This is a genomic window from Azospirillum sp. RU38E (genome assembly GCF_900188385.1).
Lineage (GTDB): Bacteria > Pseudomonadota > Alphaproteobacteria > Azospirillales > Azospirillaceae > Niveispirillum.
This window is the reverse complement of record NZ_FZOI01000010.1, coordinates 115343-173013: the sequence shown is the minus strand read 5'-3', so window position 1 is coordinate 173013 and position 57671 is coordinate 115343. Positions and strand designations below refer to the sequence as shown.

46 protein-coding genes (2 of these 46 running past the window's edge) are annotated in these 57671 nt (G+C 64.3%); 19 read left to right on the top strand and 27 right to left on the bottom strand.

Annotation, left to right across the window (positions count from 1 at the left end; genetic code table 11):
• The 7 genes from CHB97_RS16890 to CHB97_RS16860 all read left to right on the top strand — a co-directional run.
• A protein-coding gene (locus tag CHB97_RS16890; RefSeq protein ID WP_160105951.1) for a TonB-dependent receptor domain-containing protein crosses the window boundary here: on the top strand, window positions 1–440 show its end. It extends 2437 nt beyond the left edge of the window; 440 of the gene's 2877 nt are visible here — the last part of the coding sequence; its start codon lies off the left edge, out of view; it ends in the stop codon at window positions 438–440.
• Window positions 441–498: 58 nt separating this feature from the next.
• The gene (locus CHB97_RS16885; RefSeq protein ID WP_160105949.1) at window positions 499–1827 is read left to right on the top strand and encodes an MFS transporter; all 1329 of its coding nucleotides are present in this window, start codon (window positions 499–501) and stop codon (window positions 1825–1827) included.
• 37 nt (window positions 1828–1864) lie between these two features.
• Window positions 1865–3328 (top strand): carotenoid oxygenase family protein, encoded by a 1464-nt coding sequence (locus CHB97_RS16880; RefSeq protein ID WP_200819992.1) that lies wholly within the window; start codon window positions 1865–1867, stop codon window positions 3326–3328.
• Between the two features lie 33 nt (window positions 3329–3361).
• A complete protein-coding gene (locus tag CHB97_RS16875; RefSeq protein WP_244559576.1) occupies window positions 3362–4804 on the top strand; it encodes an NAD-dependent succinate-semialdehyde dehydrogenase in 1443 nt (480 codons plus the stop codon).
• A 17-nt stretch (window positions 4805–4821) separates the two neighbouring features.
• The gene (locus CHB97_RS16870) at window positions 4822–5880 is read left to right on the top strand and encodes an amidohydrolase family protein (protein ID WP_089289157.1); all 1059 of its coding nucleotides are present in this window, start codon (window positions 4822–4824) and stop codon (window positions 5878–5880) included.
• A 217-nt stretch (window positions 5881–6097) separates the two neighbouring features.
• Complete coding sequence (locus CHB97_RS16865; protein ID WP_089289156.1) at window positions 6098–7099, top strand: phosphoglycerate dehydrogenase; 1002 nt, start codon at window positions 6098–6100, stop codon at window positions 7097–7099.
• A 93-nt stretch (window positions 7100–7192) separates the two neighbouring features.
• A complete protein-coding gene (locus tag CHB97_RS16860; protein ID WP_200819991.1) occupies window positions 7193–7969 on the top strand; it encodes a GntR family transcriptional regulator in 777 nt (258 codons plus the stop codon).
• Between the two features lie 61 nt (window positions 7970–8030).
• On the opposite strand, the gene CHB97_RS16855 is transcribed toward CHB97_RS16860, so the two are convergent.
• From CHB97_RS16855 to CHB97_RS16825, 7 genes are all read right to left on the bottom strand, one after another.
• Window positions 8031–8828 carry a MipA/OmpV family protein gene (locus CHB97_RS16855; RefSeq protein ID WP_089289155.1) on the bottom strand — a complete coding sequence of 266 codons (798 nt, stop codon included), beginning with the start codon at window positions 8826–8828 and terminating at the stop codon, window positions 8031–8033.
• A 187-nt stretch (window positions 8829–9015) separates the two neighbouring features.
• The gene (locus tag CHB97_RS16850) at window positions 9016–9324 is read right to left on the bottom strand and encodes a DUF4387 domain-containing protein (RefSeq protein WP_089289154.1); all 309 of its coding nucleotides are present in this window, start codon (window positions 9322–9324) and stop codon (window positions 9016–9018) included.
• The gene (locus tag CHB97_RS16845; RefSeq protein ID WP_089289153.1) at window positions 9324–10709 is read right to left on the bottom strand and encodes an acyclic terpene utilization AtuA family protein; all 1386 of its coding nucleotides are present in this window, start codon (window positions 10707–10709) and stop codon (window positions 9324–9326) included. Before CHB97_RS16845 ends, CHB97_RS16850 begins: the two co-directional genes overlap by 1 nt.
• A 146-nt stretch (window positions 10710–10855) precedes the next feature.
• Window positions 10856–11518 carry a Crp/Fnr family transcriptional regulator gene (locus CHB97_RS16840; RefSeq protein WP_089289152.1) on the bottom strand — a complete coding sequence of 221 codons (663 nt, stop codon included), beginning with the start codon at window positions 11516–11518 and terminating at the stop codon, window positions 10856–10858.
• 14 nt (window positions 11519–11532) lie between these two features.
• A complete protein-coding gene (locus tag CHB97_RS16835; protein WP_089289151.1) occupies window positions 11533–12300 on the bottom strand; it encodes a class II aldolase/adducin family protein in 768 nt (255 codons plus the stop codon).
• A 25-nt stretch (window positions 12301–12325) separates the two neighbouring features.
• On the bottom strand, window positions 12326–13381 hold the full coding sequence (locus CHB97_RS16830; protein WP_089289150.1) for an AbrB family transcriptional regulator: 1056 nt from the start codon (window positions 13379–13381) through the stop codon (window positions 12326–12328).
• Between the two features lie 6 nt (window positions 13382–13387).
• Complete coding sequence (locus tag CHB97_RS16825) at window positions 13388–14707, bottom strand: CitMHS family transporter (RefSeq protein ID WP_200819994.1); 1320 nt, start codon at window positions 14705–14707, stop codon at window positions 13388–13390.
• A gap of 362 nt (window positions 14708–15069) precedes the next feature.
• On the opposite strand from CHB97_RS16825, the gene CHB97_RS16820 reads away from it, so the two are divergent.
• From CHB97_RS16820 to flhB, 9 genes are all read left to right on the top strand, one after another.
• Entirely contained in the window at window positions 15070–17220 is a 2151-nt protein-coding gene (locus CHB97_RS16820; protein ID WP_200819990.1) for a TonB-dependent receptor, read from the top strand.
• A gap of 2 nt (window positions 17221–17222) precedes the next feature.
• A complete protein-coding gene (locus CHB97_RS16815; protein WP_089289147.1) occupies window positions 17223–18482 on the top strand; it encodes a glycerate kinase in 1260 nt (419 codons plus the stop codon).
• A 16-nt stretch (window positions 18483–18498) separates the two neighbouring features.
• Window positions 18499–19569, top strand: a complete 1071-nt coding sequence (locus tag CHB97_RS16810; RefSeq protein WP_143270972.1) for a tartrate dehydrogenase — start codon at window positions 18499–18501, stop codon at window positions 19567–19569.
• Between the two features lie 217 nt (window positions 19570–19786).
• Window positions 19787–21142 carry a formimidoylglutamate deiminase gene (locus CHB97_RS16805; RefSeq protein WP_089289146.1) on the top strand — a complete coding sequence of 452 codons (1356 nt, stop codon included), beginning with the start codon at window positions 19787–19789 and terminating at the stop codon, window positions 21140–21142.
• 233 nt (window positions 21143–21375) lie between these two features.
• Window positions 21376–22503, top strand: a complete 1128-nt coding sequence (locus CHB97_RS16800; protein WP_089289145.1) for an NAD(P)-dependent alcohol dehydrogenase — start codon at window positions 21376–21378, stop codon at window positions 22501–22503.
• Complete coding sequence (locus CHB97_RS16795) at window positions 22500–23441, top strand: alpha/beta hydrolase (RefSeq protein ID WP_089289144.1); 942 nt, start codon at window positions 22500–22502, stop codon at window positions 23439–23441. Before CHB97_RS16800 ends, CHB97_RS16795 begins: the two co-directional genes overlap by 4 nt.
• A 188-nt stretch (window positions 23442–23629) precedes the next feature.
• A complete protein-coding gene (flhA, locus tag CHB97_RS16790; protein ID WP_089289143.1) occupies window positions 23630–25696 on the top strand; it encodes a flagellar biosynthesis protein FlhA in 2067 nt (688 codons plus the stop codon).
• A gap of 13 nt (window positions 25697–25709) precedes the next feature.
• The gene (locus CHB97_RS16785) at window positions 25710–26474 is read left to right on the top strand and encodes a flagellar biosynthetic protein FliR (protein ID WP_089289142.1); all 765 of its coding nucleotides are present in this window, start codon (window positions 25710–25712) and stop codon (window positions 26472–26474) included.
• A 5-nt stretch (window positions 26475–26479) separates the two neighbouring features.
• Window positions 26480–27559, top strand: a complete 1080-nt coding sequence (gene flhB, locus CHB97_RS16780; RefSeq protein ID WP_089289141.1) for a flagellar biosynthesis protein FlhB — start codon at window positions 26480–26482, stop codon at window positions 27557–27559.
• Window positions 27560–27571: 12 nt separating this feature from the next.
• On the opposite strand, the gene CHB97_RS16775 is transcribed toward flhB, so the two are convergent.
• The 6 genes from CHB97_RS16775 to CHB97_RS16750 form a co-directional block, all read right to left on the bottom strand.
• Window positions 27572–28543, bottom strand: coding sequence for a helix-turn-helix domain-containing protein (locus CHB97_RS16775; RefSeq protein ID WP_160105947.1), 972 nt, complete (start codon window positions 28541–28543; stop codon window positions 27572–27574).
• Window positions 28544–28815: 272 nt separating this feature from the next.
• Entirely contained in the window at window positions 28816–29445 is a 630-nt protein-coding gene (locus tag CHB97_RS16770; RefSeq protein WP_089367467.1) for a hypothetical protein, read from the bottom strand.
• The gene (gene fliQ / locus CHB97_RS16765; RefSeq protein WP_089289138.1) at window positions 29442–29714 is read right to left on the bottom strand and encodes a flagellar biosynthesis protein FliQ; all 273 of its coding nucleotides are present in this window, start codon (window positions 29712–29714) and stop codon (window positions 29442–29444) included. Before fliQ ends, CHB97_RS16770 begins: the two co-directional genes overlap by 4 nt.
• 20 nt (window positions 29715–29734) lie before the next feature.
• A complete protein-coding gene (locus CHB97_RS16760; RefSeq protein ID WP_153205592.1) occupies window positions 29735–30061 on the bottom strand; it encodes a flagellar hook-basal body complex protein FliE in 327 nt (108 codons plus the stop codon).
• Between the two features lie 20 nt (window positions 30062–30081).
• The gene (gene flgC / locus CHB97_RS16755; protein WP_089289137.1) at window positions 30082–30501 is read right to left on the bottom strand and encodes a flagellar basal body rod protein FlgC; all 420 of its coding nucleotides are present in this window, start codon (window positions 30499–30501) and stop codon (window positions 30082–30084) included.
• Window positions 30502–30675: 174 nt separating this feature from the next.
• A complete protein-coding gene (locus CHB97_RS16750) occupies window positions 30676–31071 on the bottom strand; it encodes a hypothetical protein (RefSeq protein WP_089289136.1) in 396 nt (131 codons plus the stop codon).
• A gap of 159 nt (window positions 31072–31230) precedes the next feature.
• Here CHB97_RS16750 and fliI point away from each other — a divergent pair, with 159 nt between their 5' ends.
• Window positions 31231–32628 (top strand): flagellar protein export ATPase FliI, encoded by a 1398-nt coding sequence (gene fliI / locus CHB97_RS16745; RefSeq protein ID WP_089289135.1) that lies wholly within the window; start codon window positions 31231–31233, stop codon window positions 32626–32628.
• A 6-nt stretch (window positions 32629–32634) separates the two neighbouring features.
• On the opposite strand, the gene CHB97_RS16740 is transcribed toward fliI, so the two are convergent.
• The 7 genes from CHB97_RS16740 to CHB97_RS16710 all read right to left on the bottom strand — a co-directional run bounded on the left by CHB97_RS16740 (window position 32635) and on the right by CHB97_RS16710 (window position 41959).
• On the bottom strand, window positions 32635–35091 hold the full coding sequence (locus CHB97_RS16740; RefSeq protein ID WP_089289134.1) for a membrane-bound PQQ-dependent dehydrogenase, glucose/quinate/shikimate family: 2457 nt from the start codon (window positions 35089–35091) through the stop codon (window positions 32635–32637).
• 85 nt (window positions 35092–35176) lie between these two features.
• Window positions 35177–36676, bottom strand: coding sequence for a DUF1217 domain-containing protein (locus CHB97_RS16735; RefSeq protein ID WP_089289133.1), 1500 nt, complete (start codon window positions 36674–36676; stop codon window positions 35177–35179).
• Complete coding sequence (locus CHB97_RS16730; RefSeq protein ID WP_089289132.1) at window positions 36673–36987, bottom strand: hypothetical protein; 315 nt, start codon at window positions 36985–36987, stop codon at window positions 36673–36675. Before CHB97_RS16730 ends, CHB97_RS16735 begins: the two co-directional genes overlap by 4 nt.
• A gap of 69 nt (window positions 36988–37056) precedes the next feature.
• Complete coding sequence (locus tag CHB97_RS16725) at window positions 37057–37497, bottom strand: flagellar biosynthesis repressor FlbT (protein ID WP_089289131.1); 441 nt, start codon at window positions 37495–37497, stop codon at window positions 37057–37059.
• 31 nt (window positions 37498–37528) lie between these two features.
• Window positions 37529–37882 (bottom strand): flagellar biosynthesis regulator FlaF, encoded by a 354-nt coding sequence (flaF, locus tag CHB97_RS16720; RefSeq protein ID WP_160105945.1) that lies wholly within the window; start codon window positions 37880–37882, stop codon window positions 37529–37531.
• Between the two features lie 192 nt (window positions 37883–38074).
• Window positions 38075–39025, bottom strand: a complete 951-nt coding sequence (locus tag CHB97_RS16715; RefSeq protein WP_089289129.1) for a flagellin — start codon at window positions 39023–39025, stop codon at window positions 38075–38077.
• Between the two features lie 210 nt (window positions 39026–39235).
• Window positions 39236–41959, bottom strand: coding sequence for a TonB-dependent receptor (locus CHB97_RS16710; protein ID WP_089289128.1), 2724 nt, complete (start codon window positions 41957–41959; stop codon window positions 39236–39238).
• 499 nt (window positions 41960–42458) lie between these two features.
• Between CHB97_RS16710 and CHB97_RS16705 the strand changes: the two genes are divergently transcribed.
• Window positions 42459–43436: a LysR family transcriptional regulator gene (locus CHB97_RS16705; RefSeq protein ID WP_089289127.1), complete on the top strand. Its 978-nt coding sequence runs from the start codon at window positions 42459–42461 to the stop codon at window positions 43434–43436.
• 31 nt (window positions 43437–43467) lie between these two features.
• Here the strand turns inward: CHB97_RS16705 and CHB97_RS16700 are convergent, their stop codons facing one another.
• The 6 genes from CHB97_RS16700 to CHB97_RS16675 form a co-directional block, all read right to left on the bottom strand.
• Entirely contained in the window at window positions 43468–44880 is a 1413-nt protein-coding gene (locus tag CHB97_RS16700; RefSeq protein ID WP_089289126.1) for an efflux transporter outer membrane subunit, read from the bottom strand.
• Window positions 44877–47972, bottom strand: coding sequence for a multidrug efflux RND transporter permease subunit (locus CHB97_RS16695; protein WP_089289125.1), 3096 nt, complete (start codon window positions 47970–47972; stop codon window positions 44877–44879). Before CHB97_RS16695 ends, CHB97_RS16700 begins: the two co-directional genes overlap by 4 nt.
• Window positions 47969–51124, bottom strand: coding sequence for an MdtB/MuxB family multidrug efflux RND transporter permease subunit (locus CHB97_RS16690; protein ID WP_089289124.1), 3156 nt, complete (start codon window positions 51122–51124; stop codon window positions 47969–47971). The genes CHB97_RS16695 and CHB97_RS16690 overlap by 4 nt, the downstream gene beginning before the upstream one ends.
• Window positions 51121–52317 carry an MdtA/MuxA family multidrug efflux RND transporter periplasmic adaptor subunit gene (locus tag CHB97_RS16685; protein WP_089289189.1) on the bottom strand — a complete coding sequence of 399 codons (1197 nt, stop codon included), beginning with the start codon at window positions 52315–52317 and terminating at the stop codon, window positions 51121–51123. Before CHB97_RS16685 ends, CHB97_RS16690 begins: the two co-directional genes overlap by 4 nt.
• A gap of 154 nt (window positions 52318–52471) precedes the next feature.
• Window positions 52472–54214, bottom strand: coding sequence for an ABC transporter ATP-binding protein (locus CHB97_RS16680; RefSeq protein ID WP_089289123.1), 1743 nt, complete (start codon window positions 54212–54214; stop codon window positions 52472–52474).
• A 1-nt stretch (window position 54215) separates the two neighbouring features.
• The gene (locus CHB97_RS16675; RefSeq protein WP_160105943.1) at window positions 54216–55781 is read right to left on the bottom strand and encodes a DUF1302 domain-containing protein; all 1566 of its coding nucleotides are present in this window, start codon (window positions 55779–55781) and stop codon (window positions 54216–54218) included.
• Between the two features lie 141 nt (window positions 55782–55922).
• Here CHB97_RS16675 and CHB97_RS16670 point away from each other — a divergent pair, with 141 nt between their 5' ends.
• The gene (locus CHB97_RS16670) at window positions 55923–57278 is read left to right on the top strand and encodes a DUF1329 domain-containing protein (protein WP_160105941.1); all 1356 of its coding nucleotides are present in this window, start codon (window positions 55923–55925) and stop codon (window positions 57276–57278) included.
• Window positions 57279–57297: 19 nt separating this feature from the next.
• On the opposite strand, the gene CHB97_RS16665 is transcribed toward CHB97_RS16670, so the two are convergent.
• On the bottom strand, window positions 57298–57671 hold the 3' end of the coding sequence (locus CHB97_RS16665) for an MtrB/PioB family decaheme-associated outer membrane protein (protein ID WP_089289121.1). It continues 2152 nt past the right edge of the window; only the last 374 of its 2526 coding nucleotides appear in the window; its start codon lies off the right edge, out of view — the gene reads right to left on this strand; it ends in the stop codon at window positions 57298–57300.

Sequence of the window (57671 nt, the reverse complement as noted above, 5' to 3'; positions counted from 1 at the left end):
CCATCGATGCCACGGGCGCCTCGGTCGACCGGGCCGGGATGAACGGAGCGCCCACCTCCCAGCCCTCCGGCCTGCCGACCTTCACCGGCACGCTCAGCGCCACCTATGCCCTGGGTGATTTCACCGGCACCCTGCAATCGCGCTACATCTCCCGCGGGGTCTATAATGCCACGCTGATCGGTCCGCACCAGTCCGGCTACAGCCCGACGCTGCCCAACAGCATCAGCGACAACCGGGTCGATGATTACTGGCTGTTCAACCTGAATGCCCAGTATGACCTGACCATCAATGACAGGAAGGTGCAGTTGTTCGGCATCGTGAACAACCTGTTCGACCGCGATCCGCCCAATGACCTGCCCTCCAGCTTTGGTGTGACCAACCCGGTCCTCTATGACAGCATCGGCCGCACCTTCAAGGCCGGCTTCCGCTTCTCCTTCTGATCCATCAGGGGAGGGCCCGCGCGGCCCTCCCACTTTCAGGCAAGAAAGTAGGGTCGATATGACCTCTCCGGTACAGAAGGCCGTGGATGACCCCCTGTTCGGGCGTGGCTACCGCGCGACCTTGCTGGTGCTGATCCTGCTGGTATCGGCCTTCGCCTATGTCGACCGGGTGATCATCCAGACATTGGCGGAGCCGATCAAAAAGGATTTGGGGCTCAGCGATTTTCAGTTCGGCCTGCTGGGTGGGCTGGCCTTCGCCATTCTTTATTCCACGCTGGGCCTGCCCATCGCCCGGCTGGCAGAACGGCGCGACCGGGTCACCATCATTTCCGTCTCGGTCGCCGTGTTTTCGCTGATGAGCCTGCTCTGCGGCATGGCGACCAATATCTGGGCGCTGTTCCTGTGCCGCATTGGCGTTGGCATCGGGGAGGCTGGGGTCCAGGCGCCCTGCACCTCGCTGATCGGCGACCATTTCCCGCCCCACCGGCGGGGCTTTGCCCTGACCGTGATGCGGCTGGGCGCCCCGGTGGGGGCCTTGATGGGTTCCGTGGTGGCGGCCTGGCTGGCGCAGGATCATGGCTGGCGCGTGGCCCTGATGCTGGTCTGCGCGCCGGGTCTGGTGGTGGCCCTGCTGTTCCGCCTGCTGCTGCGCGACCCGCCGCGCGGGCATAGCGACGGGCTGGCCGGGGGCAATGTCGCCGCCCCCGCCGCCACCCCGCCCCGGACGCGGGAGGTGTTTGCGCAGATGTTCCGCCGCCCGGCCTTTCGCCACATGCTGGCCGGTCTGGCGCTGGCCAGCATGGCTTTGTTCGCGGGCGGCGCCTTCACAGCCCCCTTTTTCATGCGTGTGCATGAATTGCCGCTGACCACAACCGCCTTCTATGTGGCGATCATCAGCACCACGGCATCGACGGCGGGGATGAGCCTGGGGGGCTTCGGCATTGACTTCATCGCCCGGCGCGGCCGGCGCTGGTATGCGCTGCTGCCCTTCTGCGGTATCGCCACCAGCGTGCCGCTCTATCTGGCCGGCTACGGGCTGGATAATCATGTCGCGGCGGTGACCCTGATCACCCTCGCCGGCGTGTTCCTGTTCTTCCATTCGGTGCCCACGCTGGTCGCCTTCCAGAACATGGTGGCACCACAGCAGCGCACCACGGCGGCTTTCGTCTATTTCTTCGTCTCCACCATGGTGGGGGTGGGTTTCGGCCCGCCGCTGCTGGGCCTGCTCAGCGACCTGTTCGCCACCGCCTCCGGCGTCACCGACGCGGCCGCCGCCTCGGCCATCGGGGTGCGCAGCGCGCTTCTGGCCAGCATCGGTCTCTATGCCTGGGCCGCCCTGCATTACGGGCTGGCCGCCCGCGCCATCGCGGCGGAAGAGCGCCCATGACCATCCGTCCTGACATTTTCCGTGCAAGGGGCCTATCATGAAATTTCCCAATACGCCCAACTTCACCGGTTTCTTCGCCCCCTCGGGCGTGGAGGCGGATGTCAATCACCTGCCCGTGCTGGATGGCGCCGTTCCCGCCGATCTGGATGGCAGCTTCTACCGCGTGGCGCCAGACCCGCAATTCCCGCCGCTGGCCGGTGACGATATCTGGTTCAACGGCGACGGCATGGTGACGCGCTTCCGCTTCAAGGATGGCAATGTCGCCCTGCAGCAGCGCTGGGTCCGTACCGACAAATTCACCCTGGAACGTCAGGCCGGCCGCGCCCTGTTCGGTGCCTACCGCAACCCGCTGACCGATGATGACAGCGTGCAGGGGGAGGTGCGCGGCACCGCCAACACCAATGTCATCGTTCATGCCGGCAAGCTGTTCGCCCTGAAGGAGGACAGCCCGCCCGTCATCATGGACCCGGAAACGCTGGAGACGCTGGACCCGACCTATGATTTCGGCGGGGCCATGACATCGCAGACCTTCTCCGCCCATCCCAAGATCGACCCGCGCACCGGTGAGATGTTGAGCTTCGGCTATGCCGCCAAGGGCCTGTGTACCCGCGACATGGTCTATTACACGATCAGCGCGGAAGGGCAGATCACGAACGAGGTCTGGTTCGAGATCCCCTATTACTGCATGATGCACGACTTCGGATTTACCGAAAATTACGTCGTCTTCCACGTGGTGCCCATCGTCGGTTCCTGGGAACGGCTGAAGGCCGGCCTGCCGCATTTCGGCTTCGACCGGGGGCGGCCGGTGCATCTGGGCGTGCTGCCGCGCCATGGCGGGGCGGAAGATATCCGCTGGTTCTCCGCCCCCACCTGCTTTGCCAGCCACGTCATGAATGCGCATGAGGATGGCAGCAAGGTACATTTCGATGTGCCGATGGCGAAGGGCAACATGTTCCCCTTCTTCCCCGATACCGAAGGCGCGCCGTTCCAGCCACATGAAGCCGCCGCGACCATGACGCGCTGGACGGTGGATATGAGTGCCAACAGCGACGACATCCAGATGGCGCCGCTGGCCCATCTGGTCGGCGAGTTCCCCCGCATCGATGACCGGTTTGCCGGGGTGAAGAACCGCTATGGCTGGCAGCTTGTGCAGGACATGACCAAGCCCGTGGACCTGCCGGGCGGGCGCAGCGCGTCGGGCCTGATGATGAACACGCTGGGCCGCATCGACCTGGAAACGGGGGAGACCGACACCTATTGGGTTGGCTCCACCTCCTCCTTCCAGGAACCGGCCTTCATTCCGCGCCCCGGCTCCAATGCCGAAGGCGACGGTTACATCGTGGTGATCGAGAACCGGCTGGTGGAGCACGCCTCCCGCCTGCTGCTGTTCAACGCCCTTAATCTGGCGGCCGGTCCCATCGCGACCATCGGCCTGCCCTTCCGCATCCGTCAGGGACTGCATGGCAACTGGGCACCGGCCCAGACCACCACCAAAGCCTGACCTTCCCATTTCGTGCGACCGAAAGGATCAATTTTGGTTGACCAGACTTCCACCGACTATCCCAAACTCGGCATGTATATTGATGGCGAATGGATCATGCGGGCCGACCGCAGCCATACCGTCATCAACCCGGCCAATGGTGAAGCCCTGGGCGAGCTGCCGCTGGCCGGTGCCGCCGACCTGGACCGGGCGCTGGCCGCCGCCGACCGTGGCTTCCGGACCTGGAGTAAGACATCCGTTGATGAACGGGCCCGCGTGCTGCGCGATGCTGCCCGCCTGCTGCGCGAACGGGCCGACCTGATCGCCCGCAACGCCACGCTGGAGGAAGGCAAGACCCTGGCCGAAACCCGGATCGAAACCATCGCCTGCGCCGGCCTGTTCGATTTCTATGCGGAGGAGGCGCGCCGGGTCTATGGCCGCGTGCTGGTGCGGCCGGCGGGCCAGCGGTCACTGGTGATGAAGGTGCCGGTGGGGCCGGTGGCGGCCTTCGCGCCCTGGAACTTCCCCATCCACAATCCCGGCCGCAAGCTGGGCGCGCCCATCGCGGCTGGCTGCTCCGTCATCCTGAAACCGGCGGAAGAGGCCCCGGCCTCGGCCATGGCCGTGGTGCAGGCCTTGATTGATGCGGGCTGCCCGTCCGATGTGGTTCAGCTTGTCTTTGGCGTGCCGGACGAGGTGTCGCGCCATCTGCTGGCCAGCCCGATCATCCGCAAGCTGAGCTTCACCGGATCGACAGTGGTCGGCAAGCATCTGATGCGGCTCTGCGCCGACACGATGAAGGTGACGACCCTGGAACTGGGCGGACACGCGCCCGTGATCATCTTCGATGATTGCGATTTCGACCGGACACTGGAGATGCTGGCCAACAGCAAGGTGCGCAATGCCGGCCAAGTCTGCGTCTCCCCCACCCGGTTCTATGTCCAAGACGGCATCTATGACCGGTTCGTGGAAGCCTATGCCAAGCGCCTGTCGCAGATGAAGGTGGGCGACGGTCTGGCGCCCGACACCCAGATGGGGCCTATGGCCAACCCGCGCCGCCCGGCCGCCATCAGCGACCTTGTGCAGGATGCCGTCCGCCACGGCGCCCGCATCCGCACGGGCGGTGAAGCGATTGAAGGCAAGGGCTTCTTCTGGCAGCCGACGGTTTTGTCAGATGTCCCCAACAATGCCCGCATCATGAATGAGGAGCCGTTTGGCCCCGTGGTCGTCGCCACCCCCTTCGCCACCCTGGATGAAGCGGTGGAGCAGGCCAACCGCCTGCCCTATGGCCTGGCGTCCTTCGCCTTCACGGAAAATGCGCGCCGGGCCAACCTGATCGGCGATGCCATCGAAGCGGGCATGGTGGCCATCAACACCACCGCACTGGCCGCCCCCGACGCCCCCTTTGGCGGGGTCAAGGAGAGCGGCCACGGGTCGGAGGATGGGCCGGAGGGTCTGGCCGCCTGCCTTGTCACCAAAACCATCCATCAACATTAAAAACAGGGAGACGACCCATGACCATGCCCAAGACCGGCGGCGCCCAGGGCTATCTGCGCATCGCAACCGAGGAAGCTTTCACCACGCCCGAGCTGATCGCGGCTTTCCGCGAAGAACTGGCGGCACCGGATGTCGATCCCGGCTTCCTCAGCCTGATCGGCTATTATCTGGATCATCCGGCCGAGCGGCCGCGTTTTGTCGCCAACGCCCTGATGGATCTGGGTGAACAGCGCATCGCCCATATGGATGAACGCGGCATCGATCGCCAGATTTTGGGCCTGACGGCACCCGGCACCAACGTCATCCGCAATGCCGACCGGGCCACCATGGTGGCGGAAACCGCCAATGACCGGCTGGCGGAAGCCATCGCCAAATATCCCACCCGCTTCAGCGGCATGGCCGCCTGTGCCCCCCAGAACCCCACGGCGGCCGCGCGGGAGGTGGAACGCGCCATCGGCAAGCTGGGCCTGTCCGGCGTGCTGATCAACAGCCACATCCTGGGCCAATATCTGGACAATCCGAAGTTCCATGAGGTGCTGGAAGCCATCGAGGCGATGGATGTCCCGCTCTATATCCACCCCAACACGCCGCCAGCATCCATGATCGGCCCGCTGCTGGAAGCGGGTCTGGATGGGGCGCTTTTCGGCTTCGGGGTGGAAACGGGGATGCACGCGCTGCGCCTGATCACGTCGGGCACGCTGGACCGCTTCCCCAAATTACAGATCATCATCGGCCATATGGGTGAGGCCCTGCCCTTCTGGCTCTACCGGCTGGATTTCATGCATGGGGCCGGGGTGCGCACCGGCCGCTATGAATGCATGAAGCCGCTGAAGAAGGGCAAGGTCTCCACCTACCTGCGGGAACATTTCCACATCACCAATTCCGGTGTCGCCTGGGAGGAAGCCATTAAGTTCACCCAGAAGGTGATGGGCGTGGATCGCGTGCTGTACGCCATGGACTATCCCTATCAATGCCCGGTGGAAGAGGTCGCGGCGCTGGACGCGATGGACATGCCATTGGAGGTGAAGCGGAAATTCTTCCAGACCAACGCGGAGGCGCTGTTCAAGATCCGCTGATGCCCTGTTTCAAGCGGTCCGGAACTTGGCGAAGTCAGTGATCCGGACCCGCAGCTGCAGCACCCAGTTTCCCATCGGCCTTGGTCAAAGGCGAGAGCGCTGACCAAGGCCGACCTTCGACAAGCGGCGTTTTTGTCAAAATTGGATTCATGTTGAAATATTTATGGATGCAATATTAGGATGGGGGACGCTATCCCTTCCATCACGGGGCGACCCTATGCCATCCGCGCCATCCAAGAAAATCATTGTCACCCAACGCTTCTTTGATGACCGTTCACGCGCCTATCTGGAGGCACATGGTTTCACTGTTGAGGTTGTGCCGCTGCCGCCGGGCCTGGGCGACGGCGATCTGGATTTTGAGACGCTGAGGCAGGGGTTGGCAGGCGCTGTCGGCTGGATCGTCGGCCATGCCCGCGTCACCCGCACCCTGATGGAGGCGCTGCCCGGTTTGCAGGTGATTGCCCGACGGGGGGTCGGATATGACCGGGTGGATGTGGAAGCCGCGCGCGAACTGGGGCGCGTTGTGACCATCGCCGCTGGCGGCAACGATGCGTCGGTCGCCGACCACACAATTGGCCTGATGCTGGCCGTCGGCTGTCGTTTCCGGGAATCACAAGCCCGCATGGTGGCTGGCGACTGGTCGATCCGCAGCGGCACTGACCTTTGTGAGAAGACCGTCGGGCTGGTGGGTTTGGGCCGGATCGGCAAAAGCGTCGTGCGCCGGCTGTCCGGCTTTGACACCAAAATCCTTGTCCATACGCGCACCCCTGATCCCGATTATGCCAGCCAGGCGGGGGTTCAGTTCACCGACCTGGACCAGATTCTGCGACAGAGCGATTATATCAGCCTGCACGCCCCGCTGACGCCCCAGACCCGGTTCCTGATCAATGCCGCAGCCATCGCGGCCATGAAGCAGGGTGCCATCCTGATCAATACCGCCCGCGGGGGGCTGGTGGATGATGCCGCCTTGCTGGAGGCCTTGCGCAGCGGCCATCTGGGAGGGGCCGGGCTGGATGTCTTTGTCAGTGAAGGTGATGCAACCTATCGGGCCGTCACCGATGCGCTGCTGGCCTTGCCCAATGTGGTGGCCACCCCGCACGCTGCCGCTTCCTCCCATGAAGGGCTAGCCCGAACCAATCTGGTCGCCGCCCGCTCCATCGTCGCTGTGTTGAAAGGGGAAACGCCGCCTCCCGGCAGCATTGTCGCCGATGGTCGCTGAGCGGGATCAAGGCTTTCAGGTTGCATGATGCCGGGGCGATTGCTTTAACAGAGGCAGGATGACGCCGGCTTGGCGGTGACTATGGGGGCTTTAGTGGGCGAAACCGAAATGGTGACGATGGATGGGCCGGGGCAGGAGGATACCCTGGCCGATCCGCAGCAGACCGAGCCGGCCACCCATTCCGTGCTGATGCGCCTGCGCGAGATGATCGTGACCGGCAAGATCGCGCCGGACAGCAAGCTGCGCGCCGAGGCGCTGGCCACCCTGCTGGACGTCTCGCGCACCCCCATCCGCAGCGCATTGGCCGTACTGTCGGCAGAGGGTTTGGTGAAGTACAGCGTCAATCGCGGCTATACGGTTCGTGCCGTGACCATCGGTGATGTGTTCGACAGTATCGAGGTGCGGGCCACCCTGGAAGGCATGGCTGCCCGCGCCGCCGTGGAACTGGGCTGGGAGCCCGATGCCTTGCAGCGCTCCGCCGATCTGGTGGCGCAGGCCCGCGCCATTCTTGATCGGGGTGAATGGTCCGAACCGATTGAATGCGCTTGGTACGAGTTGAACCGTCAGTTCCACCGCTCGATCATGATTGCGTCACGCAACGAGGTTTTGCGCAATGCCGTGCGCATGACCCTGATCTATCCCATCCTAGGTGATGCCGCGCGCCTGTGCCCCAGCCTGGCCGCCAGCATCGCACCCCGGCACCGGCAATTGCCGGCTACGCCACCCGCCCATATTCTGGAATCCCAAGCGGAACATGAAACCTTGCTGACCGCCTTCCGGCAGGAGGATGCCGCTCTGGCCCAGCGCCTGATGGTGGACCATGTCCTGACCACAAAGCGCCGCCTGCACGCCATCGTGATTCCCCGCTGACAGGTCGAATAGAAAGCGCCACCGCCGGCATGGAACCGACGATGGCGCCCGAAGGCAATGATCAGAAACGGTAGCCGATGGCAATAGCACCGGAGAGCTGGCTGGCGCTACCTTCCAGATCCACGACGGGGCTATCCTTGAAATCGCCCATCAACTGTTTGTAATTGCCCAATAACTGTACACTCCAGTTTTCGCTCAGCGCGTAACCCACCTTGGCGCTGATACCGACATCGCGCACACCACCGCCAGGATTGTAGACAGGAAGACCGCTGACGGCGGATGCCGCCGGGGTGATGCCGAAATAGGTTTTGGCATATTTATCATCAACATAGGTCAGGCGCACGCTGGTGCCCACCCACCAGCGGTCCCCCAGCTTGCGCCCATAGGTCAGACCGACCGAGCCGATGGCACCATCATGGGTGTCGGAAGCATCCACCAGATATGTCGCATCCAGGGTCAATTCGTCCCGGCCGCTGAAGATGCCCTGCCAGCCATAGCGGATAAAGCCGCCGGTTTCGACCGCGTCGTCAATTTCCGGCAGCAGGGCGACGCGGTCATTCTTGACCTTGTCGTCGCGGCCATTGGCAAAATCCACCATCGGCCCCAAGGCCAGATGCGGGGTCAATTCCATGCCAAGGCTGAGTTCCATACCCTGGGCTTCCAGGAAATAGCGGTCATAGGCAAACCGGCCCTCGACATAGGGGGTGAGCTCCATATCGTCGGAGCCGAGATAATCCGGGCGGGCACCAACGCCCGCAACCAGTTCAGCTGACCATTGCCGCGCCGGTGCTTCATCGGCAAGCACCGGGGTGCCGGCCGCCCAGGCAGCCAGCAGGAAAGGGAGGCGGAGGCCTCGCATGATCAATTCTCCTCGTGAAAGAAGGACGTCGTCCCTCCCAGGGACGGGGGCTGCGGCGATCTTGCTGTCGCGCTCAAGCCACCCTTATTGATTGCCACCTGTTCGGGCTCATCAGGCCCGGAGGCTCCCTTTAACGGGCACTGGCTGGAACGATGCCGTTCCAATAGCCGCCCGGAACTCGAATAAATTAGGCCAACTCGACATCTAGCAGCCGCACGAACTGCTGACCGCAATGCATGTCGCGCTCCACCATCCCCCCTTGCGGACTGGTTCGGGCGTGGGAGATTTTCACCATATTCAGGCTGGGCACCGGGTAATGCTGCACCAGCGCCGGGTCGGCCCCATAGAGGCGCTGGAACGTGTCCGGTCCCAGGGCTGGATGGGCATGATAGTCGCGGAATTTTTCCGCCCCATCGAAGAACAGGTCAAAGGTAACCCAGAAGGGACCGGCATTCTTCGACCGGACATGCCGGCAGACATCTTTAAGCTTGACCATCACACCGCCTCCTCTTGGGCCATGTCGATCCACACGGTGCGCACCAGTTCCATCGGGTCATCCAGCGCCACCACATGGTTCAGCAGGAACTCGTAGACTGGGCCGCGATCAATATCCGCCGGGCTGAAGGCAAAGCCGTAGCTGGGCAATTCCTCATCCATCAGCACGGGGAAATGGAAGAAATAGGGGTTACAGGCCTTGGCGATCTGCGCGGCCATTTCCTGGCTGTCGGCGGTGGCGACGAACAGCACGCCGATTTCCCGCGGGGCCGCCGTGCCCGGTGGCGGCCGGTCGCCGGAGACCGCGTTCCAACCATAGAGGCGCAGGGAGATATGGAAATCGCCCGCCGCCGGGCCAATGGTCTTGTGAACCCGGTCATAAAGGGCGGCCAGCATCCGGTCGTGAAACGCATCCACATTCGCCAGGACGTGCGGGTCCTGGATGCCGATCAGCATGATGGTCTGGAACCGCCGGCTGCCCGCCCCTTCCAGCTTCATCGTATAGGGCTGCGGTCTCCAGACCGATCCGGTGACCGCCACCGTTCTTGCATCGCGCTGGCGATAGACGGCCGCTGTCACATCCAGCACGCCGCCGGGTTCGGTCAGCAGGAAGGGATTGCTGTTTTCATACAGCATGTGAGCGGAAACGCTTTCCGGGCTGCAGCGATTGTCCGGGGACAGCGGCTCCACCTCAAACCCACTAGCACCGATACTGATCAGGACGCCGGCGCTGGCAATGGGGGAAACGGTGCATTGCGCCCCGCATTCCGCGATTTTCGCCGCGTGCCACGCGGCACCGACATCGGCCCCCTTCAGCAGGGCGAAACTGGCCAGCACCGCCGTGTCGGTGGTGCGCCCGCCCAGGATGATATCAGCACCAGAGGCCAGGGCCGCCATATAGGGTTCCGGCCCCATGACGGCGACGATATGGTCGCAGGCGTCAATGGTCGCATCCGCAAGCGGCCCCTGGGGCGGCAGCGGGCTGACCTTCCCGGCCTTGTTGTAACGTTTCAGCGTTTCCTTCGCCTGCTCGCAATAAAGCAGGGCGATCTTGGGACGCAGGCCCAGTTCCTGCGCCACCTCCATGGCGATATCGCGGGTCCAGTCCAGGTTGCGGTCGCCGCCGGCCTGGCCGCTGGTGCCGACAATCAGCGGGATACCCGCATCCGCCGCCGCCCGCATCAGGATGGTCAGGTCGCGCTTCACGGAGCCGCGATTATTCTTGGAGATACCCAGCGCCAGATAGGCCGCACCACTGTCGGTGGAGCCGGCATCCGTGGCGATGGCATGGGCACCACGGGCAATGCCATAGCGCACCTCATCTTCACGCGCGCCAGCGCCCAGCGACCCGGTGGGGACCAGGATTTTGATCGGACCGTCCATCATGCTCAATCCAGGTGATTGGGGCCTTCATCAAGGCCGTGGAAGGGAGAGTGGTTTATTGGATTCATTAAGTCAAGTTTTTGGATGCAAAATTTGATTCAGGCGCACAAGTTCCCTTCGCCTGCCCGATGACAGACGGCAGGGCTTGATCAGGTGAGGGAGGAAAGCCCTTCAAAATTAAGGATTTCGATCCGCCCATGGATGGTGCGGATGAGGCCGCCCTGTTCTGCCATCTCCAGCAGCCGGCTGAGCCGATCGCGCGGCATCCCGATCCGGCAGGCCAGTTCCTCGCGGTTGATCCGCACCAGCTGCTGGCAAGGGGCTTCGCCGGCCATTCTTAAAAGCACATGCGCCAGCCGGGCGGGTGGGCTGCGCAGCAGCATCAGCCCGATATGGTCAATCGTGGCGCGATGCTGCTGGCAGGCCAGCAGGGCGATATGCTGGTAAAGGGCCGGATTGGCCCGGCCCATGGCCTGGATGTCGGCCAGGGGAATATGCAGGACAAGGGAGCGGCCGGCGGCAATGGCATCATGCGGGCGCGGCCCGCCATCCAGAATGGACAATTCGCCAAACCAACAGCCCGTTCGGGCGGCGAGATTGGTTAATGGCCGCCCGGTTTCAGGGTATGAAACCAGCCGCACCTCCCCGGACAAGACCCGAAAAAGACCGCTGGGCGGATCGCCGGCCCGGTAGACACACTGGCCATCCACCAGTTTTTCTTTGCGCGCGGCGGCTGCAAACCAACCCCGGCAGCCCGGCGGCAAGCCGGCGAACCAGGGGTCAACTTCCAGAAGCCTGACCACACCCAGCATCGGTCGCCCCCCGATCAGCACCGGAAACCGGGATTGGCCCGGTCCAGCCGGCGCAGCAAGGCGGGCCAGGCCAGCCTTTCCGCCGCCATGTCAACCATGGGTCCGGAGGATTGCTGACGCACCTTGTCGGCGACGCCCGCCGGCGGCGGGTACAGGTTATCGCGCCCTGCAGCCAACATATGCACCTGCGCCTCGCACGCCCGCTCCAGGAAATAGATGCGCAGGAAGGCAATGGCGATGGAGGCACCGACGGCCAGCGTGCCATGATTGCGCAACAGCATCAGATTATGGCCGCCCAGATCCGCCACCAGCCGCTCCCGCTCAGCCAGATCGGTGGCGATCCCTTCATATTCATGGAAGGCGAGATCGTGATGGGCGATCATCGCCGTCTGGGTATAGGGCAGCAGCCCGTCGCGCATCGCAGACACCGCCTGACCGTGCGGGGTGTGCAGATGGATCACCGCCTGCGCATCCTCTCGCGCCATATGGATGGCGGAATGGATGGTGAAGCCGGCCGGGTTGACCATATGCGGCGTGGGATCAACCGCCCTGCCCTCCACATCAATCTTCACCAGGGAAGAGGCCGTGATCTCCTCAAACATCAGATTATAGGGGTTGATCAGAAAATGATGGTCCGGACCCGGAACGCGCACGGAAAGATGGGTGAAGATCAGATCATCCCAGCCATAGAGCGCCACCAGACGGAAGGCGGCGGCCAGATCGACCCGCAGCCGCCATTCCTCCGCGGACATGCCGTCTGGGATATTTTCAATATCAGACATGGTTTTCCTCCCATTTTTTTGATGATCAGTTGACGTGGCGGGCGACATAGGTGGCGAGTGCCGGCCCGACCAGCAGAACCAGCAAGACCCGCAGCACCTGCGCCGACAGGATGAAGGGCAGATCAACCGGTACCGTGGTCCCGATGATCAGGATGGCATCGATGCCACCCGGTGTCGTTGCCAGATAGCCGGTCAGCCAATCGACATCGCAGATCAGGCTGACCAGAACCCCCAGCCCGGCACAGAGACCGATCAGCAGCGCGCAGGCCAACAGGATGCGCGGCAGTGCACGGGCACAATCGGTCAGCGTGTCCCGCGTGAAACTAAGACCAATATTCCAGCCGATGATCGCATAGGCAGCGGCGGCCAGCAGGGGCGGCACGGCCGGCCTTGTCCAACCGGCGGCAATCAACGCCGCCCCGATCAACCCCGGCACCAGAAAGGCACCGGCGGGAAAGCGGAACAGCCGTGCCGCCACCACGCCCAGGCTCGCCAAACCCAGGGTTTCCAGCAATCCCGGCAGGTCCGGGGCGGGCAACCAGCTTGCCAGCGGCGGCGTGGCGGCGGATCCGGTCAGCATATGGGCCAAAGCGATGGCCGAACCGGTCACCAGCAATATCCGCAGATATTGGATGATGGCGACCATCCGGCCATCGCCCCCCTGTTCCTGCGCCAGGGCCACCATGCCCGCCGCCCCGCCGGGGGACAGCCCCCAGACGGCGGTCGTGCCATGGAACCAGCCCCACCGGGCCACCAGCCAGCCCAGCCCGCCACTGGCCAGCAACGTGATCGCCCCCATCGCCAGCAGCAGGGGCAACCGTGCCAGCATCGCCGGCCCCACCGCACCACCCAGCGCCACCGCGACCAGACAGCCGATAATGGTATAGCTGCATAACAGGCCAAGCTTGGGGGGACGGATGGCAAAACCGGCCAGCCCGCAGGCGATGCCCACCAGCAGCGGCCCCAGCAGCAGGGCCGCCGGCACCCCGGCCAGTTTCAGCCCCGGCACCAGGGCGGCGGTAGCCAGCCCCAGCAGCAGCCACTGGCCTGCCTTTGCCCCTGCCTTTGCCATCGCCGACATGGGCTCTCAACCTGTATGAAGGGGAAAAGCCCCGGTGGCCAGGGCCGCCGCCAGCACCACCAGGGAGATCAGCGCCGCCCATTTCAGGGCGAAACGCTGTACATCGGCGACATCCACACCCAACAAGCCGCAGGCCAGATAGATCGGTGCCAGCAGCGGGCTTAACGTATGGACCGGCTGACCGATCAGGGAGGCGCGGGCAATGGCGTCCGCCTCGATCCCATAGCCGGCGGCGGCACTGGCTATCACCGGGACGACGCCGAAATAATAGGCATCGTTCGACATCACGAAGGTGAGCGGCATACTGACCAGGGCGGTGATCGGTGCCATATAGCGGCCGATGGAAGGCGGGATGACCGACAAAGCGGCGCTGGCCATGGCATCGACCATGCCGGTGCCATTCAGGATGCCGGTGAAGGCACCCGCCGCGAAGATCAGCACAACGATATTGACCACATTGTCGGCATGGGCGGTAAGGCGCGCCTTCTGGTCCCGCAGCCGGGGATAATTGACAGTGGCGGCGATGGCAAACGCCCCCATCATCATCACCGGCAAGGGTGCCAGCCCGAACGCCATTCCCAACACCAGCCCCATGGTCAGGGCCAGATTGAACCAGAACAGACCGGGCCGGCGGATATCGGGTTCGGCATCTGCCATGAAGGGGCTGACCGGTTCCACGCTGCCGTTACTGACCGGGAAACCGTGGGCCGCCAGCCGCCGCCGCTCCGACCGGCCAAGGAAGAAAGCCAGCAGCAGGGTGGCCAGAAGCCCCGCCAGCATTGCCGGCACCAAGGGTCCGAACACCTGCCCCACATCCACGCCGACAGCAGCGGCGGCACGGGCGGACGGGCCGCCCCAGGGCAGGTAATTCATCAGCGAGTTGCATAGGCCCAGCAAGGTCGCCAGGATCAGCGGATTCATCCCGACACGGCGATAGACCGGCAGAAAGGCGGTGATGATGATCAGCGCCGTCGTCGTGCCATCCCCATCCAGGGAGACGATGCTGGTCAGCACCGCTGTACCCAGGGCAATGCGCACAGGATCATTGCCGACGGTCGCCAGCACGCTGCGCACCAGCGGGTCGAACAGGCCGGCATCCATCATGATGGCGAAGTACAATACGGCGAAGGTCAGCATCAGCGCCGTCGGCGCCACCTGGATCACCCCCTCCAGGATCATGTCACCCAGCCCGGCACCGGCACCCGCCAGCAGACCGAACAGGATGGGAACCGCCAGCAGCGCGGTGACCGCCGACATCCGCTTGGTCATGATCAGCACCATAAAGGTGGCGATCATCAAGGTTCCCAGCAGTGCCGGCGAAAGCAATGTGTCGATCAACGTGTCGTCTCCCGGCAACCACGGCAAACCCGCTTTGGCCTGATGTCCAGACACGAAAGGGGGCCGTTTGCATCAGTGAATCCCATCCGCAGATAGCGGACGCAGGAAAGGTGGGGCCAACCGCGCAGCCGGAGCCGGCGGCGGAACCTGACTCCGACCGCACCGGCCCATCCTTCAGCGCAAGCCGCCATCGTTCGTCCAACGCCCTTATCCTGTGCAGTTGGCGTCGGCCCGTCAAATAAAAACATCCATATTCATAAATTTTTGCATCCAAAATATTGACCATCGACATCCAATGCGCATAGGTTGTTTCCATACCCGGAAAAACCGGGGCTAACCGGGAGGAACAGATGAGAATGATCAGCCGCTTGGCTTTGGCCGGCGGAACCATCGCCATGACCCTGGCGTCGAATAATCTTGCCCAGGCCCAGGCGGCGGAGGCGGTTGGAGAGATGGAGGAGATCATCGTCACGGCCCAGCGCCGCAGCGAACGCCTGCAGGATGTACCCGTCACCGTCACCGCCTTCGGTGCTGCGGAAATCGAGCAGGCGCGCCTGCGTCAGATTGATGATATTGCCGGGCGCACACCCGGCCTGAATTTCGATGCCTTCCCCGCCTCCCAGCCCCGCATCAGCATTCGCGGCATCGGCTCCAGCGACCGGGGGGCCGCCGGTGATCCCAGTTCCGCTGTCTTCCTGGATGAAATCTATCTGGGCCGGCCGGCCGCTGTGGCCTTCGATGCGTTCGACGTGTCGCGGATTGAGGTACTGAAAGGCCCGCAAGGCACGCTTTATGGCCGCAATGTCGTCGGCGGTGCCATTAATGTCGTCACCAGCCGACCGTCGCTTGACGCGGTTGACGCCGCTGTGGAAGCCACCGTCGGCAATCATGAACGGTTGGAAGCCGCCGGCTTTGTCAATGTGCCCCTGGTGGAAGGGAAATGGGCGGCGCGTGCCAGCGGGGCCGTCCGCAGCCATGACGGCTACACCCGCAACAGCTTCACCGGCAACCGGGTGGATGATCAGGATATACGCAGCGGTCGCCTGCATCTGGCCGGCGAACCTTCGGAAACGCTGCGCGTGCTGCTGACGGTGGATGGCACCCGCGATCGGGCGACGGGGCCCGCCCAGCATGTGCTGGACCTGGACGGGGAAGACCCCCTATCCGCCCTCTGGACCGTCAACCGCGATCGCCGACACATTGCCAGTTCCACCGATGGCCATCAGGACCGCGACACCTGGGGGGTGCGGGGGCAACTGGATTGGGATCTGCCTTTTGCCAGTCTCACCTATCTCGGCTCCTACCGCGATCTCGACTATCGCGCCTTCTATGATGTGGATGGCGGTAATGAGACCACAAATCCTCTGAATATCAGTGGCGGCAATGATGAGGTCAGCGACTTTTCCAGCCATGAGCTGCGTCTGAACGCCCTGCCTGACAGCCATATCCAATGGGTGGCCGGACTTTACAATTTCAACAGCGACACTGACCGCACAGATACGCTGGTCATCGACATGCGCCGCCCCGCGACGGAAATTTATACCCAGGCCGCCAAGCTGCACAGCTATGCCGCCTTCGGTGATGCGACCCTTCCGCTGGGCGGGCAACTGTCCCTGATCGGCGGCCTGCGCTATTCCCGGGACAAGAAAGAATACCGGGTTTCCAACATGACCGGCGACGCGGTGCTGCGCGGGTCGGAACGGTTCGACGTGACCACATCGGACACATACGAAGCCTGGACCTGGCGCGGCGGCGCGCAATACAAGCTGGACCGTGACCATCAGCTTTACGCCATGGTTTCCCGTGGTTTCAAAAGCGGCGGCTTCCAGGACACGCCCGGTTCCGCCGGGGAAGCCGCCGACGGCTTCGAACCAGAATATGCCACCCAGTATGAGCTGGGCCAGAAAAGCAGCTTCCTGAATGGCCATCTGATCTGGAACAACACCCTCTATGTCATGAAATATACCGACCTGCAGACGCGGCGGACCCTGCCCAACCTGTCCATCGTCACGGAAAATGCCGGCAAGGCCACCATCCAGGGTTATGAGACCTATCTGCAATGGCGTCCGTTCACAGGTGCCAATCTGACCGTCAGCTACGGCTATACCGATGCTACTTTCGACGAATTCGCCCCCGAACCGGGGGAGGATTATGCTGGCAACCGCCTGTCGCGCACGCCCAAGCACAAGCTGGTGATCTCCCCCTCTTACGAGACCGTGCTGGAAAACGGTCACTCCCTGCTGTTCGCCGCCGATTACCGGTATGAAAGCATGATCTTCGACGATAATTCCAACGAGGGACCGGAACAGCGGGCCCCCACCCATTTCGTCGATGGACGCATCGTCTTCACCGATGTGACCGGACGCTGGTCGCTGTCACTGTGGGGCAAGAACCTGACCAATGAGTTGACGCGGACCAACCAGCTGGTTTTCCTGGGGGCCAATTTCGGTGCCTATAATCCGCCCCGCACCTATGGGGCAACGCTGGGCTGGCGGATGTAGGCATGATCACCTCGCAGCAAAACCATTTGCGCCTGTTGTTCGAGGCGGCTTTGGCCGCCGCCTCGCCAGCATCATGCCTGCCCCCCCACCTGCCGCCCCCGCCCAAGGGGCGAACCCTGGTAATCGGGGCCGGCAAGGCCGCCGCAGCCATGGCGGCAACGGTCGAACAGCATTGGTCAGGCTCCTTGTCGGGGCTGGTCATCACCCGCTATGGCCATGGCGTGCCCTGCTCTGCCATCCGCGTGGTGGAGGCGGCCCATCCCGTGCCCGATGCCGCCGGCATCCGGGCCACGCGTGAGATGCTGGGCCTGTTATCGGGGTTGACGACCGATGATCTGGTGCTGTGCCTGCTGTCCGGGGGCGGATCGGCCTTGCTGGCCGCCCCGGCACCCGGCCTGACGCTTGCCGATAAACAGGCGGTCACCCGCGCCCTGTTGAGGAGCGGGGCCACCATCGCGGAGATGAACTGCCTGCGCAAACATCTCTCTGCCATCAAAGGCGGCCGTCTGGCACAGCTGGCGGCCCCGGCCCGTACCGTCACCCTGTTGATCTCCGACGTGCCGGGGGATGATCCGAGTACCATCGCTTCCGGCCCCACCTTGGCCGACCCCACGACACGCCAGCAGGCCCTGGCGATCCTGGAACGCTACAAGATCATGGCACCGCCCGCCGTGCTGGCCTGGCTTGCCGATCCGGCCAGTGAAACGCCGAAAGGGCCGGATGCGCTGCCCCCCGGTCACCACCGGATCATCGCCACCCCCGCCGCCGCCCTGGAAGCCGCAGCGGCGCGGGCGCGCGAACTGGGCCTGACGCCCGTGATCCTGGGCAGCGATATCGAAGGCGAGGCGGGAGAGGTCGCCCGGCACCATGCCGTCACAGTCCGGGAAATTCTGCGGGGCGAGAACAATATCGCGCGTCCCTGCGTGCTGTTGTCGGGCGGGGAAACCAGCGTCACCGTGCGCGGACAGGGCCGGGGCGGGCGCAATGCGGAATTCCTGCTGGCGCTTGCGGTGGAACTGTCGGGCCAACGCGGCGTCCATGCCCTGGCCGCCGATACCGATGGCATTGACGGGTCGGAAGATAATGCCGGGGCCTGGATCGACCCCGACATCCTGCACCGGGCCGAACTGGCCGGCCTTTCCGCCACTTCCCTGCTGGCAAACAATGATGCCTACAGCTTCTTCAAAGCCATGGATTGCCTGCTGATGACCGGGCCGACACGCACGAATGTCAATGATTTCAGGGCCATCCTGATTGATTGAGGATTGGAGAATGATGATGAAACGACCCTACCGCATCGCCGTCATCCCCGGCGACGGGATTGGCAAGGAAGTGGTGCCGGAGGGCCTGCGCGTGCTGGAGGCCGTGGCGGCGCGCTATGGCTGCACGTTCGCCTTCGACCATTTCGACTTCGCAAGCTGCGACTATTACCAGCGGCATGGCAAGATGATGCCGGACGACTGGAAACAGCAGATCGGCAGCCATGATGCCATCTTCTTCGGTGCCGTCGGCTGGCCGGCAACCGTGCCCGACCATGTCTCGCTCTGGGGATCGCTGATCCAGTTCCGGCGAGAATTCGACCAATATGTCAATCTGCGCCCCGTGCGTCTGATGCCCGGTGTGCCCAGCCCGCTGGTTGGTCGCGCGCCGGGGGAAATTGATTTTTATGTCGTGCGGGAAAATACCGAGGGGGAATATTCGTCCATCGGCGGCCGCATCTTCCCCGGTACCGAGCGGGAAGTGGTGATGCAGGAAACGGTGATGACCCGCATCGGCACCGACCGTATCCTGAAATATGCCTTCGATCTGGCGCAACGGCGGGAGAAGAAGCACCTGACATCGGCGACCAAATCCAACGGCATCGCCATCACCATGCCCTATTGGGATGAACGGGTGGAGGCGATGGCGGCGCATTATCCCGATGTGCGCTGGGATAAATACCATATCGACATCCTGGCCGCCCATTTCGTGCAGCATCCGGACTGGTTCGATGTGGTGGTAGCGTCCAACCTGTTCGGCGATATCCTGTCCGATCTCGGCCCCGCCTGTACCGGCACCATCGGCATCGCACCGGCCGGCAACATCAACCCGGATGGCAAATTCCCGTCTTTGTTCGAGCCGGTGCATGGTTCTGCCCCGGATATTGCAGGCAAGGGCATCGCCAACCCGGTCGGCCAGATTTGGTCGGCTGCCCTGATGCTGGATCATCTGGGTGAACATGCCGCAGCATCCGCCATCCTGCGCGCGATTGAGACGGTGCTGGCACAGCCGGCCCTGCGGACCCGCGACCTGGGGGGAACCGCCGATACCATCACCTGCGGCACGGCCATCTCCCGCGCGGTAGATTGACACCAATCTCCCTTGATCGTGACCGATCCAGGGAGATTTTGCGTTCCCCCATGCGCCGGACGCTGCCTCTGGCAGCTTGGCTTACGCCGCTACCAAGCGGCTGGCCGGCGGTCGCCGGCCTCCAATCCGCCGAAAGGTCAACCTTTCGGCGGATTGGTATTATATCCATTTATATCCTCACCCCAGCCAAAAACCCCCGCTGCAAGGAGTCGCGCCCGTGCCCCAACCCATCTGGTTCCGCCATGCCTTGCTTCCCACCGGCTGGGCCGAACAGGTGCGGCTGGAACTGGCGGCGGGCGTCATCACCAGCGTGGAGGCCAGCACCCCGCCCCAGCCAAACGATGAGCGTCACGCCATCGCCCTGCCGGGCCTGCCCAACCTGCACAGCCACGCCTTTCAGCGCGGCATGGCCGGGCTGGCGGAGGTGCGGGGACCGGCGGCGGATAGTTTCTGGACCTGGCGGGAAGTGATGTACCGCTTCGCCCACCGCATCGGGCCGGATGACATGCAGGCCATCGCCGCCATGGCTTTTGTGGAGATGCTGGAAAGCGGCTTCACCCGCGTGGGCGAATTCCACTACATCCACCATGCGCCGGACGGCACAGCCTATGCCGATCTGGCGGAGATGGGCGGGCGGCTGGCGGCGGCGGCGGATGAAACCGGGATCGCCCTGACCCTGCTGCCAGTGCTGTATCATTGCGGCGGCTTCGGCGGGCAGCCGACGGGCGACGGCCAGCGCCGTTTCGTCAACCGGCCGGACCTGTTCGGCCTGCTGGTTGCCGCCAGCCGCCGGGCTTTGGGGTTCCTACCCGATGGGGTGGTGGGCGTGGCCCCGCACAGCCTGCGCGCGGTGACGCCGGAAAGCCTGTCGCTGGCTGTATCGCAGGCGGAAGGCGGGCCGATCCATATCCATATCGCTGAACAGATGCGGGAAGTGGAGGATTGTCTGGCCTGGTCCGGCCAGCGTCCGGTGGATTGGCTGGTGCAGAACATGCCTGTGAATGACCAATGGTGTCTGGTTCACGCCACCCATATGACGCCCTGCGAAACCGAACGGCTGGCGCGCAGCGGTGCCGTCGCCGGCCTCTGCCCGATCACGGAGGCCAATCTTGGAGACGGCATCGTCAACGCGGTGGATTATCTGGCTGCCGACGGACGGTTCGGCATCGGGTCGGACAGCAATGTGCTGATCGATGCGGCGGAGGAATTGCGCAGCCTGGAATATGCCCAGCGGCTGAAATATCAGGGGCGCAACATGCTGGCCGGTGGTGGCGGTTCCACCGGGCGGCGGCTGTTTGATGGGGCGCTGGCCGGCGGGGCCCAGGCGCTGGGCCAGGCGCTGGCTGGGCTGCAGGTGGGGGCCCCGGCTGACCTGTTCAGCCTGGACGCCACCCATCCCAGCCTGACGGCACGCAGCGGTGACGGACTGCTGGATGGGTTCATCTTTGGCGGGCGGTCGATGGTGGACATGGTTTGGCGGCGCGGGCGGCGCGTGGTAAGCCGGGGCCGCCATCAGGCGCGCGACACCATCGCCGCCCGCTATCGCCGCACGATTGAGCAGATTCTGTCATGACTTTGGCTGAAACCGCCCCCGTCACCGCCGTGCGGCAACTGTTTCCCGGCACCATGTTCGATCTGGTGGCGCGGTTCAGCGGCGACTGAGGCCAAGGCAACGGCGGATTGCCGTTTTTATCAAGTTTTCCTGCCGCCCCGGCCAAGCAGGTTTTCCCGGCGCATGGTTCCCTTGACCCCTGATAATCGGTGCTGCGAACAGACGGCACCGGACAAGGGTCGGGAGGAAAAATCATGCAGATTACCGCTGCCGTCATCCGGGCGCCGGGTGGCCCCTTCAATCTGGAACATCTGGAGATCGAACAGCCGCTGCCGGGCGAGGTGCTGGTGAAGGTGGCGGCCACCGGGGTCTGCCATACCGACATGGTGATGCGCGACCGGCTGTTGCCCGTGCCCCAGCCGGTGGTGCTGGGGCATGAAGGGGCCGGCACCGTGCTGGCCGTCGGTGCCGGTGTCACCAAGGTGAAGCCCGGCGATGCCGTGGTGATGAGCTTCAATTCCTGCGGCCATTGCCCCTCCTGCCATGACGCGGCCCCCGCCTATTGCCATGAATTCTTCCCGCGCAATTTCTTCGGCGCGCGCGGTGATGGCAGCAGCGGCCTGTCCCGCGATGGGGAGATGATCCACGCCAATATTTTCGGCCAATCCTCCTTCGCCACCCATGCGCTGTGCCATCAGCGCAATGTGGTGAAGGTGCCGGCCGATGTGCCGCTGGCCCTGCTGGGGCCGCTGGGCTGTGGTGTGTTGACCGGGGCCGGCACGGTGCTGAACGCGCTGAAGGTGCGGGCGGGATCGTCGGTGGCGGTGATGGGCGTGGGCACGGTGGGGCTCAGCGCCATCATGGCCGCCAAGGTGGCCGGCGCTGCCCGCATCATCGCCATCGATCCGGTGGCCAGCCGGCTGGATCTGGCGTCCGAACTGGGGGCTACCCATGTCATTGATCCGCGCGGCGGCGGCAATCTGGCGGAAAAGGTGATGGGCCTGACCGGCGGGGTGGGCGTGGATTACGCCATCGACACCTCGGCCCGGTCGGAGGTGATCCGCCAGGGCCTGATGATGCTGGCCCCGCGCGGGGAATGCGCCGTGGTCGGCGCTGTCACCTTTGGCCAGGATATCCCCGTCGATGGCGGCCATCTGCTGTCCGGTGGGCGCCGGCTGCGCGGTGTGGTGGAAGGGGATGCCGATCCCGAACAGTTCGTGCCGCAACTGGTGGCGCTCTATCGTGACGGCAAACTGCCCTTTGACCGGTTCGTGCGCTTCTTCCCCTTCAGCGCCATCAATGAGGCGGTGGCAGAGTCCGAAGCCGGCCGGGTGATCAAGCCGATCCTGCTGATGCCCGGTACGGAGGTACCCACCCCATGAGCCTGGACCCCAATATTGCCGGGATGCTGGCCGAACTGAACGGGTCCGGCCAGCCGGACATGGGCAGCCTGCCCCCCGCCATCATCCGGCAGGTGATGCATGATAGCTGCCTTGCCATGGAAGGGCCGCCCGATGCGGTGGCCCGGGTGCGGCGGGATATCAACCTGACCGGGGCCGCCGGCCCCCTGCCGGCCCGGCTTTATACGCCGACAGGGGCACCGCCGGTCGGCCCCTGCCTGCTGTTCTTCCATGGCGGTGGCTTTGTCGCCGGCGATCTGGACAGCCATGACGGGTTCTGCCGCCGCTTTGCCGCCCTGTCAGGCCTGCGGGTGCTGTCCGCCAGCTATCGGCTGGCCCCGGAACACCCGTTCCCGGCGGCGCATGATGATGTGCTGGCGGTGCTGCGTCAGGTGCTGGCAGGACAGGCCGATCCCAGCATCGACCCGGCCCATCTGGCAGTCGGTGGCGATTCCGCCGGGGGCAATCTGGCCGCATCCGCCGTGCTGGATGTGGCCAATGACCAGGGCCCCCGGCCCCGCCTGTTGCTGGCGATCTATCCGGTGGTGCAGTTCACGCATGAAACGGAAAGCCTGCGCCGCTGTGGCGAGGGCTATCTGCTGACCCGCACCAGCATGGACGCCTTCACCGCCATGACCTTCCCCGATCCGGAAAGCCGTGGCAACCGGCGCGCCAACCTGCTGGCCCGGCCGGACCTGATGGAAGCACCGGCAACCCTGGTGGTTACCGCCGGTTACGACCCGCTGATGGATGAAGGGTGCGATCTGGCCCTGGCCCTGCGTCGGGCGGGCGTGCCGGTGGCCCATCACCATCACCCCGCCCTGATCCATGCCTTCATTCATATGAGCGGGGTGACGCCGGCCGTCCCGCAGGCCATCGCCAAGATGGCGGCCTTTGCCAAGGTGGCCGTGGGTGGGTAATGCCAAGGGTCATGTCCCATGACCCTTGGAGGCCAGCGACCGCTGGCCCGCGCACCCATGTGCGCGCAAGCCAAGCTGCCGGAGGCAGCGCCCGGCGCTGAGGGAACAGGCACATACCAAGCTTGAACCCGGCTTTTACCCCGGTTCGCTAGGGTGGGATGATCCCACCCTGGAGAACCAGAGCCCCGATGTCCGCCGCCAACGCCCTGCCCATCGGCCTGCGCCACCGTGACGTTCTGTTCGCGCTGGGTCTGGTTTTCGTGCTGACCATCCTGATCCTGCCGGTACCGGGCTGGATGCTGGATATGGGCTTGGCGCTGTCCATGGCGATCAGCGTGCTGATCCTGATGGTGGGGCTGTGGATCGCACGACCGCTGGATTTTTCCAGCTTTCCCACCATCCTGCTGATTTCCACCCTGCTGCGCCTGTCGCTCAACCTTGCCTCCACCCGGCTGATCCTGTCACAGGGCCATACGGGCACGGATGCGGCGGGCCATGTCATCATGGGTTTTGCCGATTTCGTCATGGGCGGCAATTTCGTCATCGGCCTGATCATCTTTGCCATTCTGGTGGTGGTGAATTTCATCGTCATCACCAAGGGTGCCAGCCGCATCGCGGAGGTGGGCGCCCGTTTCGCCCTGGACGCCATGCCCGGCAAACAGATGGCCATTGATGCCGACCTTTCCGCCGGCCTGATCGATGAGACGGCGGCGCGCCTTCGCCGCAGCGAGCTGGAACAAGAAAGCCAGTTCTATGGCGCCATGGATGGCGCCTCCAAATTCGTGCGCGGCGACGCGGTGGCGGGGCTGATCATCACCGCCATCAATATCCTGGGCGGGCTGCTGATCGGCGTCGCCCAGCATGACATGAGCTTTGCCGACGCCGCCCGCACCTACACCATCCTCAGCGTTGGTGATGGTCTGGTCACCCAGATCCCCGCCCTGATTGTCAGTCTGGCTGCCGGTATCCTGGTCTCCAAGGGCGGCAACAAGGGCTCCATCGATCAGGCGATGCTGACCCAGTTGGGCGCCTATCCCAAGGCGCTGGGCGTGGCGTCCGGCCTGCTGCTGCTGCTGGGGGCCACGCCGGGCCTGCCGCTGTTCCCCTTTCTGCTGCTGTCCGGGCTGGCGGGCAGTCTGGCCTGGTATCTGCCGCGCTATGCCGCCCAGCAGGAAGACCAGAAGCGCCATGATGAGCTGATGGCCGCCAAGGCCCCCACGGCGGAAGAGCCGGTGGCCGACATGCTGCGGGTGGATGATATCCGCGTGGAACTGGGCAGCGGCCTTGTCTCCCTGATCCTGGACCCGGCCACCGGCCTGTCGGCCAAGGTGCGGCGGCTGCGCAAGCGCTTTGCCACCGAATATGGTTTCCTGCTGCCATCGGTACGCCTGCGCGACAGCGCCAGCGTGGCCATGAACGCCTATGAAGTCTCCATCCAGGGCGTGCTGGTGGCCAAGGGCGAAGTGCAGGTCCGCAAGATGCTGTGCATCGACCCGCGTAACGAGGGCATCGACGTGCCCGGCACCGACACGCGCGAACCCACCTTCGGCCTGCCCGCCCGCTGGATTGAGCCGATGCTGGCGGAAGAGGCGGAACTGAAGGGCTTCACCGTCGTCGACCCGGACAGCGTGATCACCACCCATCTGGCCGAGGTGATCAAGGAACATATGCCCATCCTGCTCAGCTATGCCGCCACAAAGCGGCTGCTGGATGAGATGGACCGCGAGCATCAGAAGCTGGTGGCCGACCTGATCCCCGGTCAGGTCAGCCTGTCGGTGGTGCAACGGGTGTTGCAGGCCCTGCTGGCGGAGCGGGTGTCCATCCGCAACCTGCCCTTGATCCTGGAAGGCATTTCAGAGGCCGCCGCCTGGACGCGCAACATCACCATGATGACCGAACATGTGCGTTCGCGGCTGTCGCTGCAAATCTGTCAGGCGCTGACGACCGGGGAAGGCTATATCCCCGTCATCGTCGTCAGCCCGGAATGGGAACAGGCCTTCCTGGATAATATTGTGGAGCAGGGGGAGGATCGGCAATTCGTCATGCCGCCTTCCACGGTGCAGGAATTCCTGCTGGCCGCCCGCGCCCGCATCCAGGCCCATGCCACGGCGGATTACTGGCCCGCCGTGCTGGTGGCGCCGGCGGCGCGGCCCTTTGTCCGCTCGCTGCTGGAACGGGTCAGCCCCTCCACCCCCGTCATTTGCCATAACGAACTGCACCGCAAGGCCCCCGTCACCACCATCGACCAGATTTAAGGGCGGACGCGGCATGACCAGCGCGCTGACCGCCCTGTTGACGGCGGAAATCTATGGTTTCCTGCTGGTGGTGGCCCGGGTGGGGGCCGCCATCTCCCTGTTGCCCGGTTTTGGCGAAACGGCGGTGCCGATGCAGGCCCGGCTGGCGGCGGCACTGGGGGTGGCGCTGGCCCTGTCGGCCGTGGTGCCGGGCCTGCCACCAGCCCCGGATGCCATGTCCGACCTGCTGGTGCAGGTGGCGGGGGAACTGGCGGCCGGGGCCTTTATCGGCATTTCCGCCCGCATCCTGTTTGCCGCCTTGCAGATCGCCGGGCAGATGATTGCCCAGTTGATGAACCTGTCCAACATCTTCACCTCCCCCGGTACCGGGTTTGAATCCGGGTCGGTGGCGGGGTCATATCTGATGATGGGCGGGCTGGTGCTGCTGTTCGTCACCGACCAGCACCTGTCCATCATCAAGGCTTTGCTGGAGAGCTATAAATTGATGCCCCCCGCCACGCTGCCTTCCCTGGCGGGGCTGGCCAAGACCACGGCGGAGACGGTTTCCACCAGCTTTCGCATGGCGGTGCAGTTCGCCACCCCGTTTCTGGTGCTGGGCTTCGTCTATAATGTCGGGCTGGGGCTGATCAACCGCGCCATGCCGCAATTCGCCGTCTTCTTCATCGGGATGCCGATTGCCATCCTGGGTGGGTTGCTGGTGCTGGCCATGACGGTGGCCGTCATCGCCACCAGCTTCATCGGCCATTTCGCCAGCTTTCTACACCGGTTCGGGGGCTGAGCGCGATGAGTGAAGAGAGCGACGACAGCCAGAAAACCGAAGAACCCTCCCAACGCAAGCTGGATGAGGCACGGCGGCGCGGCGATGTGCCGGTCAGCCGCGATGTTGGCGCCATGCTGGTGGTGCTGGCGGCGGTGATCATGGCCGGCGGGCTGGGCCCGCATCTGGGCCGGGGGGTGATGACACAGTTGTTGCCGCTGCTGGAAAACCCCACCGATATCCTGCTGACCAGCCCGGCCGATGCCTTCCACCTGATCGCAGAGGTGCTGACCGGCGTGGGCATCGTGCTGTTGCCGGTGGCGGGATTGCTGCTGGCGGCGGGGTTCTTAGGGGCACTGGGCCAGGGCAGCATCGTGGTGGCTGGCGAACGCATTCAGCCCAAACTGGAGCGGCTGTCGCCGCTGGGCGGGTTCAAGCGGCTGGTCTCGCTGCGCAATCTGGTGGAGTTCCTGAAAGGGCTGGCCAAGGTGGCGGCGATCAGCACGGCCTTTCTGCTGGTGGTGGGGCCGGAACTGCGCAAGGCCGAGGCGATGGCGCTGACCGATGCGGTGGCCCTGCCCCTGCTGCTGGCCGATGTCACCGTGCGGTTGCTGGTGGCCGTACTGGTGGCCAGCCTGCTGATCGCCGCCTTGGACCTGATCTGGCAATATATTTCCTGGCGGCGCAAACAGCGGATGAGCCTGCAGGAACTGAAGGATGAATTCCGCCAGTCCGAAGGCGACCCGCATCTGAAATCCAAGATCAAGCAGCTGCGCCGCGACCGGGCGCGCAACCGCATGTTTGCCGAACTGCCCAGCGCCACGGTGGTGATCACCAACCCCACCCATTTCGCCGTTGCCCTGCGCTATGATCTGTCCAAGGCGCCGGCCCCCGTCTGCGTGGCCAAGGGACAGGATATGGTGGCCCTGCGCATCCGGGAGACGGCGACCCAGCACAATGTCCCCATTGTGGAGAACCCGCCGCTGGCCCGCACGCTGCATAAATCGGTAGAGATCGGGGAGGAAGTGCAGCCCGAACATTATCTGGCCGTGGCGGAACTGATCAGCCAGGTGCTGGCCATTAAGGCGCAGACGACCGTGGTATAAAATTAATCTCCCTCAATCTCCCTCAGACGCCACCCCCGCCGCCCGGTAATCGCGCGGAGCCATGCCATAGCGGGCCTTGAACGCGCGGGAAAAATGGCTGGCATCGTTGAAGCCGCAGGCGAAGGCCAGTTCCGTCACCGTGCGGGTGCTGTGCAGCGGGTCACGCAGGCGGCGGGCGCATTCTTCCAGACGGCGGCGCAGGATATAGGCGGAAATCGCCTCCCCCTCCCCCGCTGCCAGCAGGCGCAGATAGCGTTCCGACAGGCCCAACGCCTGGGCGATGGACGGTACCGATAATTCAGGATCGAACAGCCTTTGTTCGATCAGGCGACGGGCGCGGGCGCGGTGGCCGTCGGCCAGCGTGCCCTCTGCACTGCTGGTGCCGAAATTCAGGTGGCAGGCGGTGGCGAACAGGTCCAGCAGGGTGGCGGCCAGCCGTTCCCCCGCCTCCACCGGCAGCGGCCCGCCCTTTTCCACCTGTTCCCAAAGTTCGCCCAGCAGCCCGCGCACCATGCGCAACGGCCCGGCACTGCCGGACAATTGCCGGCCCAGCAGGCCATAGGGGGCGGGCACGCGGCGGGTCAGTTCATCTGCCGGAATTCCCAGAATCAGGGTGCGGTTCTCCCCGATCAGGCCCAGATCATAAGGCGCGGCGGCATCGCACAGCACCATATCCCCCGGTCCCAGCAATCCCTCCCGACCATCCTGCATCGCCAGCACCCTTCCATGCAATTGCATGTGCAGGAAGAATAAATGCCGGTTCGTACCGGCGGCCTGGGGCCGGCGGCGGATGATATGGGCGGGAAGCGAATGGGCATTGGCCAGCGACAGCCGGCCCAGGCTGGTGCTGGCAATATGGTTGTTGAACAGGTCCGGATCGTCCGGCACCACATCCAGCGGGGCGAACACGCTGGACATCACGCCTTTCAAATATTCCAGCTTGGCGCGGGCCGTCGGCAGCCCGACCGTGGTGAAAACATGCATACCGCCTCCCGCCCGCGATTTCATCGCTTGGGCGGCATGATGAGCACAAAGATATGCCGCCGTCACCTATCGAAATGACATGCTGCGGTGCACCTTATACCAGCGGCGCGAAATCATGACCGATGGTCAAGCTTTCGCGCCCCTCAATCGCCGGCGGGCGCCTCCGCGCCCTTGGCTACGCGGCACGCGCCGCGCGGCGGCAGTCGCCGCCGTCCCATCGGTCAAAATTCTTGACCGATGGGATTAGAAGAATTCCAGATAGATGTGCCACCTCAGCCGGCTTCCGCCACCTGCGGCGGCAATTGCCAGGTCTCCTCCCCCGGCCGGATCACCCGGCGGCGACGCGGGGGCGGGGCGTCGGCCAGATCGTTGCGGCGCAGCAACACCAGCCGCAGATTGGCGGCCACCCGGCCGAAATAGGCATCGCCCTTGTCGGGCGTGCGGGAATGGTAATGCTTGACCGACCGGGTCCAGTTGCGCAGATCGCCGTGAAATTCCTTCAGCATGTCGGCGGCATAGCCGACATTGGCTTCCGGATCGAAGGCGGTTTCCAGGTCAGCAAAGGCCTTGGGGTGCCAATGCAGGTTCACCTGCATACAGCCGACATCGATGGAGCGCACCCCGCGCTTGCGCAGCGCCTGGACATGGGCGATGGCCGCCTGTTTGTCCGCGAAATAGCGGCCCTGGCCTTCGGCATTCACGGTCCAGGGCCAGACGGTCAGCCGCCCGCCAATCTCCCGCCCGCTTTCCGTCACCCCGATGGCGATCAGCAAACGGCCCGGCATCCGCCGTTCCTTTTCCGCCTTGCGGATGGCCTGCAGGCAGGCCTGGGTGTGATCCTCCGCCGCTGCCGGGACGGCCAGCCCGAGAGACAACAGCAGAAGCAGCAAAAGCCGCCTCATGCCCCACCCGGGGCGACGACATGGGTCAGCACCTCCGTCCAGAAGCCGGAGACGACATGGAACATGAAGGGCAGCGACAGCACGATGGCCACCAGGATCAACACGATCTTGGGCACGAAGGACAGCGTGGCCTCCTGTATCTGGGTCAGCGCCTGCAGCAGCGAGATGCCGAAGCCAACCACCAGCGCCACCAGCAAGGGCGGGGCGGCGGCCAGCACCACGGCCCAGATGCCGGACCGCAGCAAATCCAGAATATCGGCTTCGGACATGGCAGCAGGCCCTCCGCCGGTCAGACCGGCATCCGCATGATTTCCAGATACGCGTTCACCAGCTTGTCGCGCACGGCGACGGCGGCCTGCACCGTCAGTTCCGCCGACATGGTGGCCTGCACCACTTCCTGGGTACTGGCCTTGCCCTGCAGCCCGGCGGCAGCCGTCTTTTCGCCCTGGCGGACGGTGTTGATGGCATCCTTGACGGCATTGCCCACCAGTTCGGGGAAGCTGCCGCGCTTGGGCAGGGTGATGCCGGCCACCGGCTGGGCAGGACCGGCAATACCGGCCAGCTTGCCGGCGGCATAGGCGCTGGTGACGCCGGCGGTGGGAACGATGATGCTCATATTTCCTACCTCTGACGGGATCAGCTGCGCAGCATGTCGATGGTGCGGCCCAGCATGGTGCGGGCCTGCTGCATTACATTCAGGTTGGCGTCATAGGAGCGCCCGGCCTCCCGCATATCCATGGCTTCGACCAGACTGTTAACGTTGGGCGTCTTGATATAGCCATTCTCATCCGCTGCCGGGTGGCTGGGGTCATAGCGCAGGGTGAAGTCGCTTTCATCCCGGCCGATGCGCTTGACCTCCACCTTGTCGGCGGAAAGGGCGCGGTCCAGCACGCTGGAAAACACGATGGTCTTGCGGCGATAGGGATCGCCGCCCGCCACCTCGGATGTTGAATTGGCATTGGCCATGTTTTCCGCCACCACGCGCAGGCGGGTGGCCTGGGCCTTCATGCCGGCCGCGGCAATGCCGAAGGAACTGGTCAGATTGTCGATGGACATGGCCCGAACTCCTCGTGTGATACCCATTTGGGGCGGGCTTGCCCGGCCCAAATGGGTTGGCGCATTGAGCGCCCGCGCACCCATGTGCGCGTAAGCCAAGCCGCCGGATGGCGGCGCCCGGCGCCTGAGGGCCCCCTTGACCCGTGCAACGGGTCAAGGGGGAAACGAAAAGGTTCAGCGCGTGTTGAGGGCGAGGCGCAACATGCCGGCATGTTTCTGGAACAGGTTGGTGGCCAGATCATAGGCCTGGCGGATATCCGCCGATTTCACCATCTGCTCTTCCAGCACCACGCCATTGCCGTCGGGCGCCATTTCATAGGTGGCACTGCGGCGATCTTCCTTGAAACCGGCATTCTGGCGCAGCGGGGTCAGGTGGTGCGCATCAGTGCGCGCCTGTTCCGCGTTGCCGCCGCTCATCACCGCCTGGAAATCGAAGGGTTTCAGGTCGCGTGCCTTCACGCCCGGCGTGTCGGCATTGGCAATATTCTCCGCCACCAGCTTGTGCCGGGCGGTGAGATATTCCATGCGATGGCTGGCCAGATTGAACAGGCCGATCGAATTCAAATCCATCCGCTGCTGCCCCGTTTGCGTGTGGCGTCGGTCGGGGCGGATGTTTCCATGCGCGGGCTTAAAGCGGCGTTTAAGCCGGTGCGGGCTTTAATCGGCTTTAAACCCCCGCTTTCAAGATGGGCTGCACATCACGCAGCAGCAGCGAAGAAGGCAGCCGCCATGACCATCCTGGCCGGGCTTTTGGCCGATATCCAGCAGATCGAGGGACCGCGTTTCCACGGACAGGTTGTCACCTGTTCCGGGCTGGCGCTGGAGGTGGAGGGGCTGGAACGCCGGCTTTCCGTCGGCGATGGCTGCCGGGCCTTCACCCGCGACGGCAAGCCGGTCCCGTGCGAGGTGGTGGGGTTCCGCCAGGGCCGCGCCGTGCTGCTGCCCTTCGCCCCGCTGGAAGGCATCGGCCTGGGGTCAAAGGTGGAGGCAGGCACGGCCATGGGGCTGGTGCGGCCCCATGCCGGCTGGCTGGGCCGGGTGGTGGATGCCTTTGGCAAGCCGATGGATGGCAAGGGCGGGCTGCTGCGCGGCGATGATAATCGCAGCCTGCGCGCAGCCCCGCCGCCCGCCTTTGACCGCCGCCGCATGGGGGCGCGGCTGGAAACCGGCATCCGGGTGATGGATAGTTTCGTGCCGCTCTGCCAGGGCCAGCGCCTGGGCATCTTCGCCGGGTCGGGTGTGGGTAAATCCACCCTGCTGGCCATGCTGGCCCGGTCCAGTGCCGCCCAGGTGAATGTGATCGGCCTGATCGGCGAACGCGGGCGAGAGGTGCAGGAATTCATCCAGGATGATCTGGGGGAAGATGGGCTGGCCCGCTCCGTCATCATCGTCGCCACGGGGGATGAGCCGGCGCTGGCGAGGCGACAGGCGGCCTATCTGACCATGGCGGTGGCGGAATTCTTCCGTGACGCAGGCCATGACGTGCTGTGCATGATGGACAGCGTCACCCGCTTCGCCATGGCCCAGCGCGAAATCGGCCTGTCGGCGGGGGAGCCGCCGACCACCAAGGGCTATCCGCCCAGCGTCTTCGCCGAGCTGCCCCGGCTGCTGGAACGCGCCGGGCCAGGGCGGGACGGCCAGGGCGATATTACCGGCGTCTTCACCGTGCTGGTGGATGGCGGCGACCATGATGAACCGGTGGCCGATGCCGTGCGCGGCATCCTGGATGGCCATGTGGTGATGGATCGCAAGATCGCCGAACGGGGCCGCTATCCGGCTATTGACGTGCTGAAAAGCGTCTCCCGCGCCCTGCCCGGCTGCCATTCGGAAGCGGAAAACGCCACCATGCAGGGTGCCCGCAGCCTGCTGTCGCGCTATGAGGCGATGGAGGAGATGATCCGCCTGGGCGCCTATCGCCTGGGCAGTGATGCGGAGGTGGATCAGGCCATCAAGGCCAACCCGTCGCTGCAGGAATTCCTGCGCCAGCGCAAGGGTGAAAGCACGCCCAGCACCACCAGCTTTGAGGTGCTGGGCCAGATCGTGGCGGAAGTCACCGCCCCGCCCCCCCCACCCCCGCCGGAACCGGAAGCGCGCAAGCCGGGTGCGCCAAGGGGCAAGCGGGGGTGACGTATTTTACTGCGGCGGCAGGGCATAGGCGATCAGTTCATCGCCGATGGGGGTTTCCATGAAATGATGACCGCCAGCCATGATCACCAGATATTGCCGCCCCTCTATCTCATAGGTCATCGGGGTGGCCTGACCGCCAGCGGGCAGCGTATCCTGCCAGACGGTTTCGCCGCTGCGCAGGTCGATGGCGCGGATCAGGTTATCCGTGGCCGCCGCAATGAAGATCAAGCCGCCCGCGGTCACCACGGCCCCGCCATTATTGGGCGTTCCGATCTCAAATGGCAGGCCGGAGGGGATGCCGAACGGACCGTTGCGGCGGGCCGTGCCGAAGGGCCGGTCCCACAGGGTTTTGCCGCTGGCAAGATCAATGGCGCGGATACCGCCATAGGGGGGCTGCTTGCACAACAGACCGGTCAGGGGCAGGCGCCAGCCGGCATTGACATTGATGGCATAAGGTGTGCCCGCCTGCGGATCGCCTGCGCCTTCAGCGCCGCTGCCCATATCGCCACCGCGCTCCTGGCCGCGCGGCGCCCAGCCCAGTCGGTCTGCCTCCGCGCGGGGGATCAACTCATTATGGTTGGGCATGTCGTTGTAATTGGCGATGATCAGCCCGTGCACGGGGTCCACCGCCACCCCACCCCAATCCGACCCGCCATTATAGCCCGGATATTCGATGGAATGCCGGCCCGAGGTCGGCGGGGTATAGAAGCCTTGGTAATAGGCTTGGCGGAACTGGATACGGCAGATCATTTGATCGATCGGCGACATGCCCCACATGTCCCGTTCAGTCAAATCCGGCTTGCGCAGCGTGTGGTAGAGGGAGAAAGGCTGTGTCGGTGACCGTTGTTCCGGTTCCACCCCGCCCTGGGGAACCGGTCGTTCTTCCACCGGCGTCAGCGGCTGACCGGTGCGGCGGTCCAGAATATAAATATCGCCCTGCTTGCTGGGCAGCACCAGGGCCGGCACCGGCCCATTGGCGGTGTTAAAATCCACCAGTGTGGCCTGCGAGCCCAGATCATAATCCCAGACATCATTATGGACAGTCTGAAATGACCAGGCGACGTGGCCGCTGGTCACGTCCAGCGCTACCAGGGAGGTGGAAAAGCGCTTTTCCGCTTCTGTGCGCGACCCGCTCCAGTAATCCACGGCGGAATTACCCATCGGCAGATAGACCAGCCCCAGCTCTTCATCCCCGCTGGCGGTGGTCCACATATTGGGGGTGCCGCGCGTATATTGATCGCCTTCCACCGGCAGGCCGGTCAGGTCCGGGCGGGCCATGTCCCAGGCCCAGCGCAATTCCCCCGTCACCGCATCATAGCCACGGATGACACCAGACGGGGCCGACCGTTTCTGCCCATCCAGCACCTGATGGCCCAGCACCACCACGCCCCGCACGATGGTGGGGGGTGAGGTGACGGAAACCATGCCGGGCACCACCTCCCCCATGCCTGCGGTCAGATCAACCGTACCGTTGGTGCCGAAGCCGGTGCAGGGCTGGCCGGTGGCCGCATCCACCGCAATCAACCGGGCATCCAAGGTGCCTTCAATGATGCGTTCGGCGCACAGACCCCGCTGTGCCGGTGTCAGCGGTGCCGGGGTGTTTTCTGCCGTGGTTGCGGGGGGTACTGCATAATAGGCAACACCCCGGCAGGCGGCGGTATAGGGAATGGCGGCATCCGGCACACGCGGATCATGCCGCCAGACCTGTTTGCCGGTGGCCGCATCCAGCCGGATCAGAATGTTCTTGGCGGTGCAGAGATAGAGGGCGTCACCGATCTTCAACGGCGTCGTTTCAGCCCCATACTTGTTTTTCGCCAGATCGCTCTGCGGCACGTCGCCCGTATGATAGAGCCAGGCACGCTGCAGCGTTCCAACATTATCAGGCGTGATCTGGTTCAGCGGGGAATAACGCCGGGCGCTGTAGCTGCCGCCATAGGCAGGCCAATCGGCCCCAGGTTGCAGGGGGGCCGGATCATCCATGGCCTGCCTGCCGGATGGCGGCAGGGCGGCTGGGGCCGGCGGTCTATCCCACCAGGCGATGCCGGCCCCACCCAACAGGGCCAGCAACAGAATGGCTGAGACCGCGCCGAGCACATGGGAGAACCGGTAACGGCCCGGCGTCAGCCCCGGCAGGGCCAGCACCACCAGGATGAGCAACAGCAGCGGGCCGACCAGACGCGGCACCAGGGCCCATTTATCCAGCCCCACCTCCCAGAAGGCCCAGGCGAGCGTACCCAGGAAGACCAGGATATAGAGCCAGGCACCCGCCGCACGGCCGGTAACGATCAGGCCACCGGCCAGCAGCAGGCCAATCCCGGCCGCCAGATAATAGGGCGAGCCGCCCAGCGCCAGCAGCCAGCCGCCGCCGCCGGTGAGCGCCAGCCCAATGAGAGCCAGCAGCAGCCCCAGCAGAAGGGTCAGCGGATTACCGCCGCGCCCGCGTGTCTGTGGATCCCGCACCATCGTCCATCTCCCTTGTCCGGCAAAGCCATACAAGGGGAAGACAGGGGAAGACGGATGGTTCCATGACCAGGAAGCGCAGCCGCCCCTATCGCCGTCCGCGCGGCAGGGTGACGGCCGCCATCAGCGTGTCGGCGCTGATCGTCGACCGCCCGGAGAAAAGCTGAAGCACGGGGGAGGTGCCGGTGCCGACGGCACCATTGCCCTGCACATCCCACATCATCATGAATTTCTCCACCAGCCGCTTCACCTCGGCCGGGTCTTTCAGCTTCTTGATATCAAGTCGCTTTTCCAGCATTCCCACCTGCCGGTCGATATCGGCGCGCGCCACCTCCTCCGGCAGGCCAAAGGCGGTGCGCACCACCTGGGACAGGGCCTTGTCCGCCAGCACGGAATACCAGTTGCTGATGCTGCCCGCCTTGCGCTCAAAATAAAGCCCCAGGCGCAGCGCTTCGTTGGTATTGCCGGCGGAGACCTCGAAGCTCATCCGCTCATACCGGCTGACGATATCCTTGATGAAGGGCGGACTGCCGCGCCGCATGGTGCCGGTGTTATTGAGGCTGAAACTGACGGCCAGCGCCGTTTCCTTGGCCCCCGCCTTGACCGCAAACGAGTTGCTGTCGCTGGGGTTGCTCTCCAGCACCTGGCGCAGATATTTCGTATCCCCGGCGCGGTCGCCCAGATCGAAGGCGGCCAGCACGATGCCGCGCAGCTTGGCATCCTTCAGCAGTTCATCCGTCCCGGCACCGGCCGACAATTTCTGCTGCACATAGCTGACATCGCTGCGCACCTGCCAGCGGGCGGCAAAGGCCGTCTTCTGCTGATCATAGCTGCGCATCAGCATCGTATATTGGTTGGCGCTGGACAGGGCACCGGTATTGCCCTTGGCCGTATCCCAGGCGGTGAAGAAGGCATCGCGCAGGCGGCCCTGATCAACATCATTGCCCTTGTACTTGCCAAAGGGCATGGCCTTTTCCAGCGTGGCCGCCTGCGCCTTCACATCCGCCGGACCATAGGGGTCAGGCAGGCCGAAGGCCATGCGGGCCACCTTGGCCAGCTTTTCATCGGCCAGCACGGAATCCCAATCGGCCTTGCCCGTCACGCGCCGGGTGAAATCCAGCATCATGCCCAGGGCTTCGTTCTTCTGGCCTACATCTGCTTCAAACGCCTTGGTGACATAGGCGTCGGAAATCTGGCTGACGAAGGAGCTTTTCACCGTCGATCCGCCAAAATTGAAGGCGGCGGCCAGCTGCTTGAAACGCACATCATTCAGCCGGCTGGCATAGGACCGGCTGTCCGACAGGTCGCTTTCCAGCACCTTGCGGATCAGCGCCTGGGAATTGACCTGATCTTCCAGCCCGAAGGCCCGCATCACATAGGTGTAAAGTCGCCGGTCGCCCATCAGATCATCGACGGACGCCACGGTCGGCAGTTTCTTGCGGGCATAATCGGCATCCGCCTTGTTCTGCTGGTCATTGCGCACCAGCCCCATCTGGCGGTCCAGGGTGGAGTTCAGCACCTGCCATTGCGACAGGGTGGAGCCATAGCCGGCCGTGATGGTTGCAGCGCCATAGCCGGTGATGCTCACAGCTTGATCTCCCGGCTGGGGCTGTCCGCCGGCTCTTCCTGCAAGGCATAGCCAGGGGGAATGCGCAGCAGGATATCGCCGGTGCGCGGGTCGATCACCTCGGTGAAGATGCGCTGGGTCTGCGGGTCCAGCACCACACGATAGGGGCGGCGCTCGCTGGATGGTTCAGGCGGCGCTGCCGCCGCCTCTTCCCGCGCAGTGTCGGCCCCCCGCGCCTCATCCGCACGCGCCGGCGGCTCCACCCGCACCAGCCGGTAAAGGCGGGACGGGTCGGAACCGGAAACGGGTTCGATCGGCTTGGCTTCTCTCATGGTCACTCCTTCCGCAGGCTCTGGCGTGCGGCGACGGGACCGGCCTTGCAGCCCTTCGTATGCGGGCGCCTACGCACCCACCGCCGCTTCTGACGGGGGTTCGACCGGGGCAGCCACCATTGACGGCGGCAGCAACATATCCTCATAGGCGATAACCGGCCGCAGGGCCGCCAGCGCCTTGTAGAAATCGCCTTCCCGCACATGCCGGTCAGCATCCGCCAGATGATGGGTCATCTCCGGATCGCGGATGGCCAGCCGCAGCTGGGTGATGAAGGTGGCATAAAGCGGCAATTGCTGGGCCGCATGTTGCGGGTCCAGCAGCATGGCCTGGATGGTGTAATAGGTGCGCTTGACCGGGGTGACGGCATCCTGCGGCTGCAGGATGCTGCGCCCGGTCATCACCTGGGCATGGTTGGCCACGGTGACCGTGTTGCGGTGGCGTCCGTTCTCGATCACCACCCCATTGACGATGAATTTTTCAAAGGGCTTCAGCTTCAGCTTCAATCCCATGATCGATCCCCTTAGAAATCGGCCGTTAATATCAGTCAGGCCGGCGGTCGGTCAGGCCCTGGATGATTGCCCGGTTGACATCAACCAGGGGGGCCAGCGGCCGATCCGATTGCAGGGCCTGGCCGCTATAGCGGTCCACCCACAGGCCGAGCGAGATCAGGTTGGCCCGCAGCTCAACCGGCAGCAGGTTCCCCTCCTCCCCCAGATCGGCGACCAGCGTGTTCCATAACATGCGGTTGCGGGAAACGGCATGGATGCGCGCCTGGCGATCCTCCCCCCGCCCGGCGGATTCCAGCTGCAGGGTGACCTGTTGGAAAACCCGCCGCTCCAGCTCCCGGGGGGAGGAGGTGTCCTTCATGGACTGTCGATAGGCCGTAATGCTCATGGACGCACCGTCCTGGTTTTTCAAGAAATGGCCTGACCACCTTACCCGGTACATATTAAATGGCGATAAAGTATAGAGTTAAATGGAGATTAAAATAAGAACGATAAATTTACTGAATATCTTCAAAAATATAGAAATGGAAAAATTGGGGCCACCGTTTCCGGTGGCCCCAGACGCAAGAACAGGCCGCTATTAACGGAACAGCGACAGGATGTTCTGCGGGGCCTGGTTGGCGATGGACAGCGCCTGGGTACCCAGCTGCTGCTGCACCTGCAGGGCCTGCAGACGAGCGGATTCTTCATTCAGATCCGCGTCGACCAGAGCACCGATACCGGTATTCAAGCTGTCCACCAGCTTGCTGGTGAAGTCCTGCTGCAACTCCAGACGGGTACCGACAGCACCCAGCTCGGCGGCATAGGCGGTGACCGTGTCCATCTGGGTGTCGATTTCGGCCTGGATGGCCTTGGCCATGGCGGCACGGTCAACCGAGGTGGTACCGGCCTTCAGCGCGGCAGAGATGCCGGTGATGAAGTCGGTCACGGTGGCGCCGGTGCCGGCATTGTAAGCGGCCGTACCGGTGGTGACACCGGTCGTCGGGTTGGTGGTCTGCTGCGTCACCGTCGCCGTCGGCGGGGTGGCGCTGGCACCCAGGTTCTGCGCCTTGATGCTGTCGGTCACGGCCGACACGCCGGTATCGTCGCGCTTGACCGAGACGACCAGGGTGGTGGTCTTGATATTGTCCAGCAGGTTTTCGCCGTTATAGCTGGAAGCCTTGATGGTGGACGTCACCTGGGCGACCAAGCTGTCGATTTCGTTGGCGATCTTGTCGTGATCAACCGAGGCGGACGTGGCCAGGGTCAGCTGATCGTTGATCTTGGACATCAGGCCGTTGATGTTTTCCACACCCACGCGGGCGGTGGAGACCGTGGCGGCGGAGAGCGAGATATTCTCGTTCAGCACCTTCAGGGCCGACACGTCGGACTTCATGGTGGTGGCGATCGACCAGTAGGACGAATTGTCCTTGGCGGTCGACACCTTCATGCCGGTGGAAATACGGTTCTGGGTGGTTTCCAGATTGGCAGTGGTGGAGCGCAGCGTCTGGAGCGCAACCATCGAGCCGACGTTCGTCAGAATAGAAGCCATGATCTGTTTCCTTCGTGGATGGATTTGGATCTAGCGCCTTCTGACGCTGCCGCCCTGGCCCTGGGGGCCATCTGGCAGATGCCCACCTGTCTGGGACCGGGGCTGGGGCCTACTCTGGCAGGGGAAGGTTAAACCTGGTTAAAAAAAGAAACCCCGCCGGCAAGACCGGCGGGGGTGGGAGGCGGGGAGGAAGGGCGGAGCGGAACGGGATCAGAACTTGTAGGAGACGCCCAGCAGATAGCGGCTGCCATATTTTTCGTAATTGATGGTGTTGCGGGTATCGTCATTCTCATAGGTCACAAAAGCCTCGTCGGTGAGGTTGTAACCCTGGAGAACGATGGACAGCCCCTCCAGATCGCCTTCCTGGAACTCATAGCCGATCTGGGCATCGACCAGCGTTTCGGCCTTGCCATTACGCAGGGTACGGCCCTCACCGAAACCATTCACCTCTGCCCGGTACTTGGAACGGTGCGAGACGGAGACACGGGCGGAGATGCCGTTCAGGTCGTAATAGAAGGTGCCCTGCGGCGTCCATTTGGAGAAGCCGGGAATCGGCTGGCTGGAACCGGGGCCATCGGGCGAAATGCTGGTCTTGGTGTAACCGACATTGGCCGTCAGGCCGAACCCTTCCAGCGCCGGGTGAATATCCTCGAACGGCAGGGACAAGGCCAGTTCCACGCCCTTCAGCGTGCCGCCATCGCCATTGACGGGGCGGGTATTGAGACCCAGGTTGGTCACCGGCGCCCGGTTGCCGGTATAGGCAAAGCCGGTAAAGTCAAAGACTGTCGCCTGCTTGTAGATATAGGTCTTCAGATCCTTATAGAAGCCATTCAGGGCAACATAGCCGGCCTTGCTGAAATAATATTCGTAGGTGACATCCAGCGCATTGGCCATCCAGGGCTTCAGCTGGGCATTGCCACCTTCCGCCTTCCAGGCCGAAACATCGGGGTTGGTGTTGTTGACGCGGGTTTCATCAAACGTCACCTTGGTGGAGGCGCGCAGCTCATCCGGCCGGGCCCGCGCCATCTGCCGGGAGAGGCCAACGCGGATTTTATGATCCGGGTTGGGCAGGGCAAACACCAGATTGGCCGAGGGCAGCAGCTCGGTATATTTCAGCCCATCGGTGCGCATGACGAACAGGCCGGGGCCGGTCACGGCAGCGCCATAGCTGCTCTGGTCGGTATGCACCACCTGCAGGCCGACATTCCCGGTCAGGGTGACGTCGCCCAAATCCTGTTCGATATCGGCCTTGATGAAGCCGGTGACGATATCTTCGTTGAGATCCCAGGGGCTGACGGCGCAATCCACCCGCGGGCAGGCGATCTGCGTGTAGAAGCCATTGCCCAGCAGATAGCGGGGATCATAGGCGATGACATTGCCCACCCCGATGAAGGAAAGATCGGCCGCCCCGCCGACCAGGGCGGCGGCGGGAATGGGGACGGACGTGTTGTGCTTGGGGTCTTTCACATTGGCGGTCAGCGCCAGATAGAATTCATCCTGGCGGTACGTCTTGTCACGGGAGGAGTAATTGACCCCCAGCTTGACGGATTTCACGGCGCTGTCGTCGAATTCCTTGGTGATGTCGCCGCGCACGGCCCACAGCTTGTCATCAACATGCGGCTTGTTGAGATAGCCATCCTGGCCACCGGGCACCACATCCCCGCCCCAGCCCTGCGGGCCGGTCAGCAGGATCAGCGACGGGTCGGCATAGTTCAGGCGGCTGGTCAGGCGGTTGCCATCGTTGCCGGTGGTGAAATCCACCCGGTCGGTGGCCCCCACCCCGGCACGGCCGGTGCCGGCATAGGTTTCCAGCCGCTCGCTGTCGCGCTTCACCTTGCTGTAGCTGGCATCCAGGGCCAGGGTCCAGCTATCCACCGTATATTTGCCGTTCCAGCCGGCGGAGAACAGGTCGGACTTGGTGGTGCGCATGTCGTTGCGCACAACACCCTTCACATTGTTGAAGCTGCCTGCCGTCACCAGACCATTATCGACCGAACCCACCACCGGGGTCAGGCCACCCCAATAGAAGGGCATCTCCACGCCGCGCTGAATCTGGTCATCATCGAAATGGGAATAATAAAGGTCCAGCGTGGTGGCAAAATTGTCGGTGGGTTCATATTCCACCGTGGCGGTCACGCCGGTACGCTTCAGCGTTTCGGAATTCACCCGGTTTTCAATGCCGCCCAGCACACGCGGCGGCGTGTCCGCCGGCCCGGAGAGCGGATAGCCCCAGGCGCGGGAATATTTGGTCTGGGTCGGCTGGTTGATATGGGCCACGCTGATGGCAACCCCCAGCGTGTCATTGGCGAACTGGTCGACATAGGCACCGGTGACGCGATAGCCCAGCTTGTCGCTGTCGGGGTTCAGCTTGCCATTGCCGGCCAGTTCAGTGCGGGCCGACATGGCCATCACCCGCTTGCCATGCTGCAACGGGCGCATGGTGCGCAGGTCCACCGTGCCGGCCAGACCCTGGCCGACCACGCCGGCTTCCGGTGACTTATAGACCAACACGCTGCTCATCACTTCCGACGGGTATTGGTCGAACTCGACGGAGCGGTTATTGCCGGTGCTGACCTGTTCACGCCCGTTCAGCAGGGTGGCGGTGAAATCCGGCCCCAGGCCGCGCAGGCTGATCGACTGGGCGCGGCCATCGACGCGCTGGGCAGCAATACCCGGCAGGCGGGCAATGGCCTCCGCAATGGAATTGTCCGGCAGCTTGCCAATATCCTCCGCCGAGACAGCCTCAACGATCTGGCTGGATTCCCGCTTCAGGGCGATGGCATTTTCCAGCGACTGGCGATAGCCGGAGACGACAATCTCATCAAGCGTATCGCCAGCCGGGGCCGCCTGGGCCAGCGCCAGACCGGCCGGCAGCAGCGAAATGGCGGCAACCGTGACGCCCAGCGCCAGGCGCAGATTCTTGTGCTTGGACATTCCTACTCACTCCCCAAAGCGTCGATGACGCTGCTTGTTCTTCGTTGAACCGTCAATTGGTCGCCTGACACACAGGCAAACCGGTACCATTCCCGCCGGGGAGCGCCCTGCCCCTTCGGCGGATTGTCACGTCTTGTTTGGAAGTTGCTCAACAGAACAGGGATCAGGACCAAATATTATGGTCACCGCTGTTTGTGTATCGTCAAACGCTCCCCAGATTTCCCTGAATGGTTAACAGGACAGGTCGCTTGCTGCTTCCATCCTTTGCCATTCCTGTTTCTTTGTCACCCCCGGCAAATGTCGGGGGAACGGACTTGATCTGGGGTTAGTTTAGATAAAAAGCCCCTTCCATCGGGAGCATGAAAATACGTATGCAGTGATTTGTTGCAATGCGACGCATACGTATTCAGTTACCGGCCAGCAACAAACCGGCTTCGGCTTGCAAAGTGTGGCCTGGATGCCCACTCTTCTGCCCTGGTTTCAGCAAGGGGTGGCGGCCATGGACAGGCTTCAGGCGATGCAGGTTTTCGTGCGCGTGGTGGATGCCAATGGCTTCGCCCGTGCCGCCGATACGCTGGGCCTGCCGCGTGCCTCCGTCACCACCATCATCCAGAATCTGGAAGCCTATCTGGGCGTGCGGCTGTTGCAGCGCACGACCCGACGGCTGAACCTGACACTGGATGGTGCCGCCTATTACGAGCGCGCCCAGCGCATCCTGGCCGACATCGAAGAGGTGGAGGGCTCCTTCTTCGATGAAAAGCGCAAGCCGCGCGGACGGCTGCATGTGGATATGCCGACCTCCATCGGGCGGCTGATCGTGGTGCCCTCCCTCTGCGGCTTCAATACGCTCTATCCCGATATCGAATTGAAACTGGGGATGAGCGACCGGCCCATCGACCTGATCCAGGAAGGGGTGGATTGCGTGCTGCGGGTGGGCGATCTGCCCGTCTCCTCTTCCCTGGTGGCGCGGCGGATCGGCTTGCTGTCGCGGTTGACCTGTGCCAGCCCGGCCTACCTGGCCCGTTATGGCATCCCGGCCTCACCGGACGATCTGGCCCTGCATAAGGGCGTGCGCAAATTCACCACCCAGTCCGGCCGGCTCAGCGAATTCCATTTCGCCATCGATGGGGAGACTGTGGAACGGCCCGTCCGCAGCGCCATCGCCGTCAATGACAGCGAGGCCTATGTGGCCTGCGGGCTGGAAGGGTATGGGCTGTTGCAGCCCGGCCGCTTCATGGTGCTGCCCCACCTGCAAAGCGGCGCGCTGGTGGAGGTGCTGGCCCCCTGGCGCCCCGCCCCGGTGCCGGTGCATGTGGCCTATCCGCAGAGCCGGCAACTGTCGCCGCGCGTGCGCGTCTTCATTGACTGGATCATCGGCATTTTCCAGGGCTGCCCCCTGTTGCAGGGGGAAGACGGCATGGCGGAGTGTGGAAAGGAACTGATGGCCGCAGAGGATGAAAGCTGCACGCTGGCCTGAGGATGGTTGCAGGGGCATGGATGCCCCCCGCTCACCGCGCCGCCTGCCACCCGCCGCCCAGCGCCTCCAGCAGGGCCACCGTCGCCGTCAGCCGGTTCTGGCGGACGGTCAGGGCCGATTGGCGGGCCGATAAGGCCGCCGTCTGGGCGGTAATCACCTCCGTATAGCCCACCGTGCCGGCCTTGTACTGGTTCAACACGATGCGTTCGGCCTCCGTCGCCGCCGCCACGGCCTGATCGCGCGCATCGATCTGGCCTTGCAGGGCGTTCAGGCTGGAAAGCTGATCTTCCACCGCCTGCAGACTGGTCAGCACCGTCTGGCGATAGCTGGCCACCTGCTGGTCATAGGCGGCGATGGCCTGCGCCTTGGCGGCGTCACGCGCGCCGCCGTCGAACAGGCTTTCCGCCAGTTGCGGCCCCACCGACCAGACGAAGTTGGAGGCGCGCAGCAGATCGCCGAGGGCCGAAGCGCTGAAGCCGCTGCTGGCACTCAAGGTGACATTGGGGAAATAGGCGGCACTGGCCACACCGATCTTGGCATTGGCCGCCGCCATCCGGCGTTCCGCCACCACAATATCCGGCCGGCGTTCCAGCAGGCTGGCCGGCAGGGCGGCGGGCACCGCCGGCACCTGGGTCGGCAGGTCGGCCACGGGCAGGGAGAAATCAGCCGGCGGCTTGCCCACCAGCACGGCAATGGCATGTTCCAGGGCTGCCCGCTGGGATGTCAGCGCGATGGCATTGGCCCGGGCGCTGTCATATTGCGCCTGGGCCTGGGCCACATCGGCCGAAGAGCCCAGATCAGATGCACGACGGTTGCGGGCGATTTCCAGGGAGCGCTGATAGGCGGCCACCGTGGCCGCCAACAGCTTGGACTGGCTGTCCAGCGACCGCAGTTGGAAATAGGCGGTGGCCAGCGCCGTCTGGGCCGACAGGCGGGCCGCTGCCAGTTCGGCGGCACTGGCCTGGGCCGTGGCCCCCGCCTGTTCGGAAGCCCGGCGGACTGAGCCCCAGATATCCGGGGCCCAGCTTGCCCCCAACGTCAGGCTGCGGCTGTTACGGTAACTGGTTGTCTCCCGCCCGGTCAGCGTGCTGCTGCTGTTGCTGCGCGCCCGGCTGGCCGCGGCACTGGCGCTGACCGTGGGGAAGAAGGCGGCATCGGCGGAATCCACCGCCGCCAGCGCCTGACGATAGGCGGCCTCTGCGGCGGCAAGGTTCTGGTTGCCCACCTCCACCTGCCGCATCAACCCGTCCAGTTCGGCATTGGCGAACAGCGACCACCATTGGTCCTGCGCCACGCCGGCAGGATTGGCCTGCCGCCAGCCCTCGGGCTGTTCCTTGAACTGGCTGGACAGCGGGGCCTGCGGCTTCTGGTAATCCGGCCCGGCGGTGCAGGCCGCCAGGGGAAGGATCAGGCCCAGGGAGAGGATCAGGGGATGGGGTTTCATGCGCCGGTCTCCGGTGCCGTCACGTGGGGTATCGGGCGGTCGTCACGCCGTCCCCGCAGCCGGTCGAGGTAAAGATAGACAATGGGTGTGGTGAAAAGCGTCAGAAGCTGGCTGATGACCAGCCCGCCCATGATGGCAATGCCCAGCGGCTGGCGCAGTTCGGCCCCATCGCCGGTGCCGATGGCCAGCGGCACCGCCCCCAGCAAAGCCACCATGGTGGTCATCAGGATGGGGCGGAAGCGCAGCAGGCTGGCCTGCCGGATCGCCGCTTTCGCCGTCAGCCCCTGGTGGCGCTGCGCATCGAGCGCGAAATCGATCATCATGATGGCGTTCTTTTTCACGATACCGATCAACAGGATGACGCCGATCAGGGCAATCAGGCTGAATTCCGTATCGAACGCCATCAGGGCCAGCACCGCCCCCACCCCCGCCGATGGCAGGGTGGAAAGGATGGTGATGGGGTGGATATAGCTTTCATAGAGCATCCCCAGCACCACATAGACCGCCACCATCGCCGCCAGGATCAGCAAGGGCTGGTTGGACAACGAGGACTGGAACGCCTGGGCCGTGCCCTGGAAGCCGCCATGCACGCTGGCCGGCATCCCGATATCGGCCGCCGCCCGGTCGATCACCTGCACCGCATCGGACAGTGACTTGCCCGGTGGCAGGTTGAAGGAGATGGTGGCGGCGGCGAAATGCCCCTGGTGATTGACGGCCAGCGGCGTGGTGCCGAAACCATGGCTGGCAATGGCCGACAGCGGGATCATGGTGCTGGGCTGGCCGGCCGCAGCGGTCTTGGCGATGAAAATCTGGTCCAGGGTGGAGGGTTCCTGCCAGAAGCGCGGGGCCAGTTGCATCACCACATGATACTGGTTCAGCGGGTTATAGATGGTGGATACCTGCCGCTGCCCGAACGCATCATAGAGCGTATTGTCAATCTGGCTCATGCTGATGCCCAGGCGGGCTGCGGCATCGCGGTCGATGACCAGCGCCACCTCCTGCCCGCCGGTCTGCTGGTCGGAATTGACATCCGCCAGTTCCGGGGACTTGCGCAGCGCCTCCGTCAGCCGGGGCGTCCAGGTGCGCAGATCGTCCAGATCGTCGGCATAGAGCGTATATTGATACTGGGCATTGCCGGGGCGGCCGCCGACGCGGAAATCCTGTGCGGCCTGCAGGAACAGGCTGGCGCCTGGCACCGGGGCCAGCTTGCCGCGCAGCCGGGCAATCACCTGATCGGCGGACATCTTGCGTTCCGCCAGCGGCTTCAGGGAGATGAACATATTGGCGGAATTCAACTGGCCACCGCCGGTGAAGCCCACCACCGTTTCCACCGCCGGATCATCCTTCACGATGGCAACGAAGCGGCGCAGCTTGTCCTGCATCGCCTGGAAGGAGATGGTCTGGTCGGCCTGCACCATGCCCATGATGCGGCCCGTATCCTGCTGGGGGAAGAACCCCTTGGGGATGGCGCCGAACAGATAGACATTCAGCGCCACCGTGCCCAGCAGGGCCAGCAGCACCAGACGCGGATGGGCCAGCGCCCGGTCCAGCCCATGGCCGTACCAGCCTTGCAGCCGCTCAAAAAAGCCGCCCTGGCCGCGTTCATGCGCGGCGCGCGGCGACAGAAGATAGGCGCACATCATCGGCGTGGCGGTCAGGGAGACCACCAGCGACACCATGATGGCGGCCGACAGGGTGACGGCAAATTCATTGAACAGCCGCCCCACCACCCCGCCCATCAGCAGGATGGGGATGAAGACCGCCACCAGCGACACGCTCATGGAGATAACGGTAAACGCCACCTCCCGCGCGCCCAGCAGGGCCGCCTGAAAGCGGCCCATGCCGGCTTCGACATGGCGGGTGACATTTTCCAGCACCACGATGGCATCATCGACCACGAAACCGGTGGCGATGGTCAGCGCCATCAGGGACAGGTTATCCAGGCTGTAGCCCATCAGGTACATCACCCCGAAGGTGCCGCAGAGCGAGACCACCGTGGCGACACCGGGGATGAAGGTGGCGCGGATATCACGCAAAAACGCGAACACCACCAGGATCACCAGCCCCACGGCGATGGCCAGCGTATGTTCCACATCCTTCAGCGAAGCACGGATGGTGGTGGTGCGGTCCATCGCCACGGCCAGATCAATATCGCCGGGGATCATCTGCCGCAGTTCGGGCAGCATGTCGCGCACCCGGTCCACGGTTTCGATGATATTGGCACCGGGCTGGCGGAACAGCACCATCATCACCGCCGGCTGACCATTGGCCAGACCCAGGTTGCGCAGGTCTTCCACGCCCTGCGTCACCTCTGCCACATCGGTCAGCTTCACCGCCGCGCCGTTGCGATAGGCGATCAGCAGGTCGCGGTAATCCTCTGCCTTGCGGGCCTGATCATTGGTCAGCACCTGAAAGCGCTGGCCATCCTGTTCAATCGCCCCCTTGGGCGTATTGGCATTGGCGGCCGACAGGGCGCTGCGCACCTGTTCCAGCCCGATGCCATATTTGAACAGGGCGTTGGGGTTCACATCCACCCGCACGGCCGGCAGGGAACTGCCGCCGATATTGACCTGCCCGATACCCTTCACCTGCGACAGTTTCTGTTGCAGCACAGTGGCCGCCTGATCATAGACCTGACCCGCCGTCATGCTGGCCGAGGTCATGCGCAGGATCATCACCGGCGCGTCGGCCGGGTTGACCTTGCGATAGGTCGGGTTGCTGCGCAGGCTGGTGGGCAGGTCGGCGCGGGCGGCGTTGATCGCCGCCTGCACATCGCGCGCCGCCCCGTCAATATCGCGGTCCAGGCCGAATTGCAGGATGACGCGGGTGGAGCCGGTGGAACTGGAGGAGGTCATCTCCGTCACATCGGCGATCTGGCCCAGATGGCGTTCCAGCGGCGTGGCCACACTAGTGGCCATCGTCTCCGGGCTGGCACCGGGCATGGAGGCCTGGACGGAGATGGTGGGGAAATCCACCTGCGGCAGCGGCGCCACCGGCAGGGAGAAGTAAGACAGTATCCCCGCCAGCGCGATGCCGATGGTCAGCAGAGTGGTGGCGACCGGCCGGCGGATGAAGGGTTCCACCAGGCTCATGACGCGACCTCCCCTTCAGCCGCCGTGGCCGGCTTGGTGCCGCGCAGGCGGCGGGACAGGCTGTCAAAGGCCAGATAGATCACCGGGGTGGTGAACAGGGTCAGCACCTGGCTGACGATCAACCCGCCGACGATGGAAATACCCAGCGGCTGGCGCAGTTCCGACCCCATGCCGGTGCCCAGCATCAGGGGCAGCGCCCCCAGCAGGGCCGCCATCGTCGTCATCATGATGGGGCGGAAGCGCAGCAGGCAGGCCTGATAGATCGCCTCTGCCGGGGCCATGCCCTGGTTACGCTCCGCATCCAGGGCGAAGTCGATCATCATGATGGCGTTTTTCTTGACGATGCCGATCAGCAGCACGATGCCGATAATGCCGATCACCCCCAGATCGCTGCCCGCCAGCATCAGGGCCAGCAGCGCCCCGATGCCCGCCGATGGCAGGGTGGAGAGGATCGTCACCGGATGCACGAAGCTCTCATACAGCACGCCCAGCACGATATACATCGTCACCACGGCGGCCAGCACCAGGAACAGCTCATTGGCCAGCGAGGCGCGGAAGGCGAGCGCCGCCCCCTGGAAGCTGGTGACGGTGCCGCTGGGCACACCCAACTCCGCCTCCGCCTTCTCAATCGCGTCCACCGCCTGGCCCAGGGCCACACCGGGGGCGGTGTTGAAGGAGATGGTGTTGGCCGGGAACTGGCCCAGATGGCTGATCAGCAGCGGGGCCACGGTTTCCTTCACCGTGGCGAAGCTGGAGAGCGGCACCTGCCCGCCGGTGCTGGAGGTCAGCCGGATGCTGTCCAGCGCCTCCACCGACCCGTGCAAAGCCGGATCGGCCTGAAGGATAACCCGGTACTGGTTGGACTGGGTGAAGATGGTGGAGATGATGCGCTGGCCGAAGGCGTTATAAAGGGCCGCATCGACATTGGCCGCCGTGATGCCGTAGCGCGCGGCACTGGCCCGGTCGATGGTGATATAGACGGCCAGCCCCTGATCCTGGGCATTGCTGCCGACATCGGCCAGTTCCGGCAGGGTGGAGAGCTTTTGCACCAGCTTGGGCGTCCAGGCCGCCAGCGCGGCCGGATCGGCATTTTGCAACACGAACTGGTACTGCGCGCGCGATACGGTGCTTTCCACCGTCAGATCCTGCACCGGCTGCATATAAAGGCTGATGCCCGGCACGGCGGACGTCGCCTCGGTCAGCCGGCGGATGATGGCGCTGATATCGGCGCTGCGCTCTTCCTTGGGCTTCAGGTTGATCTGCATCCGCCCGGTATTCATGGACGCGTTGGTGCCATCCACCCCGATGAAGGAGGAGAGGCTTTCCACATCCGGGTCTTTCAGCACGATATCGGCCAGCTTCTGCTGGCGTTCCGCCATGGCACTGAAGGATGTCGTCTGGTCGGCCTGGGTGATGGCCTGGATCAGGCCTGTATCCTGCAGGGGGAAGAAGCCTTTGGGGATGGTGATATAGAGAAAGGCCGTCAGACCCAGCGTGCCCAGCGCCACCAGCAGGGTCAGCCGCGCATGGCGCAGCACCCAGCGCAGGCAGACCGCATAAAGGTCCAGCACCCGGTCGAACCAGCCCTTGGGCTTGGCTGCCTCATGCTCCCCCTTCTTATGCGGGCGCAGCAGCACGGCGCACAGCATCGGCACCAGGGTCAGGGAGACAAAGGCCGAAATCAGGATGGTGACGGCCAGGGTAATGGCAAATTCCCGGAACAGCCGACCCACCACATCGCCCATGAACAGCAGCGGGATCAGCACCGCGATCAGGGAGACGGTCAGCGACAGAATGGTGAAACCGATCTGGGCGGAGCCTTTCAGCGCCGCCTGCAGCGGTGTCTCCCCCTCCTCCAGATAACGCGCGATATTCTCAATCATCACGATGGCGTCATCGACCACGAAGCCGGTGGCGATGGTCAGCGCCATCAGGGAGAGGTTGTTGATGGAGAAGCCGGCCAGATACATCACCGCGAAGGTGCCGACCAGCGACAGCGGCACCGACAGGCTGGGGATGATGGTGGCCGGCACATTGCGCAGGAAGACGAAGATCACCGCCACCACCAGCGCCACCGCCAGCCCCAGCTCCACCTGCACATCGGCGACCGAGGCGCGGATGGTGACGGTGCGGTCGGTCAGTACCGTCAGTTCCAGGGAGGCCGGCAGGGAGGCTTTCAATTCCGGCAGCAGTTTTTTGATATTATCCACCACCTCAATGACATTGGCGCCGGGCTGACGCTGCACATTGACGATGATGGCCGGTTCCTTGTCCTTCCAGGCCGCCAGATAGGTGTTTTCCGCCCCATCCGTCACCTGCGCCACGTCGGACAGGCGGATGGGCGCATTGTTACGATAGGCCACGACCAGATGCCGGTATTCATCAGCACTTTTCAGCTGGTCATTGGCATTGATGGTGTAGGAGCGCGACGGCCCGTCAAACGTGCCCTTGGCAATATTGACGTTGGCGGCGGCAATGGCGGTGCGCATATCCTCCAGCGTCAGGCCATAGGCGGCCAGCGCGTGCATATTGGCCTGAATGCGCACGGCCGGGCGCTGCCCGCCGCCCAGGCTGACCAGACCGACACCGGGCAGTTGGGAGATTTTGCGCGCCAGCCGGCTATCCACCAGATCGGCCACCTGCGGCAGCGGCATGGTGGCCGAGGTGATGGCGAGCGTGATGATCGGCGCATCGGCCGGGTTCACCTTGGCATAGATGGGCGGGGCCGGCAGATCGGTCGGCAACAGGTTGGAGGCCGCATTGATGGCGGCCTGCACCTCCTGTTCGGCCACATCCAGGCTGGTTTCCAGCCCGAACTGCAAGGTGATGACCGAGGCCCCGCCCGAACTGGCCGAGGACATCTGTTTCAGCCCCGGCATCTGGCCGAACTGGCGTTCCAGGGGGGCGGTGACCGAGGAGGTCATCACATCCGGGCTGGCGCCGGGATACAGCGTCTGCACCTGGATGGTGGGGTAATCCACCTCCGGCAAGGCGGAAATGGGCAACATGCGATAGGCGACGATGCCCACCAGCAGGATGGCCACCATCAGCAGGGTCGTCGCCACCGGCCGCAGGATGAAAATCCGCGACGGGTTGACACCGCCACCCGTCCCACTGGCCGACCCGCCGGATTCAACCGGGGTGTCTGTCATTTGCCGGCCCCCTGGTGCTGGCCCGTGTGCTGGCCCGGTGCACCGTCAGCAGCGGCGGCACGGTCGCCCGCCACCTTGGCCACCATGCCATCACGCAGCTTGTCGGTACCGTCGGTCACCACCTTTTCCCCCGGTTCCAGCCCGGCATTGATGGCGACCTGCTGGCCAAAGGCGGGACCAGGGGTCACCGGCCGGACGGAAACCTTGTTTTCCCCATCCAGCACATAGACGAACGGCCCCTTCGCCCCCTGCAACAGGGCGGCGCTGGGGATCAGCGTGGCATCGGCCCGCGTCTCCACCCGCATTTCCACATTGACGAACTGGTTGGGGAACAAGGCCTCGTCCCCATTATCGAAGCTGGCACGCAGCTTCACCGTGCCGGTGCTGGTGTCGATGGCATTATCCAGCGTGGTCAGCCGGCCTTCGGCCAGCTTGGTCTTGCCGGCCCGGTCATAGGCGGTGACGGCCAGGGTGGCACCCTGGTGCAACTGCGCCCGCACCGCTGGCAACTGATCTTCCGGCAGGGTGAAGATGATGCTCATCGGCTGCATCTGGGTGATGGTGACGATGCCATTGGCATCACCCGTGGTGACGTAATTGCCGGGATCGACCACCCGCAGGCCGACCCGACCGGAGACGGGGGCGGTGATGCGGGCATAGGTCAGGTTCAGCTTGGCCGTATTGATCTGGGCCATGTCGCTGGCGACTGTGCCTTCATATTGCTGCACCAGGGCTTCCTGGGCGGTCAGTTGCTGGCGGGCGATGCTGTCCTGCTGCACCAGCACGCGGTAACGCTCCAGATCCAGCTTGGCATTTTTCAGCAGCGCCTGATCGCGCTGCAACTGGCCCTGATACTGGCTGAGCGATAATTCATAGGGGCGGGGATCGATCTGGGCCAGGAAGTCGCCCAGCTTCACCGTCTGGCCTTCCTGGAAGCCAACCTCCACCAGTTGGCCGGAAAGCTGCGGGCGGACGGTGATGCGCGACAGCGGCGTGACGGTGCCCAGTGCGCGCACGGTGACCGGCAGTTCCCCCTTGGTCACCGGAGCGGCGACCACCGAAGGCACCATGCCGGCACGGCCGCGCCCGACATCCGCCGCCGGCGGGCGATGCAGGATGACCCAGCCCAGAAGCCCCACCACCGCAACGCCGCCCAACACCCAGGCACCAAGCCGGAGCCGCCCATTCGCCATCTTGATCACCGGTTTTTAAACAATCTTATGGGATTTCATACGCCGCTAAATCTTTCGCCCTGCATTACTTTTATTTAACACGGGCTGGCAGCAGCGCCCCCCATCCCATGGTGATGGTGGCGTAAAGGCAGGGAATGCGTATTTCAGGCAGCGATCATTGCTGCCCCTGCCACAAGGTTGCATAGATGCCTTGCTTGCCCAGCAAGGCGTCATGCGTGCCCTGTTCGACCAGACGCCCCTGATCCAGCACCAGGATCAGGTCGGCATCCTTCACCGTATGCAGCCGGTGGGCGACAACCAGCGTCGTGCGGCCCTGGGCGAAGCCGTCCAGAAAGCCCTGCACCGCCCGTTCGGTCAGCGAATCCAGTGAGGCCGTGGCCTCATCCAGCAGCAGGATGGGGGCGTCCTTCAAAATGGCGCGGGCCAATGCCAGCCGCTGGCGCTGGCCGCCCGACAGCCGGGCCCCACCCTCCCCCACCGCCGTGTCATAGCCATCGGGCAGGCTGGCGATAAATTCATCCAGCAGGGCGGCCCGGGCGGCCATCCGCACCGCATCCCGGCTGGCACCGGGGCAGCCATAGGCGATGTTGGCATGGATCGTATCGTCAAAGACGCCGCTTTCCTGGCTGACCAGGGTGACATGCTGGCGCAGCGAGGACAGGGTGACGCCCCTGATATCCTGTCCATCGATCAGGATACGGCCGGCATCCGGATCATGGAAACGCGGGATCAGGTTCAGCAGGGTGGATTTGCCGGCCCCCGAGCGACCGACCAGCCCCACCTTGGCCCCCGGCGGGATATCAAGGCTGAGGCCGGTCAGCGTCGCCGGGCCGTCCCCATAGCCAAAATTCACCTGTTCAAAGCGGATCGCCCCCTGCGGCCGGGGCAGGTCAACCGCGTCGGCCGCCTGCGCGATCACCGGGGCGGTGTCGGCCAGATCGAACAGCCGGGCCAGGGCAGCATCGGCATTGCGCCGCGCCACCATGGCAGCGGCCAGCCGGCGCAGCACCAGGGAGATGGCGACGAAGCCGCTGGTAAAGGCCACCAGCGTGCCGGCCCCCGGCCCAGCACCGGACAGGCCCGCCCCGCCCAGCAGGATCAGCGCCGCCAGCCCGATGCCGCCAATCAGCTCCATCAAGGGGGTGGAGAGCGCATGGACATGGATTTCACCGGCATAGGCATTGGTGGTGCGGTCCATGGCGGCCCAGGCGCGCGCCACCTCCGGCCCTTCCATGCGGTAGGTCTTCACCTGCCGGATGCCTTGCAGCAACTGGCCCAGCCGCGCCGCCATGCGAACAATTTCCGCATTCAGCGTGGCGGAATGGGCGGCGGCACGCCGGCCCAACTGGCGGATCGGCAAGGCGCCCAGCGCCAGCGCCATGAAAGTGAACAGGCTTAACCGCCAATCGACCCAGAACATCCAGCCGACCAGGGCCAGCATGGTGACCAGATCGCGCCCCACTGCCCCCAGCCCCGGCCCCAGCATATTCTGCACCAGCAGCGTATCCCGCTGCACCTGGGCAACAATGCCGGTGGAGACACGGGCCTGAAGATAGGCCAGATCGGCCCCGATCAGCCGCGCCACCACCTGTTTCTGCAAGGCGGAGACGGCGCGCGTGCCGGCCACGGAGAGCGATATCATCTGCCCATAGCCGCCAACACCGCGCAGCGCGGCGAACAGCACGGCCGCCCCCGCCAGCAGCGCCAGTTCCCCGCCGGAGACGCTGGCGGCGAAGGCGCGGTCGACGACGCGCTTCAGCAATTCGGTCTGGGCCAGGGTACCCGCCGTCACCAGCCCGGTGCCCAGCACCCAGACCAGCAGGCGGCCCCGCGACTGCTGCCAGATATCGGCGAACAGCCGCCCCCATAGCCGCATGGCCGCCCTTGTATCCGGCATCTCAGAAAGTCCGCGCCAGGGTGAATGCCAGATAATCCCGGTCGGCCAGCCATTGCCGGGCGGGGGAGCCGATGAAATGAGTCAGGCTGATGCTGGCCTTCCAGACGGAACGATAGGTGGCGGTGACGCCCAGGAACAGGTCGCCCGCCCCTTCATTCTGCACCCGGTAGCTGAGGCTCTGCCCGGTGAGATTATAGCCCAGCCCGATGGGCACGGTCAGGTCCAGGTTGGGCAGCACCCGGAAATAGCGGGGTTCGAACAGCACACGCAGCTTGGATGCCACCGGCTTCCATTGCGGGCTGACCGGTGTGGGCTGATGGTCCAGCACGGCGTCAAACGTGGCCTCCGCATTCAGGTCGGCGCTGTCCCACAGCGCCGTGCGGCCGAACGGGGTGGTCAGCGATAATTGCCCATGCAGGGTCTGCCCCGTGACAAAGGCATTATCGCCAGCGGTATCGGCATAGCTGGAACTGGCCAGATAGAGCGGCATATGACGGCGATAGGCCAGTTCACCGGACACCATGCCCTCCCCGGCGCCGGCGCTGAAACTGGCGCCATAAAGCTGGATACCGCCGGGATAGACCAGTTGATAGCGCCCGACGCGGCCATCCGTGGCGCCGGGGCGGACCCAACTGCGATATTGCGGGTCCATGGCGTTGTAGCGCAGGGCATAGAGTCCGTAATCCACCCCATCGGCCTGGATATGCAGGGAGGCACCATATTGCCCCTTGGCCGAGGGGGTGACATCTGCCCCGCGGGAGAGAAAACGGCCGGGCGCGATATAAAGCCGGTCGCCACCCGCCCCCAGTTGATCCAGATAGCTGAAATAGGTGCCGCTGCCCGACAGCCGCGCCGGCCGCCATTCCAACTGATGATAAAAGGACAAGGACAGATCGGCCGTCGGCTGCAGGGTCAGGGCGACCTGCCCCACCGGGCGATAGGCATCGCTGCTATAGGCACTCTGCGTGCCGATGGGGCGGGTGTAATCGACAGGGGCCTGGGAGGCGGCGATGGAGTTGGCGTCATAAAACAGGCTCTCCCCCCAGAGCAGCGTCTGCCGCCCGGCCCGCAGGGTCAGCGGCATGTCGGCCAGGGTGACGCTGCCATAGGCGAAGGCTTCGCGCAGTTCGGCATGGCGGCCGTAAAGGTCGGCCACGGCGGGGGCGAAGCGGCCGGGGGCGGCGGTCGAGGCATTGCCGGCGGGCAGTTGGGCGGCATCCGTACCCTGGCGGTAAACCCGGTCATACCAGGCCATGGCGCTGGCATGGATGCCCCAATCCGCCTTGGCCATATCCAGGGCAGAGACCAGATCCAGCCGGTTGGAGATCAGGCCCGGTTTGAAATTGCGGTCGCCATCATCCCAGTTCAAATCCGCCAGCAGGGCCGCATCCTGGCTGTTGAGGCGGCTGGCCAGCGTATAGCGCAGCATATTGTCCCAGCGGATGGTCAGCCCGTCGGCACTGTAGATTTCCCCCCCAAGCGCCGGCACGCCCGGCAGCAGGCAGGCACAGCCCAACAGCAGCGGCCTGATCCGACGGGACAAAGACGGGCGGAAATGAGTTGCCACTTGTGTCACTTCCCACCCTGGGTAATGATCGCCCCGCCCTGTGGCCCGACGCCGCCGCCGGGCCGCATGGGCAGAACCGGCAAGAGCAACGGGCCGTTGCGGCCTACACGCCGGAGAACAGGGCGTCCGGTGCCGAACCCTATGCGAATATTCGCTGTCCTGTCCATTATCCTGCTGGTCAGCCTTCCCTCTGCCATTGCTTGGGCACAGGTTTCCGAACAAGAAGCAGCGGCGCTGAAAACCACGCTGACGCCCGTGGGGGCGGAACGGGCCGGCAACAAGGATGGCAGCATCCCCGCCTGGACCGGCGGGCTGGTCGATCCCTCCTATGCCGTGACCAGCGGCCCCCGGCGCGATCCGTTTGCCGGGGAAAAGCCGCTGTTTTCCATCACCACCGCCAATTGGCAGGACCATGCCGACCGGTTGCCGGAAGGGGCGAAACAATTGTTCCGAACCCATCCCGGCTACCGGATGGATATCTATCCCAGCCACCGCACGGCGGCGGCCCCGCAGGCGGTCTATGACAATATTTTCCGCAATGCCACCAGCGCCCGCCCGGCGGCTGGCGGCATCCAATATGGGGTGGAAGGTGCCATTGGTGGCATCCCCTTCCCCATCCCGAAGGACGGCTTCCAGGCGGTGTGGAACCATCTGCTGGCCTATTGGGGACCGGCGCGGGAATTGACGGTCAGCACCTATGTGGTGCCGGCGGGCGGCGCGGTTGAACTGACCAGCGCCTATCGGGAGATTGCGGATTTCCCCTATTACTATCCCGCTGCCAAGCCGGCCGATCTGGACGGCTATTACTTCAAAAGCATCCGGCTGGCGACGGCCCCGGCCTCGCGTATCGGGGAGGGATATCTTTACTGGCAGTCGCTGGATATCAAACGGCGGGAACTGGCGGCCTGGCGGCTGTTGCCGGGGGAAAAGCGGGTGCGCAAGGCCCCGCCCATTTCCTATGACGTGCCGGACCCCAATGCCGCCGGCTATATGACGCAGAATGAATATTACATCTTCTTCGGCGCGCTGGACCATTACAGCTTCAAGCTGGTCGGCAAGGCGGAGATGTATGTGCCCTATAATAACAACCGGCTCTATACGCTGCCACTGTCCGGCGTGCTGGGCAAGGACCACCCCAACCCGGATGCGCTGCGGTACGAGCTGCACCGGGTCTGGGTGGTGGAAGGCACGCTGGCCCAAGGCGCGCATGATGTGGTGCCACGCCGCCGGCTTTATCTGGATGAAGACACCTGGATGGCTGTCTATGCCGATGGCTGGGATGAAAATGGCAAGCTGTGGAAATTCGGTCAGGCGACCATGTATCTGATGCCGGACGTGCCGGCCGTCGTGATCGGCAGCCAGTTCGTGCATGATTTTGAACTGGGCGGTTATGCCTTCACCTTCGCCTTCAACGAGGCCCCGCAGCATTACCAACTGACCGCCCCCCACCCGGCAACCTATTTCAGCCCGGAAGCGCTGGCCGCCCGGTCGCGGTGAAGGGGCGGCCACTCCCCGCTCAGAACGTGTACTGTACGAAGAACCCAACCGTCTGCGCCGCGTAATTCTCCGGCCGGACGCCGAGATAGGTGTTGTCCCCCGTCGTCCCCGCCTGCAGGCCGGTATAGTGGAAATCCACCACCCGTTCCTGGTTGAAGCGGTAAAACACGCGGTAGGAGACGGTCTCGGTCAACTGATGCCGCAGCTCCGCCTTCACCATATGGCTGTTATAGGTGATGGCGGGGAAGCCGCTGCCGGCCTGCGCGGCACTCATCACATTGAAGAACGCCTCGGTGCTGGCGAAGCGGTAATTCATCGCCGTCTTGGCATGGGCGAAGACATAATCCAGGTTCAGGGTGAAATCGCCCCAACTATGCAGGCCGTTCAGCCCGG

Coding starts and splice junctions, on each gene's coding strand:
- CHB97_RS16885 (WP_160105949.1), top strand. CDS start 499: ATGACCTCTCCGGTACAGAAGGCCGTGGATGACCCCCTGTTCGGGCGT.
- CHB97_RS16730 (WP_089289132.1), bottom strand. CDS start 36,987: ATGAGAGAAGCCAAGCCGATCGAACCCGTTTCCGGTTCCGACCCGTCC.
- CHB97_RS16700 (WP_089289126.1), bottom strand. CDS start 44,880: ATGAAACCCCATCCCCTGATCCTCTCCCTGGGCCTGATCCTTCCCCTG.
- flhA (WP_089289143.1), top strand. CDS start 23,630: ATGTCCGCCGCCAACGCCCTGCCCATCGGCCTGCGCCACCGTGACGTT.
- CHB97_RS16835 (WP_089289151.1), bottom strand. CDS start 12,300: ATGTCTGATATTGAAAATATCCCAGACGGCATGTCCGCGGAGGAATGG.
- CHB97_RS16680 (WP_089289123.1), bottom strand. CDS start 54,214: ATGCCGGATACAAGGGCGGCCATGCGGCTATGGGGGCGGCTGTTCGCC.
- CHB97_RS16840 (WP_089289152.1), bottom strand. CDS start 11,518: ATGCTGGGTGTGGTCAGGCTTCTGGAAGTTGACCCCTGGTTCGCCGGC.
- flgC (WP_089289137.1), bottom strand. CDS start 30,501: ATGTCCATCGACAATCTGACCAGTTCCTTCGGCATTGCCGCGGCCGGC.
- CHB97_RS16830 (WP_089289150.1), bottom strand. CDS start 13,381: ATGTCGGCGATGGCAAAGGCAGGGGCAAAGGCAGGCCAGTGGCTGCTG.
- CHB97_RS16695 (WP_089289125.1), bottom strand. CDS start 47,972: ATGAGCCTGGTGGAACCCTTCATCCGCCGGCCGGTCGCCACCACTCTG.
- flaF (WP_160105945.1), bottom strand. CDS start 37,882: ATGAGCATTACGGCCTATCGACAGTCCATGAAGGACACCTCCTCCCCC.
- CHB97_RS16855 (WP_089289155.1), bottom strand. CDS start 8,828: ATGCGAGGCCTCCGCCTCCCTTTCCTGCTGGCTGCCTGGGCGGCCGGC.
- CHB97_RS16795 (WP_089289144.1), top strand. CDS start 22,500: ATGAGCCTGGACCCCAATATTGCCGGGATGCTGGCCGAACTGAACGGG.
- CHB97_RS16740 (WP_089289134.1), bottom strand. CDS start 35,091: ATGGTGCGGGATCCACAGACACGCGGGCGCGGCGGTAATCCGCTGACC.
- CHB97_RS16670 (WP_160105941.1), top strand. CDS start 55,923: ATGCGAATATTCGCTGTCCTGTCCATTATCCTGCTGGTCAGCCTTCCC.
- CHB97_RS16725 (WP_089289131.1), bottom strand. CDS start 37,497: ATGGGATTGAAGCTGAAGCTGAAGCCCTTTGAAAAATTCATCGTCAAT.
- CHB97_RS16845 (WP_089289153.1), bottom strand. CDS start 10,709: ATGATGGACGGTCCGATCAAAATCCTGGTCCCCACCGGGTCGCTGGGC.
- flhB (WP_089289141.1), top strand. CDS start 26,480: ATGAGTGAAGAGAGCGACGACAGCCAGAAAACCGAAGAACCCTCCCAA.
- CHB97_RS16850 (WP_089289154.1), bottom strand. CDS start 9,324: ATGGTCAAGCTTAAAGATGTCTGCCGGCATGTCCGGTCGAAGAATGCC.
- CHB97_RS16810 (WP_143270972.1), top strand. CDS start 18,499: ATGAAACGACCCTACCGCATCGCCGTCATCCCCGGCGACGGGATTGGC.
- CHB97_RS16760 (WP_153205592.1), bottom strand. CDS start 30,061: ATGAGCATCATCGTTCCCACCGCCGGCGTCACCAGCGCCTATGCCGCC.
- CHB97_RS16820 (WP_200819990.1), top strand. CDS start 15,070: ATGAGAATGATCAGCCGCTTGGCTTTGGCCGGCGGAACCATCGCCATG.
- CHB97_RS16715 (WP_089289129.1), bottom strand. CDS start 39,025: ATGGCTTCTATTCTGACGAACGTCGGCTCGATGGTTGCGCTCCAGACG.
- CHB97_RS16800 (WP_089289145.1), top strand. CDS start 21,376: ATGCAGATTACCGCTGCCGTCATCCGGGCGCCGGGTGGCCCCTTCAAT.
- CHB97_RS16815 (WP_089289147.1), top strand. CDS start 17,223: ATGATCACCTCGCAGCAAAACCATTTGCGCCTGTTGTTCGAGGCGGCT.
- CHB97_RS16770 (WP_089367467.1), bottom strand. CDS start 29,445: ATGAGGCGGCTTTTGCTGCTTCTGCTGTTGTCTCTCGGGCTGGCCGTC.
- CHB97_RS16865 (WP_089289156.1), top strand. CDS start 6,098: ATGCCATCCGCGCCATCCAAGAAAATCATTGTCACCCAACGCTTCTTT.
- CHB97_RS16785 (WP_089289142.1), top strand. CDS start 25,710: ATGACCAGCGCGCTGACCGCCCTGTTGACGGCGGAAATCTATGGTTTC.
- fliQ (WP_089289138.1), bottom strand. CDS start 29,714: ATGTCCGAAGCCGATATTCTGGATTTGCTGCGGTCCGGCATCTGGGCC.
- CHB97_RS16880 (WP_200819992.1), top strand. CDS start 1,865: ATGAAATTTCCCAATACGCCCAACTTCACCGGTTTCTTCGCCCCCTCG.
- CHB97_RS16775 (WP_160105947.1), bottom strand. CDS start 28,543: ATGCATGTTTTCACCACGGTCGGGCTGCCGACGGCCCGCGCCAAGCTG.
- CHB97_RS16685 (WP_089289189.1), bottom strand. CDS start 52,317: ATGGCGAATGGGCGGCTCCGGCTTGGTGCCTGGGTGTTGGGCGGCGTT.
- fliI (WP_089289135.1), top strand. CDS start 31,231: ATGACCATCCTGGCCGGGCTTTTGGCCGATATCCAGCAGATCGAGGGA.
- CHB97_RS16750 (WP_089289136.1), bottom strand. CDS start 31,071: ATGGATTTGAATTCGATCGGCCTGTTCAATCTGGCCAGCCATCGCATG.
- CHB97_RS16705 (WP_089289127.1), top strand. CDS start 42,459: ATGGACAGGCTTCAGGCGATGCAGGTTTTCGTGCGCGTGGTGGATGCC.
- CHB97_RS16690 (WP_089289124.1), bottom strand. CDS start 51,124: ATGACAGACACCCCGGTTGAATCCGGCGGGTCGGCCAGTGGGACGGGT.
- CHB97_RS16870 (WP_089289157.1), top strand. CDS start 4,822: ATGACCATGCCCAAGACCGGCGGCGCCCAGGGCTATCTGCGCATCGCA.
- CHB97_RS16710 (WP_089289128.1), bottom strand. CDS start 41,959: ATGTCCAAGCACAAGAATCTGCGCCTGGCGCTGGGCGTCACGGTTGCC.